Origin of the sequence: Paenibacillus polysaccharolyticus (assembly GCF_900102085.1) — a bacterium.
In the GTDB taxonomy this organism is placed as follows: Bacteria; Bacillota; Bacilli; order Paenibacillales; family Paenibacillaceae; genus Paenibacillus; species Paenibacillus polysaccharolyticus.
This window is the reverse complement of record NZ_FMVM01000003.1, coordinates 1-57671: the sequence shown is the minus strand read 5'-3', so window position 1 is coordinate 57671 and position 57671 is coordinate 1. Positions and strand designations below refer to the sequence as shown.

The 57671-nt window shown below is 44.2% G+C and carries 59 protein-coding genes and 1 riboswitch (1 of these 60 running past the window's edge); of the genes, 47 read left to right on the top strand and 12 right to left on the bottom strand.

All coding sequences use genetic code 11. From position 1 onward, the window contains the following. Nucleotides 1–814 carry the 5' portion of a polysaccharide deacetylase family protein gene (locus BLQ13_RS04925; RefSeq protein WP_090916651.1) on the bottom strand. Its footprint begins 5 nt before the window's first position, so the window shows 814 of its 819 coding nt (coding positions 1–814); its start codon is at nt 812–814; its stop codon lies off the left edge, out of view. Between the two features lie 153 nt (nt 815–967). On the opposite strand from BLQ13_RS04925, the gene lpdD reads away from it, so the two are divergent. The 5 genes from lpdD to BLQ13_RS04900 all read left to right on the top strand — a co-directional run bounded on the left by lpdD (nt 968) and on the right by BLQ13_RS04900 (nt 3962). Beyond that, nucleotides 968–1303 carry a prenylated flavin chaperone LpdD gene (gene lpdD / locus BLQ13_RS04920; protein WP_090916649.1) on the top strand — a complete coding sequence of 112 codons (336 nt, stop codon included), beginning with the start codon at nt 968–970 and terminating at the stop codon, nt 1301–1303. A 191-nt stretch (nt 1304–1494) separates the two neighbouring features. Beyond that, complete coding sequence (locus BLQ13_RS04915; protein WP_090916647.1) at nt 1495–2166, top strand: PspA/IM30 family protein; 672 nt, start codon at nt 1495–1497, stop codon at nt 2164–2166. A gap of 95 nt (nt 2167–2261) precedes the next feature. Beyond that, complete coding sequence (locus BLQ13_RS04910) at nt 2262–2663, top strand: DUF350 domain-containing protein (RefSeq protein WP_090916645.1); 402 nt, start codon at nt 2262–2264, stop codon at nt 2661–2663. A gap of 31 nt (nt 2664–2694) precedes the next feature. Continuing rightward, a complete protein-coding gene (locus BLQ13_RS04905) occupies nt 2695–3201 on the top strand; it encodes a DUF4178 domain-containing protein (RefSeq protein ID WP_090916643.1) in 507 nt (168 codons plus the stop codon). A gap of 11 nt (nt 3202–3212) precedes the next feature. Then, on the top strand, nt 3213–3962 hold the full coding sequence (locus tag BLQ13_RS04900; RefSeq protein WP_090916641.1) for a DUF4247 domain-containing protein: 750 nt from the start codon (nt 3213–3215) through the stop codon (nt 3960–3962). Nucleotides 3963–4097: 135 nt separating this feature from the next. On the opposite strand, the gene BLQ13_RS04895 is transcribed toward BLQ13_RS04900, so the two are convergent. Then, entirely contained in the window at nt 4098–4442 is a 345-nt protein-coding gene (locus BLQ13_RS04895; RefSeq protein WP_244159226.1) for an HNH endonuclease, read from the bottom strand. Between the two features lie 238 nt (nt 4443–4680). Here BLQ13_RS04895 and BLQ13_RS04890 point away from each other — a divergent pair, with 238 nt between their 5' ends. Both BLQ13_RS04890 and mobB read left to right on the top strand, forming a co-directional pair. Continuing rightward, nucleotides 4681–5949, top strand: a complete 1269-nt coding sequence (locus tag BLQ13_RS04890; protein ID WP_090917294.1) for a molybdopterin molybdotransferase MoeA — start codon at nt 4681–4683, stop codon at nt 5947–5949. Between the two features lie 5 nt (nt 5950–5954). After that, the gene (mobB, locus tag BLQ13_RS04885; RefSeq protein WP_090916639.1) at nt 5955–6527 is read left to right on the top strand and encodes a molybdopterin-guanine dinucleotide biosynthesis protein B; all 573 of its coding nucleotides are present in this window, start codon (nt 5955–5957) and stop codon (nt 6525–6527) included. Nucleotides 6528–6762: 235 nt separating this feature from the next. Here mobB and xerS read toward each other — a convergent pair whose 3' ends face one another. Then, nucleotides 6763–7854, bottom strand: coding sequence for a tyrosine recombinase XerS (gene xerS / locus BLQ13_RS04880; RefSeq protein WP_276326718.1), 1092 nt, complete (start codon nt 7852–7854; stop codon nt 6763–6765). Nucleotides 7855–8054: 200 nt separating this feature from the next. Between xerS and BLQ13_RS04875 the strand changes: the two genes are divergently transcribed. The 3 genes from BLQ13_RS04875 (at nt 8055) to BLQ13_RS04865 (ending at nt 10364) form a co-directional block, all read left to right on the top strand. Beyond that, entirely contained in the window at nt 8055–8543 is a 489-nt protein-coding gene (locus tag BLQ13_RS04875; RefSeq protein WP_090916635.1) for a GNAT family N-acetyltransferase, read from the top strand. A 57-nt stretch (nt 8544–8600) separates the two neighbouring features. Then, a complete protein-coding gene (locus tag BLQ13_RS04870; protein WP_090916633.1) occupies nt 8601–9374 on the top strand; it encodes an SDR family NAD(P)-dependent oxidoreductase in 774 nt (257 codons plus the stop codon). A gap of 99 nt (nt 9375–9473) precedes the next feature. Next, complete coding sequence (locus BLQ13_RS04865; protein WP_090916631.1) at nt 9474–10364, top strand: aldo/keto reductase; 891 nt, start codon at nt 9474–9476, stop codon at nt 10362–10364. 283 nt (nt 10365–10647) lie between these two features. Here the strand turns inward: BLQ13_RS04865 and BLQ13_RS04860 are convergent, their stop codons facing one another. Next, nucleotides 10648–11877, bottom strand: coding sequence for a DUF418 domain-containing protein (locus BLQ13_RS04860; RefSeq protein ID WP_090916629.1), 1230 nt, complete (start codon nt 11875–11877; stop codon nt 10648–10650). A 273-nt stretch (nt 11878–12150) separates the two neighbouring features. Here BLQ13_RS04860 and BLQ13_RS04855 point away from each other — a divergent pair, with 273 nt between their 5' ends. The 5 genes from BLQ13_RS04855 to BLQ13_RS04835 all read left to right on the top strand — a co-directional run bounded on the left by BLQ13_RS04855 (nt 12151) and on the right by BLQ13_RS04835 (nt 15525). Then, a complete protein-coding gene (locus BLQ13_RS04855; RefSeq protein ID WP_090916627.1) occupies nt 12151–12846 on the top strand; it encodes a response regulator transcription factor in 696 nt (231 codons plus the stop codon). Further along, entirely contained in the window at nt 12833–14140 is a 1308-nt protein-coding gene (locus BLQ13_RS04850) for a HAMP domain-containing sensor histidine kinase (RefSeq protein WP_090916625.1), read from the top strand. The genes BLQ13_RS04855 and BLQ13_RS04850 overlap by 14 nt, the downstream gene beginning before the upstream one ends. A 77-nt stretch (nt 14141–14217) precedes the next feature. Continuing rightward, a complete protein-coding gene (locus tag BLQ13_RS04845; RefSeq protein ID WP_090916622.1) occupies nt 14218–14805 on the top strand; it encodes an RNA polymerase sigma factor in 588 nt (195 codons plus the stop codon). Nucleotides 14806–14822: 17 nt separating this feature from the next. Further along, a complete protein-coding gene (gene psiE / locus BLQ13_RS04840; RefSeq protein WP_090916620.1) occupies nt 14823–15266 on the top strand; it encodes a phosphate-starvation-inducible protein PsiE in 444 nt (147 codons plus the stop codon). After that, nucleotides 15241–15525: a barstar family protein gene (locus BLQ13_RS04835; RefSeq protein ID WP_090916618.1), complete on the top strand. Its 285-nt coding sequence runs from the start codon at nt 15241–15243 to the stop codon at nt 15523–15525. The genes psiE and BLQ13_RS04835 overlap by 26 nt, the downstream gene beginning before the upstream one ends. Before the next feature lie 248 nt (nt 15526–15773). On the opposite strand, the gene BLQ13_RS04830 is transcribed toward BLQ13_RS04835, so the two are convergent. From BLQ13_RS04830 to BLQ13_RS04820, 3 genes are all read right to left on the bottom strand, one after another. Then, the gene (locus tag BLQ13_RS04830; RefSeq protein WP_090916615.1) at nt 15774–16418 is read right to left on the bottom strand and encodes a LysE family translocator; all 645 of its coding nucleotides are present in this window, start codon (nt 16416–16418) and stop codon (nt 15774–15776) included. Nucleotides 16419–16603: 185 nt separating this feature from the next. Further along, nucleotides 16604–17356, bottom strand: a complete 753-nt coding sequence (locus BLQ13_RS04825) for a YqcI/YcgG family protein (protein WP_090916614.1) — start codon at nt 17354–17356, stop codon at nt 16604–16606. Nucleotides 17357–17572: 216 nt separating this feature from the next. After that, nucleotides 17573–17929, bottom strand: a complete 357-nt coding sequence (locus tag BLQ13_RS04820) for a hypothetical protein (protein WP_090916612.1) — start codon at nt 17927–17929, stop codon at nt 17573–17575. Nucleotides 17930–18065: 136 nt separating this feature from the next. Between BLQ13_RS04820 and BLQ13_RS04815 the strand changes: the two genes are divergently transcribed. Then, entirely contained in the window at nt 18066–19508 is a 1443-nt protein-coding gene (locus BLQ13_RS04815) for an amino acid permease (RefSeq protein WP_090916610.1), read from the top strand. A 213-nt stretch (nt 19509–19721) separates the two neighbouring features. Further along, entirely contained in the window at nt 19722–21287 is a 1566-nt protein-coding gene (locus BLQ13_RS04810) for a glycoside hydrolase family 43 protein (RefSeq protein ID WP_208606752.1), read from the top strand. Nucleotides 21288–21411: 124 nt separating this feature from the next. Here the strand turns inward: BLQ13_RS04810 and BLQ13_RS04805 are convergent, their stop codons facing one another. From BLQ13_RS04805 to BLQ13_RS04790, 4 genes are all read right to left on the bottom strand, one after another. Continuing rightward, nucleotides 21412–21924 (bottom strand): DUF3231 family protein, encoded by a 513-nt coding sequence (locus BLQ13_RS04805; RefSeq protein ID WP_090916608.1) that lies wholly within the window; start codon nt 21922–21924, stop codon nt 21412–21414. Between the two features lie 223 nt (nt 21925–22147). Then, on the bottom strand, nt 22148–23656 hold the full coding sequence (locus tag BLQ13_RS04800; RefSeq protein ID WP_090917289.1) for an amidase: 1509 nt from the start codon (nt 23654–23656) through the stop codon (nt 22148–22150). Between the two features lie 192 nt (nt 23657–23848). Continuing rightward, nucleotides 23849–24829 carry a DMT family transporter gene (locus tag BLQ13_RS04795; RefSeq protein WP_090916606.1) on the bottom strand — a complete coding sequence of 327 codons (981 nt, stop codon included), beginning with the start codon at nt 24827–24829 and terminating at the stop codon, nt 23849–23851. 146 nt (nt 24830–24975) lie between these two features. Next, nucleotides 24976–25126: riboswitch (FMN riboswitch) on the bottom strand. Nucleotides 25127–25209: 83 nt separating this feature from the next. Beyond that, the gene (locus BLQ13_RS04790) at nt 25210–25713 is read right to left on the bottom strand and encodes a DinB family protein (RefSeq protein WP_090916604.1); all 504 of its coding nucleotides are present in this window, start codon (nt 25711–25713) and stop codon (nt 25210–25212) included. Nucleotides 25714–25875: 162 nt separating this feature from the next. On the opposite strand from BLQ13_RS04790, the gene BLQ13_RS04785 reads away from it, so the two are divergent. The 9 genes from BLQ13_RS04785 to BLQ13_RS04745 all read left to right on the top strand — a co-directional run bounded on the left by BLQ13_RS04785 (nt 25876) and on the right by BLQ13_RS04745 (nt 38343). Next, the gene (locus BLQ13_RS04785; RefSeq protein ID WP_090916602.1) at nt 25876–26448 is read left to right on the top strand and encodes a CGNR zinc finger domain-containing protein; all 573 of its coding nucleotides are present in this window, start codon (nt 25876–25878) and stop codon (nt 26446–26448) included. Nucleotides 26449–26653: 205 nt separating this feature from the next. Then, nucleotides 26654–28027 carry an amidohydrolase family protein gene (locus BLQ13_RS04780; RefSeq protein WP_090916600.1) on the top strand — a complete coding sequence of 458 codons (1374 nt, stop codon included), beginning with the start codon at nt 26654–26656 and terminating at the stop codon, nt 28025–28027. A gap of 324 nt (nt 28028–28351) precedes the next feature. Further along, nucleotides 28352–29191 carry a BglG family transcription antiterminator LicT gene (licT, locus tag BLQ13_RS04775; RefSeq protein WP_090916598.1) on the top strand — a complete coding sequence of 280 codons (840 nt, stop codon included), beginning with the start codon at nt 28352–28354 and terminating at the stop codon, nt 29189–29191. A 146-nt stretch (nt 29192–29337) separates the two neighbouring features. Further along, nucleotides 29338–31203 (top strand): beta-glucoside-specific PTS transporter subunit IIABC, encoded by a 1866-nt coding sequence (locus BLQ13_RS04770; protein ID WP_090916596.1) that lies wholly within the window; start codon nt 29338–29340, stop codon nt 31201–31203. Nucleotides 31204–31227: 24 nt separating this feature from the next. Next, nucleotides 31228–32682 (top strand): glycoside hydrolase family 1 protein, encoded by a 1455-nt coding sequence (locus BLQ13_RS04765; RefSeq protein ID WP_090916594.1) that lies wholly within the window; start codon nt 31228–31230, stop codon nt 32680–32682. A 529-nt stretch (nt 32683–33211) separates the two neighbouring features. Continuing rightward, nucleotides 33212–34621, top strand: coding sequence for a branched-chain amino acid transporter BcaP (locus BLQ13_RS04760; RefSeq protein ID WP_090916592.1), 1410 nt, complete (start codon nt 33212–33214; stop codon nt 34619–34621). Nucleotides 34622–34896: 275 nt separating this feature from the next. Next, complete coding sequence (locus BLQ13_RS04755) at nt 34897–35985, top strand: hypothetical protein (protein ID WP_090916590.1); 1089 nt, start codon at nt 34897–34899, stop codon at nt 35983–35985. Between the two features lie 116 nt (nt 35986–36101). Then, a complete protein-coding gene (locus BLQ13_RS04750; protein ID WP_090916588.1) occupies nt 36102–37037 on the top strand; it encodes a tyrosine-type recombinase/integrase in 936 nt (311 codons plus the stop codon). Nucleotides 37038–37119: 82 nt separating this feature from the next. Then, entirely contained in the window at nt 37120–38343 is a 1224-nt protein-coding gene (locus BLQ13_RS04745; protein ID WP_090916586.1) for a chromate transporter, read from the top strand. A gap of 205 nt (nt 38344–38548) precedes the next feature. Here the strand turns inward: BLQ13_RS04745 and BLQ13_RS04740 are convergent, their stop codons facing one another. After that, the gene (locus BLQ13_RS04740; protein WP_090916584.1) at nt 38549–39478 is read right to left on the bottom strand and encodes an L-lactate dehydrogenase; all 930 of its coding nucleotides are present in this window, start codon (nt 39476–39478) and stop codon (nt 38549–38551) included. A gap of 347 nt (nt 39479–39825) precedes the next feature. Here BLQ13_RS04740 and BLQ13_RS04735 point away from each other — a divergent pair, with 347 nt between their 5' ends. The 21 genes from BLQ13_RS04735 to BLQ13_RS04640 all read left to right on the top strand — a co-directional run. Then, a complete protein-coding gene (locus BLQ13_RS04735; RefSeq protein WP_090916582.1) occupies nt 39826–41103 on the top strand; it encodes a WD40/YVTN/BNR-like repeat-containing protein in 1278 nt (425 codons plus the stop codon). A gap of 155 nt (nt 41104–41258) precedes the next feature. Then, nucleotides 41259–41468: a hypothetical protein gene (locus BLQ13_RS04730; RefSeq protein ID WP_090916580.1), complete on the top strand. Its 210-nt coding sequence runs from the start codon at nt 41259–41261 to the stop codon at nt 41466–41468. 194 nt (nt 41469–41662) lie between these two features. Beyond that, nucleotides 41663–42025: a hypothetical protein gene (locus BLQ13_RS04725; RefSeq protein ID WP_139168853.1), complete on the top strand. Its 363-nt coding sequence runs from the start codon at nt 41663–41665 to the stop codon at nt 42023–42025. Nucleotides 42026–42353: 328 nt separating this feature from the next. After that, entirely contained in the window at nt 42354–42926 is a 573-nt protein-coding gene (locus BLQ13_RS04720) for a histidine phosphatase family protein (protein WP_090916575.1), read from the top strand. A 17-nt stretch (nt 42927–42943) separates the two neighbouring features. Beyond that, on the top strand, nt 42944–43723 hold the full coding sequence (locus BLQ13_RS04715) for a phosphotransferase (RefSeq protein WP_090916573.1): 780 nt from the start codon (nt 42944–42946) through the stop codon (nt 43721–43723). Between the two features lie 32 nt (nt 43724–43755). Then, on the top strand, nt 43756–44535 hold the full coding sequence (locus BLQ13_RS04710) for an HAD family hydrolase (protein WP_090916570.1): 780 nt from the start codon (nt 43756–43758) through the stop codon (nt 44533–44535). A gap of 31 nt (nt 44536–44566) precedes the next feature. Next, complete coding sequence (locus BLQ13_RS04705) at nt 44567–45043, top strand: GNAT family N-acetyltransferase (RefSeq protein ID WP_090916568.1); 477 nt, start codon at nt 44567–44569, stop codon at nt 45041–45043. A gap of 88 nt (nt 45044–45131) precedes the next feature. Next, nucleotides 45132–46220 (top strand): CHAP domain-containing protein, encoded by a 1089-nt coding sequence (locus BLQ13_RS04700; RefSeq protein WP_090916566.1) that lies wholly within the window; start codon nt 45132–45134, stop codon nt 46218–46220. A gap of 63 nt (nt 46221–46283) precedes the next feature. Beyond that, nucleotides 46284–46850: a GNAT family N-acetyltransferase gene (locus BLQ13_RS04695; RefSeq protein ID WP_090916564.1), complete on the top strand. Its 567-nt coding sequence runs from the start codon at nt 46284–46286 to the stop codon at nt 46848–46850. 33 nt (nt 46851–46883) lie between these two features. Continuing rightward, the gene (locus BLQ13_RS04690) at nt 46884–47369 is read left to right on the top strand and encodes an AAA family ATPase (protein WP_090916562.1); all 486 of its coding nucleotides are present in this window, start codon (nt 46884–46886) and stop codon (nt 47367–47369) included. Between the two features lie 67 nt (nt 47370–47436). Further along, a complete protein-coding gene (locus tag BLQ13_RS28990) occupies nt 47437–47562 on the top strand; it encodes a hypothetical protein (protein ID WP_276326717.1) in 126 nt (41 codons plus the stop codon). After that, a complete protein-coding gene (locus BLQ13_RS04685; protein WP_090916560.1) occupies nt 47559–48170 on the top strand; it encodes a C39 family peptidase in 612 nt (203 codons plus the stop codon). Before BLQ13_RS28990 ends, BLQ13_RS04685 begins: the two co-directional genes overlap by 4 nt. A 186-nt stretch (nt 48171–48356) precedes the next feature. After that, complete coding sequence (locus BLQ13_RS04680) at nt 48357–48755, top strand: DUF2500 domain-containing protein (protein WP_090916558.1); 399 nt, start codon at nt 48357–48359, stop codon at nt 48753–48755. A 192-nt stretch (nt 48756–48947) separates the two neighbouring features. After that, nucleotides 48948–49697 (top strand): SDR family NAD(P)-dependent oxidoreductase, encoded by a 750-nt coding sequence (locus BLQ13_RS04675; protein ID WP_090916556.1) that lies wholly within the window; start codon nt 48948–48950, stop codon nt 49695–49697. A gap of 146 nt (nt 49698–49843) precedes the next feature. Beyond that, a complete protein-coding gene (locus BLQ13_RS04670) occupies nt 49844–51604 on the top strand; it encodes a hypothetical protein (protein WP_090916554.1) in 1761 nt (586 codons plus the stop codon). A 178-nt stretch (nt 51605–51782) separates the two neighbouring features. Then, entirely contained in the window at nt 51783–52205 is a 423-nt protein-coding gene (locus BLQ13_RS04665) for a cell wall hydrolase (protein WP_090916552.1), read from the top strand. Nucleotides 52206–52379: 174 nt separating this feature from the next. Then, nucleotides 52380–52781 (top strand): spore coat protein GerQ, encoded by a 402-nt coding sequence (gene gerQ, locus BLQ13_RS04660; RefSeq protein WP_240037154.1) that lies wholly within the window; start codon nt 52380–52382, stop codon nt 52779–52781. A 206-nt stretch (nt 52782–52987) separates the two neighbouring features. Then, the gene (locus tag BLQ13_RS04655) at nt 52988–54556 is read left to right on the top strand and encodes a sigma-70 family RNA polymerase sigma factor (protein WP_090916548.1); all 1569 of its coding nucleotides are present in this window, start codon (nt 52988–52990) and stop codon (nt 54554–54556) included. 490 nt (nt 54557–55046) lie between these two features. After that, the gene (locus BLQ13_RS04650) at nt 55047–56339 is read left to right on the top strand and encodes a hemolysin family protein (protein ID WP_090916546.1); all 1293 of its coding nucleotides are present in this window, start codon (nt 55047–55049) and stop codon (nt 56337–56339) included. A 456-nt stretch (nt 56340–56795) separates the two neighbouring features. After that, complete coding sequence (locus BLQ13_RS04645) at nt 56796–57344, top strand: CPBP family intramembrane glutamic endopeptidase (protein WP_167375643.1); 549 nt, start codon at nt 56796–56798, stop codon at nt 57342–57344. Between the two features lie 57 nt (nt 57345–57401). Next, a partial coding sequence (locus tag BLQ13_RS04640; RefSeq protein ID WP_090916541.1) for a transposase occupies nt 57402–57671 on the top strand: 270 nt, incomplete at its 3' end.

The following is a 57671-nucleotide window of genomic DNA, read 5'->3' as shown; positions in this document are numbered from 1 at the left end:
GTTTCTCTTTTGGCAGTTTAAGCATCTCGTCCAATGTAACTAATTCATATCCTCGGTTTCGCAATTCCTCAATAACCTCAGGCAAAGCCTCTACTGTACCTTTCAGGTTCGAACCTGTACCGCCGCCAGCATGTTGTAATACGATGGAACCAGGTTTCACCGCGGTGAGAATATTATGTTTTACCTTTTCCTTGTCTAGTCCCTTCCAATCGAGAGAATCCACATTCCAATTCACGATGCTGTAATGCTGTTTTGCAGCCCATCTCAACTGTTCTTCGTTAATGTCCCCATACGGAGGACGAATCATTTTGGGCGTATACCCCGTCAGGCGGTGAATGATATCGCCGGTATGTAATATTTGTTTGCGAAAGGCAGTCATTGATAATTTGCTGAATTCAGGATGATTGTAGCTGTGATTGCCAACGATATGTCCTTCTTTCACCATCCGTTTCACCAAGTCCGGGTGTTTCTCCGCACGGCTGCCAACAACAAAAAAAGTAGCACGAACCTTATATTTTTTTAATACATCAAGTACCTGCGGTGTAAATCTTGGATCAGGTACATCATCAAAAGTCAGCGCAACTTGTTTGGTGGAAGGGCCATTGGTTTTGAACGTATCCGCGTATTTCTGACGAAGTTGACCTAGAGTCAACTGTTCTTCTTTAACATCTGACCCAGACGCCGGTGTATCACTGAGGGTTGAAGAAGGTTCCTCAGATGAAGCAGCAGACACAGGCGCAGGGGCTAAAGGAGCTGTATAAACCCCAGAGCATATAATAGTAACGAGTGCGAGCATGACGAGGCGTATTCGCATGTTAACGGCCTCCTTTTTCCAAAATTGCGTTCTCTATGGTATGCCCGTTGCCTGTTTCTTTTATGCGTGTGTGAGAAGTTTCATTGCATCATCAGGTCATGAAAGCCATAATTCCACCATATATAACATATAGAGAAGGATAGGTGAGAGACGATGAGTACATATGATTTGAAATCCATTCGTTTAGAGGTTTTTGAGGCAGGACAGGACAAGGTATTTCTGGTTACGGGTGGTAAAGCTCATATCGGGGCTGTAGCTACATTCTATGTTGACCATGATCGGGTTAGTGGAACAACGGTACATATCCCGGGACACAAGGAACAAGAGTTATGTGAGCGGCTAGCCCGCAAGGCGGCCCTGCAACTGAAAGTTACGGTAACCGTTATTATGGGCATACATTTTGACAGCATTACACGAGTGCAGATCGACGAGATCGTAATGACTGCAGAGAGACTTGTGGATGAACATTTGAATAAGAAGTCAGAGTAATGTTTTGGTAATCGGTCACCTTATAGGATAAACGACACGTGCCTGGATAAGCATAACCTTCAGAGGTAATCCTCCTTATATTAGAGGTTGTCATCAAGTTTTAATTTTTTTTTGTAAAATTGAAACGAGTTGCAGATTGTAACGTATGTATCTTTATATACAATGCACAATCCACTGGGAGGAATAACCTAATGTCTATTTTTAAAAGATTACGTGACCTGACAATGTCTAACATCAATGCAATTATCGACAAAGCTGAAGATCCAATCAAGATGACGGATCAATATATCCGTGACATGCAAGAGGATCTGGAAGATGCTGAGAAAGCAGTAGCCGCACAAATCGCAATCGAGAAGAAGTTCAAGCAATTGTTCGAGGAACAGGAAGCACTTGTGAAGAAACGTGAAGAGCAGGCTCACACGGCAGCTCGTGCACAGAACATGGACCTTGCTCGTCGCGCTTTGGAAGAGAAGAAAGCAGCGGAAGAGAAAATGGTGGAATACAAAGCCAGCTACGATCAAAACAAAGCGTCCGCAGACAATCTTCGTGGCAAACTCGATGAGATGCGCAAACAATTGACACAGATGAAAAACAAGCGCGAAACGCTGGTTGCTCGTTATAACGCAGCCAAAGCACAAACCGAAATCAACAAAGCGCTGAACGGATTTAGCTCAGATACGGCAAGTGCGGGCTTGAAACGTATGGAAGAGAAAATGATGCAGATGGAAGCTCAGGCTGAAGCAAGCAACGAAATGTCTTCCAAAGGCAAATCACTTGACGAGGAATTTGAGAAACTTGGTAAGGATGCGGCTGTTGAGGACGAACTTGCTGCACTTATGAAACAGTACGAAAATAAAAACTAACACCTTGGCGTTCAGCAGGGTTAACCAGCGGAGGGGAACAGCGTTTCTCCTTCGCTTTTAAATGCGGATCATGTTGATAAGTGGAGGCTGTGTAAATGGATTTGAACATTTTGGCGATGCTGGTCTGGACGGTTTCAGGTTCGGTTTTGCTGTTTGTACTGATGTATGTAGATTCACTTTTTACGAAATACAAGGATTTTGCTGAAGTCAAGGCTGGCAATATGGCGGTCACCACCCGGATGGTAATGAAGTTATTTGCGCAAGGTTACGTGCTTGCAACATCCATCTCGACAGCAGGACATCTTGGAGAAGCTTTGCTCGTTTCTGTTGTATCATTTGTAATTTTATTAATTCTGGAAAGTGTTGTTCACTTTATGATTCGCAAATGGGCCACATTGGATCTGGATACGGGAATACAGCAAGGTAAGACAGGGTATGGCTTGTTCTCAGGCGCTTTGCATATTGTAGGCGCATTGATTATTGCAGCGTGCTTGTAAGCCGATAAGATAAGGAACAGGAGTAATTGGCATGAGTGTATGGAAACGTATTAAAGGAATACTAACAAAGCCCGAGCCACCTAAAGTGGAAAAAACGATGCTTCAGCTTGCTCCTGGGGATATCTGTGAAGTGTCTCTGGTCACTTATGAAGTCGTTGGCAGGGTGCAGAATCGGGCTCGTAACGCAGTTGTATTAACGCTCCAGGATGGTAGTTCATTCCGATATTTACATGTGGAGGAGCGTGAGATCACGCGTTACGCCCTGTATGCACCTATTGATGGGAGACTTGATGCCCCTGACGAGGTGCCGACCATTCTTGAACTGGATGATCACGTGTATCATTTGGAGGAAGAATATGGAGGTATGGTTCAGACTGTGGGTAGAACGCCTTATGGTCAGGCTGGTGAGCAGCTTGTGTGGCAGTATCAATCGGATGATAACAAACTTCTTCGTGTGGAATGGCAAGATAGAAGGTTTAACCTCTACGAGGGTGAGTCCATTCTTCCTGCGGATATCAAAGTGATTCGTTCGAACTAGGAGAGGTTCCAATGAAAAAACGCTTGGCACATGGATTAAAATTAATGCTGGTCCTCAGCCTTGTGATGTCTCTGCTGTCTGCGTGTGGTGCAGCTCCTTCCGTACAGGATACATATCCTCTTGAATCGGTAAGTGGCAGCGGTCAATCCACGTCTTATGTGTATCGGGCTGCAGATCGCACAGTTCCTGAAGTAGCAAAAGAGCTGTCCGATCAACGAACACCCGACCAGATCTCGGCAGAAAATACAGAGCGTATGTTCCTGGTGTATCAAGACCAGTATTATCATCTGCAACAAGATCCCAAGAAACCAGAGGATACGCTCGTCGAAGTCGATTCCAAGGAATATGTTCGTCAGAACTATAGCTCTTCCTTCTTACAAGGGTATCTAACGGCAACGTTAATCGGAAATCTGTTTGATACTTTTGGTGGACGCGGTTCAGGCAATTATCGGGGATACACGGAACGGGATACGTACAAACCGAGTGCAGGATCGTATCGGGCCCCAACGAGCAATGATAAAAAGCTGGCTCCACCTATTACCGTTGAGCGAAAAGGCTCCATTACGCGGCGTGGCAGTGATAAGGACACAAGTGTTGGTTCTGGCGGCGGTTTATTTGACCGCAAAAAGGATCAAAGTCGAGGAAGTATCGATCGCAACAAGAGCAGTGGTGGCTTGGGTGGTTTGTTTGATTCACCAAAAAAATCCTACAAAAAACCAAAGACTCGAATCGGTGGTGGCAGGATTATGAGGCGAAGATAACACCTCGCAAGCCTGATATATATGCTTCATGGAATGATTATGATTCACAGGATGATGATTATATACAGGACAAAATAACAGTAGCATGGTGAGACACTGGCGAATGACAGTGAGCACCTTGTTACTGTTATTTTTTTATGATTTGCGGACTTGATGGGACTTGCGAACACGAGGAATCGAAGAAGCTGGCTGTTTGCGTATCCAGCGCAGGTAAGGAATGATCCGTTCATCTGCACGCAGCGATTGTAGATCGGTCAATCCCAGCGTAACCAGATCCCGATTCGTATATAACGAGTGGATTTGTTTATGACAGGGAATGCACAGGTTAGCTGTGGGCATGAAGCTACCGCCCAACTCCTTTGGCGTTAAATGATGAACTGTTGTCTCGACGGGTTCTCTCCCGCATAACTCACAATGATGATTCGTGGTGATCACCTCCCGATTTCGAATGCTATTATGTGCAAAGAAAGGGTATTTCATGTTACCAGTTTGGCCCCTGATCATATTAGCGGGTAGTGATAGCAATGATGTTTCTCCTGTTAAATCTCAAGAGTGAACACATTTAGAATGTGTCTGTTCAGATACATATGCAGTTTTTCTATTCGGATTCAGTGAGTAATCGACTTGTCATCGGCGTATATTCGGGCTACACTTTCTTAAATGAGAAAAAGACCTCAGGAGGTAAGTTACTTTGAAACATAATTCCCATTCATATGATATGACCACCGCTAAATTTCATCGTACGGCTGTACAAGTACCGGAAGCACAGAGCAGAATTGCTGCTCAGGTATCGGCAGGCCGGATTGAACATGTGCCTCTTGCTGACTCACATGGCCGCACACTTGCAACGTCGATTGAAGCGCCGCATGCGTATCCTTTTTTCCGCAGATCAGGTATGGATGGTTTTGCGATTCAAAGTGCAGATACGGCTGAGGCCACAAGTGATCATCAAGTGTGGTTTCGCGTTATTGATGAAATCCCGTGCGGATATACACCAGAACATCATATTACACCTGGAACGGCTGCAAGAATCATGACGGGTGCTCAAGTTCCGGATGGTGCAGATGCTGTCGTCATGATGGAGATGACGGAAAGCAAGCAAGAAGAAGGGGAGCACTGGATTGCACTGAAACGTCAGATTCAGGCTGGGGCTAATATTACGCCCATTGGGCTTGAAGTGCAGGAGGGCCAGCAACTGATCGAAGCCGGTACCGTAATCGGGGCGGGTGAACAATCTGTGCTGGCGACGTTTGGCGTGGCAGAAGTGCCGGTCTTTGAACGGCCGAGGGTGGCTATTTTTGCTACAGGAACGGAGTTACTTGAGGTTCATGAGCCGTTGCAACCTGGTCGGATTCGCAACAGCAACAGCTACATGTTACGTTCTCTGGTTGTGGAAGCTGGAGGAGAGCCGGTCATGTACGGAGCCATCGCAGACGATGTGAATACCGCAAGGGCAAAACTGGAGGAAGCGATCCGGGACAATGATATCGTTGTGACGACAGGTGGCGTGTCTGTTGGAGACTACGATATAATGGGCGAACTTGTGCTCGAAGAACAGATGCAACTTCTCTTTAACAAAGTCACGATGCGCCCAGGCAGTGTAACTACGGCTGCTGTATATAAGGACAAGCTGTTATTTGCTTTATCAGGTAATCCAGGCGCTTGTTTTGTTGGATTTAATCTGTTTGTTCGTCCCACACTTCGTGCGATGCAAGCAGATGTCCATCCTTATTTGGAAGAATGGAATGTGATTTTGGAAGACGGCTATACAAAGGTGAACAACTTCACTCGTTTTGTACGAGGACGTACGATCATTCGAGACGGAAAAGTATTTGCGGCTCCAGCTGCATCTCGTGTGGATGAGTCAAGTGTCATGATCACCATTAAAGACAGTGACTGCCTCATTGTGATTCCGCCTGAGAAAAAGGGCATAGCTGCAGGGGAACAGGTCACAATTCTCAAACTTCCAACCGGGCAGGCAAGGTAACTAAAATGGATAAAAGGATTGCTTCAGAGCCAAAGATCATCCAAGTCGTTGGATATAAAAATACAGGCAAGACAACAATGACAGCTGCATTAATCTCCGGACTTGCTTCCAAAGGCTTGAAGGTTGCTGCATTCAAACATGACGGGCATGACCATTTTGAGATGGATCAGGAAGGGACGGACTCGTATCAGTTTGGCAGGGCGGGGGCTGCAGCTGTTGTGGTGATGTCTCAGAAAAGAACGGCGGTCATCAAGCAACACAATACCCGGCTTGACGATATGTTAAGCCAGTTCTCAGACTATGACTGGATTGTGATTGAAGGTTTCAAAGACGCCCCGTATCCCAAATTGGTGATGGTGCGCGAAGCCAATGACCTGACTCTGATACGCAAGCTTCAGCAGGTGGTTGGCATTGTTTTTTGGACGCCTGAATTAATGAGGGAAGCAGAGGCGGAAAAGTTAAGTGCTCAGATGGATAAGAAACAGGAGATAAGCAAAGGAGCTATGGCCGGTTTCCTGTTCCATGAACGGGAAGTTATTGTAGAGGCTCTGCTCCAGCTAAAATCACTTAATACCTGAGATCGTTAGAATGATCAAGGTCTGTGGAGGGTTATTTTAACGTAACTTTTATTATGTAAACTAAACAAATGATTTTAATATATAACTGCTAAAATGCTCCATTTAACCTATCTTCGAATGACCTGATATTTCATTTTAGTACGTGTTTCACACCGCGTGTGGCACGCGGTGTACTGTTTCATCACAAGAGAGGACAGCCACATGTGCAATTGTCTATAAGACTTTTGTGATAACTCTAAGCATTATCATCCATGCGGCGTTCGATGGCTTCGGACATCGTTTTGTCGGTGAGATGCGCATAAATTTCGGTTGTTTCGGTAGAAGCATGACCTAGTTGCTCTTTGGTTTTGTAAATATCATTTTGCAAATAATAGTCGGTGGCAAAAGAATGGCGTAATTTGTGCACGGTAAGATACGGTTTGCCAAAACATTTAGCGTATTTCATAATCATCGCCTGAATCGCACGTTTAGTCATTCGACTTCCTTCAGATTCCCCGTTACGGAGTGCAATGAAAAGTGCTTTTTCTCGTTTAGGTGTGCGGTAACGGGATTGCCGCAGATTCATGTAAGCTGCCAGCTCATCTTTGGCCTGTTCTCTGAAATATACGGGCGTTTTGTATGTTTCATCATTGTTACCTTTGCGGTAAACATAGAGCAGTTTGTTACCTAGATCGAGGTCATCCACATTCAAGTTAACCACTTCAGATACCCGTAGACCGGAGTTGAGGATGAGGCTGGCGATACAGGCATCTCGTTCTTTGTTCAACTCATGTGAGTACAGGGCCTGTTTGTTCTTCTGCATATCTGTAGCGTAGCCCTCGAGAATGTAACCGATAAATTCGAGTAATTCATTCTCTTCCAATATCTTGCCCTTGAGTTTCGCGGCAGTATCTTTAGGTTTATGGGTACGTTTGATCTCAATCTTGGCCATGATATTACGTTTAAGCAGGGGATAGAAGTCCTCATCTTCAGCAATTTGGCTTAAATAATGAAATAACGACCGCAGGGAAGAAAGCTTGCGTGAAACCGTGATTCTTGAATTGGTTCCCTCACGCTTCGTAGTCAGGAACAGTCGGTACGCAGTAACCGAATCCATACGTAGCACTTCCAGTTCGGTCAATGTTACCGCTTGGTTGGACTCAGCTTGGGACAGCCCTTCTGCACGTAGCCAGCTGAAAAAGGTATCATAATCTCTCAAATACTCCAGCAGCGTGGACGGAGACAGATCAGGCAGTTTATAGTCAATGAATTGCTGAACAAACCAGGGCATGGATGGTAGTTTTTCATCTAGTTTGCGTCGGTCAATCTCTTTTTGCACGTTGGTCAAGTTCGGCACCTCCATGTGAACGATTATTTATCTACAAAGTATATTAAGTGTACCATAATTTACATGCATCATCTTGTTTGATTATGCTGGTAGGCATGGTCAAGCGTTGTGCTACACAGGCTACGATTTGTCACGTTGTTGCCCTTCATCTTATAAAGGTTTACAGTATGTATACATACAGACTAGAGGAGGCGAACCAAATGAATATGCAGATTGAGCTGGTTCCCCGCGAACGCAGTCAGGTGATTCGGCATCTCATGCAATTTTATCTCTATGATTTTACGAAATATCTGAATATTGATGTAGACCAGGATGGTATTTTTCCGGAATATCCGGGATTGGATGCGTTTTGGACGGAGAAAGGACGCAAGTTTCCTTTTTTGATCACGAGTGATGGTTCACCAGCGGGGTTTGCACTTGTGGAGAAGTTAGATCCCGGGAGTAAGGATAATGACTACTATTTGACTGAATTTTTTGTGATGCAAAAATATAGACGTAGCGGCGTTGGAACAAATGCGGCGTACGAACTTTTTAGACGTTTCCCTGGGCGGTGGAAAGTGACACAGGTTCGGAACAATGTGATCGCACAGGCATTCTGGCGTAAAATCATTGGGGATTATACCGGAGGGCGTTTTCGAGAAAAATTCCATCCTGAACTGGGCAATCCCAGTCAGTATTTTGTTACCTGATGTCGTAAAAACATGTCTGTAAACTGGAACCCCATAGTACAACAAAGGAGGTCTAACATGATCGTACCAGCATTTCATCTGGAAGGACAAACAGCACTAGTCACAGGGGCAGGCAGAGGTATCGGAAAAGCGCTTGCCATCGGTTTAGCGGAATCGGGGAGTAATGTCGTGCTTGTATCTCGAACGATGAAGGAGATCGAAGAGACAGCAACAATGATTAATGAACAGACAGGCCGCAAAGCTTTGGCGCTCTGCGCAGATGTCACTTCTAAAGAGCAGTTGGAAAAGACTTTTCAGCAAGCCATTTCGGAGATGGGACGAATTCATATTCTCGTAAACAATGCGGGTATGAACATTCGGACGCCAGCGCTGGAAGTAACGGAGGAACAATGGGAAACGATTATGCAAACAAACCTCAAATCCGCTTTTTTCGCTTCACAATTGGCAGGTCAGCATATGAAGCAGTATGGGGATGGTAAAATAATTAACATCTCATCGGTAGGTGGACATACTGCCTTGCGAACAGGTGTCGTATATGGTTCTACCAAAGCGGCTTTAATCCATATGACTAAGGTGCTAGCGCTGGAGTGGGGGAAATACGGTATTCGCGTGAACTCGGTTGGACCCTGGTATTTCCGCACTCCACTGACCGAGAAGTTACTTGATGATCCGCAGTATTTGCAAGAAATTATTAACCGCACACCGCTTGGACGTGTAGGTGAATTACAAGAGGTTGTTGGGCCTGTTGTTTTTCTTGCTTCGGAGGCAGCCGGATATATCACAGGTCAGACTTTATTGGTGGATGGTGGCATGTCTATCTACGGTTTTTAAAAGTTTAAAAAATGTGCCGCCCCGTGATAAAGCGGGTAATAACATATGATACGACATGAAAAGGCCGTAAGAGACAACCTGATTTGGAGGAGGATCATGATGGAACTTCGTAATTACGGAAATACCGGAATGAAAGTCAGTACACTCGGTTTTGGCGGCTCTGAGATACGGGATGCGTCCAAAGCGGACGTAGAATTGTTGCTGAATCGTGCTTTGGATGCGGGTTTGAATATGATTGATACGGCGGAATGTTATGGAGACAGTGAAGAGAAAATCGGTGATGTGCTGGGACATCGCCGGCAGGAGTATTTTCTGTTCACCAAATGTGGACATGCAGCTGGTGTGAATGGACCCGACTGGGATGCCAAGGTGCTCGCACAGACCATTGACCGTAGCCTCAAACGCTTAAGAACAGATTATGTGGATGTCGTGCATCTGCACAGCTGTTCGGAAGAAGTACTTCGGCAAGGTGAGGTAATCGAGGTATTGCAACGAGCAAAAGAAGCTGGTAAAACTCGTTTTATCGGATATAGCGGAGATACGACAGATGCACTATACGCCATTCAGACAGGTGCATTTGATAGCTTGGAGACATCATTGAATATTGCCGATCAGGAAGCGATTGAACTGACTTTGCCTGAGGCGCGAAAAAGAAATATGGGGATCATCGCCAAAAGGCCGATTGCCAATGTAGCCTGGATGTATGATAAGGTGACAGAAGAGGATTATGCTTATCACTATTGGAAGCGGTTAAAAGAACTGAAATATGACTTTTTGGCTGAGGATGCAGAGCGAGTCGTAGAAATTGCATTGCGTTTTACGCTGAGCACTGAAGGTGTGGATACCGCCATTGTGGGAACCGTCAAACCTGATCGTTGGCTACAAAACGCCGAACTGGTGGCAAAGGGGCCGCTTGAGCAGGGGCTATATGATGCTATTCGTGAACGCTGGAAGGAAGTAGCGGGATCCGACTGGACAGGCCGTATCTAATACGAGTTAATTTTAATAAATTCATTAATCATATAAAATTGGTTGTGAACGATTTGAATTTTTAAAAAACTGCCCAACAAAGGCAGTTTTTTGTGTTTAAAGGAGAGTTGATGGAGGAACAACGGAGAGAGAAAATCTGTCCATTCCCTTAAATATTTTACATTTTCATCATATGAAAAATTCACAATAGAAGAAGCCTTTTCGAAAAAAAATAGAAAAAAGTCCCCGAAGGGACTTGGGATGTTGGGTAGAACTTATCCGAAATTGTTAAATTCATTAGCGGTTATTGACGCAAATTGCTGTTCAATGGCTGGGCGAGCTTAGCCGGAATTGTTTTGGAAGCACGGTTAACCTTACCATACGTAAGTTTGCGCCAGATCGACTCCATTGGTCCGATCTTGAAGCGGTTTAACCACAGCGAGGCAAAAATGACGAGTACAACATACACAGCAATGCTAAGCATAAGTGTACCAATAGGTTTTATAGAACTAGCCAATCCGAATGCATAAGGAAGCAGAATTACGGTTCCCATGATGGAATGAAGGAGGTAACAGGTCAGCGACATACGTCCAACTTTCGTAAATACCATCAACGCTTTTCGAAGTGCAGGAACATACAAAAACAGCATCGCGAGGCTACTCATATAAAACATGCTTCCGGTTAGGTTCCCCTGTTGACCCAAAATCATGAATAGTTCCATCCAAAATGTATTTTCAGCTGAAATAAGTGTATTCACCATGGAGCTGAACTGAGTGAGTATAAATGCAGCCAAGCTGATGAACCAGATTCGCTTCCAGATTGATTGCTTTGCTTCCATATTCGTGAAGAAGTCCATCTTCACAAAATACATACCGATCAGGAACATCAGGAACATGGAATAAACTGTAGAAAATGAACTAGCCGCCATTACGCCCATGTCTGCCCATCTTGCTATCAAGGAGTCCCAATAGGTTAGGCTGGTATGACTGTTTAATGTGAAATCAAAATAAGTTGGCATGTTTGAGGATGCAGTGTTCATCGCATTATAGACCATCATAAATACAGGAGTCAGAAATTGCATCAATATAAGTGCAATAATCCATCGCAATATCGTTTTAGGTGTACGAGCATAGAACGCGAATAGTAAAAATCCGGCTACGGCGTAAAAGGTCAATATGTCGCCAACCCATATAAAGGTGATATGCAATAAGCCAATACAGAATAAAATTAATAATCTGCGGGCAAACAACTTTCGTGGATGTTCCACTCGTTGCACGGCTCGATCCATAAAGATCATAAATCCAACACCAAACAGAAAAGAAAATAACGTGATGAATTTTCCTTCGGCGAATGTGGAAACGAGGTTGTGGACTAGATCGCCTGAATCCATATCAAATCCCTTCACCGAGTCTACAATCAAAAAGTAATTGACAATAATAATGCCGAGCATAGCAAATCCGCGAACGATATCTAGAAAATGGACACGTTCCTTCAGACTCAGGGGTTGTGCAAGGTTCTCTTTTTTCTCATTCATAACATTTCTCCTATTCATTTTTATATTTAACTTGAGCGAGTCTAATCTTGGTGTGTATAAATGCTTTCCTTACCTTGGATAACTATACTTATCGATTCTTAACAGTTTCTGAAAGTTCGTTTCCTTTTTTTGATTTGTGACAAATGTATGACAAATGATTGCATTCATAAATGGTTAAGATTTATGATTTATCGTATTACCTAAGTGTTACCGAAGGACGATATATATTGAGGGCACCGTAAATAACATCAGGAATCATGAGGTGAGAAGGGCATGACCCATCGGATATTAGTTGTCGAGGATGATCAGGATATTGGCGATTTGTTAGAAGAATCCCTTACGAGAGCGGGCAATGAGGTATTAAGAGCCAGAGACGGACAGCGTGCGCTGCAGCTTGTAGATGACGGGCTAGACTTGGTCATTTTGGATATCATGATGCCGGGGATGTCGGGGATTGAAACATGTGAGCAGATTAGAACGTATTCCAACGTTCCCATTTTGTTTCTAACGGCCAAATCGAGCACATTGGACAAAACAGAAGGTCTCCTGGCAGGTGGCGATGATTATATGACAAAGCCATTTTCAGAAGAAGAGCTTCATGCCCGTGTTATCGCTCAATTGCGAAGATATAAGATTTATAAGGAGAAAAAGGAAAGTGGAGATACGTTTCTGGTTGGAGGCAAGTTAAAAGTCAATGAACATTTTAATGAGGTCTCTAAAGAAGGACAGCAGCTCAAGCTATCTGATCTGGAGTATCGCATCCTGAAACTCTTGATGAGCAAACGAAGCAAGATATTTTCCGCTCAAAATATTTACGAGAGTGTATGGGAACAGCCGTATTTTTATTGTTCAAACAACACCGTAATGGTGCATATTCGCAAACTGCGTGCAAAGATCGAGGATGACCCGGCACACCCGGTTTATATCCTTACCGAATGGGGGAGAGGATACCGTTTTGGCACACCGTAAATTTACGCTGACCAAAAAATTGGCCTTAATCATCTTGATGGCAGCTACGGTAAGTGGTCTGTTTTTTTTGACGATGCAGAAGGTTAGTAATGGGCTGATTGACAGATACCTTAATTCCGATGCGTACTATGAGAGTGAATCGTCTAAATCTATTGCAAAGTTTAGTAAATATGTGGAGACGAATGATCTGTCTTCAACCGATCGAAAGGCATTTGGAGAATGGGTGAAAAAAGAGAACTACATCATGCTCACCATCTACAAAGACCAGCTACTGCAATATGATTCGAATTACGCAGCGGAAGATGAGTCTGGATATGGGATAGAGCAGGAAACGCTATATGCTCAGAAACACTCATTTCCTGTCATGTTTAGTGATGGAGAGGGGAGAGTAACGGTAGACGGGTTTTTCTCATCCCGATATTACGATATTGCCTTTACTCTGGAACTACTCAGCGCCACGATGATTTTTCTGTTGATTGTCCTGCTGGGCATTCGTCGAAGCCTCGCTTACCTGAGAAAGATTCATGAGGAGATCCACATTCTTGAAGGTGGAGAACTGGAATATGAGATGACGATTCGGGGCCATGATGAAATAGCGATGATCGCTGAGAGTATTGAGGAACTACGTAAAGCCTTTCTCGATAAATTGGATGCGATTGAAGCTTTGCAGGTGGAGAGCCGAAGCCTTGTTACCGAAATGTCACATGACATGCGAACCCCGCTTACCTCTTTGATCATGTATTTGGAATTTGCCAAGAAAGAACGCGGAGACCAAGGGACGGAACATAGCCATTACATCACGAATGCCTATGGAAAAGCCATTCAACTTAAAAAGTTGTCCGATAATTTATTTGATTATTTCCTTTTGGATAAAGAGCAAGAAGCTGACCTTGAGAGCATAGCTGTGCAGGAGGCTATTTATGATCTGATATCTGATCAGGTGGCCATTTTGCGGCAGGAGGAATTCAAAGTCCGCATTATTGGTGAACTGCCGCAAGTCTATATCACAGTGAATTTGGAGGAACTCGGGAGGGTCTTTGATAATATTTTGTCTAATCTGTTGAAGTATGCAGAACCCAAAGATGAAATCTGCATTACATTCAACTCTAGTCCGGAGATGTTTGACATTCAACTGGCCAATACGATTAAAATTGCCGAGGTTTCTCCGGAAAGTACCGGACTGGGCGAAAGGATTATAAGCCGGATGATGAGCCGCATGCAAGGGCAGTTTCTCAGGAATCAAGATGGAGTACATTATAGTGTTGTGTTGAGGTTTAGGAAATCCAAAATCTAACCGCAGTACTAGAATGAAATATTCAAATTCAGATAAAAAAACACAAGGGGTTTAATTACATCTGTGGAGGAATCAGAATGAGCCCGATAGACAAACCTATGAGAGGTACCGTATTGCCAACTCAATCGACATTTACGTCACTTATGGCCACTTATCAATCGATGGTATGGAGATTGGCTTCGCGCTATTTCCGGGACCCGCAAGATCGAGATGATATCGTGCAGGAGACATTCCTTCGGGTGTATACTCATATCGAACAAATGAACAGCCAAAAGAATGTCGTAAACTGGATTTATACCATTGGGAGAAATGTATGCCTGGATGTGTTACGCAAGAAAAAGAGACAGACTCTTGCCACAACTTCGTTATATGTGGAGGATTCAAATAGATCTCCGGATGCCATATCTGAACTAATGTCCCATGAACCTGGCCCTGAAGAAAGGCTGATTCAGAACGAGACTTCTTCCGAACGCAAACGCCGGATCAATGATGCATTTCATCAGATTCCAGGTAAATGGAGGCATTACGTCTATCAGCGGTACTATTTGGAAATGACCGTCAAAGATATCAGTGTATTGAACGATATACCGGAAAATACGGCCAAAACGTATCTCTTTCGAGGAAGAAAACATATGAAACAACAGTTAGTTGACATCACGAATTGAAATAGGGGACATGACAAATGAAAGATTTAATGACTAAATTCCAAAAAACACCACACATTCTACAAGCGCTTTTGAATATCTGCCTGTTCTTTCTGGCCTTAGCTTTAAGCGCACTTCTAATCAGTGAGACATGGTATATCGTACAAATTGTGTACCAGTCTTTTGTAACTCGTCAGGATAGCTACTATGAGATGTTATCCGAATTGCTCGTTTTCTTCTTGTACTTTGAATTTATCGCTTTAATTGTGAAGTACTTCAAGTCTAATTTTCATTTCCCTCTTCGTTACTTTATTTATATTGGAATCACAGCGGTGATTCGCTTAATTATTATAGATCATGATAACGCAATGTCGACGTTCTGGTGGTCGTTGGCTATTTTGATCATGGTAGGTGCTCTGTTTATATCAAATCGACGGAATTCAGGAGTTCAGAAACATGAAAAAAGTGAAAGTGATCATTGATGGGAAAGCAATAGGAAGCGTGGAGGATCTGCAACGCATACTTCAGGCCGAATTTTCGTTGCAACTAGCTCATTTTGAAAGTATGGACACCCTCTGGGAAGCGTTAGTATGGCATGTGCCAGTCCCGGTTACGCTAGAATGGAACCATTTTAGTGACAGCAGAGCCTCGATTGGACCTTACGCAGATCAATTGATGAACTTACTGTACGAGGTCGATGAACAGCTAGAGGAATTATTTAGATTTACAGTAAAATTATAAAATTTCAACATATGAAAAATTCACAATAGTAATATCAAATATGCTCCATTGTTACATCGCTATAAATCATACAATCACACTCCAATCAACTCCGAGTAACGTATAAACGAACCTCCACATTCTGAGAAGAACGTCAATAGAAAAAGCTGCTCCTTTCTCAATGAAAGGGCAGCTTTTTTTAATCACAATGTAAGTAATACATGTAATGAGTCGGACGATAGATGATAAAGGGATCAAGAGCCTTATTCTTAAAAAATAACTTGCCACAATGCGCTAACAAACTTATATAAAAAGTAGAACGCAAAGCCAATTAGAAGAACTCCGGCCAGGCTCGAAACGAGCTGTACCATCCTGGGACTCATCATTTTACGTGTGATGGATACGATGGTGAGCAAACCGAGATCATGTAGCAGAATGCCACATAATATCCCGATTGCCGCAATGACAAAACTGAGCTTGCCTGCCGATTGATAAGAGTCGGATAAGACAACACCAAATACAGAAACCCAAAACATCAAATTACCTGGGGAGATCGCAACCAATAAACCATTACGATAAGTCCGCCAAAAAGAGGGTTTGGTCGGAAACGTCTTTCCGTCTGTTGTCATGAGGCTCACATCCGAATTACGGATGGATTCATATCCCAAATAAGCTAAAAATCCTGCACCCGCCAACCATAGTGGAATCTGAACGAATGGAACGGATAACAGTGTAGCAAATCCAAAATACATAGCAATAATTAAAGCGATATCCAATGTCATACCACCTAGACCAACCGCCCAGCCATGAAGGAATCCATTTCGCAGTCCCTGCTTGGTCATCTCTACCGTGATTGCGCCTACCGGCATGGCAATAGCAAGTCCGATCAGAATAAATTTCACATAAATCTCCATAATCATTTCCTTTCTGAGAGATGGGTTGATGGAAGAAAAGAAGCTTGTCCACTTAAAAAAGACGTTTGCTCTAGTAGTCTATGTAACTCTTCACATGGAAGAGATATAAAAAGAAGTGCTCTCCTCACACCTCGGCTCGTATAACAGCTTATTCGAAGGAGAGCTTGTTTAGAATACGGTTAATTTTATTCTTTTGCTTGTGGTTGTTGTAACAAAGAGCGTAGAAAAGGGCATTTGGATGGGGCAGTGTCATCATCTCGTAGAAAATATTGTTTATACTCCAGATTTCCTTCTGCCCCGTATTGCTTCAATTCAGGATGTGCGGGAATCGTGTCATAGGCAGCAAGCCTCGCTCGAATTCTTGGCCCGATGGCTGCAGCCCGCTGTGGCTGCTCATTCCATAAATCAAGGACCCAGCGAGGCGTCATAGCTAACATGAGATAAGGAAAATGGCGACTTTGTCTTGAAATGTGAGCTGGTGTACCGCAATAAACGAAATACCGTTCATCGTTATAACAGTACTCCCATAATGGATTCTCGGGGTCTTCCGGGATATCTGCTGGCCATGATTCGGTATCGAGAGTTCGCATCTCACTTAACAGGTTCCAGAATGATTTTTCGTAAGTGAGCACGTCTTTTACTTCCTTTTCTTTTTCAAAAAAAATGACCAGTGATGAAAAATCTCCGAAGGAACGTGAAGAAGCCCCATATTCCGTTACAATTGCTGATAGCTGCTCCGCAAGAGAAAGATATTTGGAGCGAAAGACAAATCCATATCGAAGATGACCCAGTGCATATGCCTGGGTTGCAGGAATACAGGGGAACCTGGCCTCCCGGTCACTCATCTTGGCAGAGAACAAACGATAAGCATCCCTTTGCCACAGATCCAACGGGAGCTCACCATTTTCCATATCAGTAGAAGAAAACAATAGCGACATCAGTAAGCCTCCTTTTACTTATAGGATATCGCCTGCAAGCAAAATGGTGACTGTCCATTTATGAAAGTAAACATTGGGTAGACTGTTCAGTGAAATGCGTATCATGAAGTAGTTTGTGCCAAGCAGTAATTTCAGAAGAAAGCAACTAGCTGAAACGCAAACAAGGAGCTCAGTATTGAGCTCCTTGTTATTTGCAATTTCCTGCCAAATCTTAACCTATTGGCGATGTTGGTTGGAGAAATTGCCAAATGACTGACCTTGTCCTTGGATTGTCGTGTTAGGTGTATTGTATGGTTGATCAATGTAGGATACATGCTGGGAAGAAGTATTTGCAAGCTGCTGAGCTAGGTTGGAAATCTGTTGCAATTGTTGAATTGCTGTCTGATGTCCTTGCAATGCCGTTTGAATAATATGCGCAGCTTGTTGCTCGCGCTGGGCCAATTGTTCCAATTGTTGAGCATTGCTTTGTTCTTGTCTCAGCAATTGTTGATATTGCATGGAAGCTTGTTGTGTTTGTTGCGTCAGTTGTTGAGCGAGTTGCGTAATCTGTTGTGATTGCGAAAATTGGTTCATGATGGTGCCTCCTATTTGTTTGAATTTACCTGTGTATTATGCTGAGAGGTTCGAAGAAATATTCAGGGAGATGTTTTGCTCCAATTGGGGAAGGCTACCTGTTGCGACGATTATCAAGAGGGAAAGGATTGACGAAATGAGTCAGGCTTCAGGAAAATCATCGGATGAAAAGAAATTGAAATGGTGGCAACTCAGTTTGTTGGGCGTTGCGGGCACCATAGGAACGGGTTATTTTCTCGGTTCAAGTCTAGCTATTACCATCGGGGGACCAGCTGTAGTAATTGCTTATGCACTTGCTGCGTTAGGTACATATGTTGTTTTTGATGCTTTGGCACGTATGACTTCGGACCATCCGGAGCAAGGGTCGTTTCGTTCTTATGCGAAGAAGGCGTTTGGCGCATGGGCAGGTTTTGCGAGTGGATGGGTCTATTGGTTTTCGGAGCTTCTCATTATGGGGAGCCAGCTGACCGCACTTTCTATCTTTTCGCGTTTCTGGTTTCCCAGCGTTCCACTCTGGATCTTTGCCGCGGGGTATGGAATCGTCGGTTTATGTATTGTGTTTTTTGGAAACAAGGGATTCGACCGGGTTGAAAATGTACTCGCAGTCATTAAAATTGCGGCTATAATCATGTTTCTGGTTCTGGCGGTCGCTCTACTTGCCGGCTGGATTGGAGGCACCAAATATGCACATAAGGTACCGATGGACATGGCTTCCATTTTCCCGAAAGGGGCAGTAGGATTGTGGTCTGCGTTCTTGTTTGCGTTCTATGCGTATGGAGGTATTGAAGTGCTCGGCATTATGTCATATCGATTGGAAAAACCGGAGGATGCACCCAAAGCGGGCAAAGTCATGCTTATTTCACTGTCTGCAGTTTATGTCGTTTCCATTGGCCTTGCACTAACCATGGTTCCGCTGTCTGCTTTTAACCCGAAAGAAAGTCCGTTTGTACTTGCACTGAGCAGTGATCACCTTGCTTTTGTACCACATTTGTTCAACGGTGTTCTGATTGTGGCCGGTTTCTCTACGATGACCGCATCGCTCTATGCAGTGACCTCCATGATGATTACGCTGGCACAGGAGGGGGATGCCCCAAAGTTATTCTCACAGAAATGGAAGAAGAAATATCCTCTATTTGCCTTGTGTCTGATTGGTTGTGGTTTGGTTGGTACGATTATCATGTCGCTACTGCTTCCTGGAAAAGTCTACGAATATGTAACTACTGCCGCAGGGTTAATGCTGATGTATAACTGGCTGTTTATCTTGCTCTCCTCAGGTCGGTTGCTGAAATCTCGCACCATAGATGTGATAAAACGCTGGACTGGATTGGTGCTGATCAGCACGGCCATAACTGGAACTCTTTTTCATGGCCTAAGCCGGCCTGGTTTCTTTATTAGTTTACTGCTGATTTCTCTAATTGCTTTAAGTGATATCATCGTGCAACGCAAGCGCAAAAAAACATCATCCGCTGCAAGTACGGAGCAAGACGAGCAAAAGGAGCAAGCTGATGAGAGCAGCCCCTCGGAGAGAGCAGCCTTTCATATTACAGGTATTCGTAAACAAAGGAACAAAATCAAGTGAAGAACATAAACTTCTAAAGCTAAACAGGTGGTTACTTCTGAATCTACGTTGCCTAAGGTTTCATCATAAAACATGATCTCTGAAAAATCAGGATCATGTTTTATCTATCTTATATATTAATTTTCAAGTAATATGATGATTACAAGATTCGTAGTGTAATGTATCAGATCATCAAAAAGTTAGGTCAACTGCATCCCAGAAAAGAGGGAAACAATGATGAACAAAGATTACGTTTTGCTTTCCAATGAAGGAAAATGGGGCGATCAAGGGGACGGTACTTATGTCAATCCAGTCTTGCCTGGAGATTACTGCGATCCAGATGTGATAAGCGTTGGGGAAGACTACTATGCGATCTCTTCCACATTACATTGCTCACCAGGTATGGCTGTTCTGCACTCTAAAGATTTGGTCAATTGGAATGTAATTAGTCATGTCGTAGAAGATTTGACAGTTATCGGGCCTGAATATCGGCATGATCGAATGAATCGTTATGCAAGAGGTGTCTGGGCGGGAGCGATCCGTTTTCATGACCATCAATTTTGGGTGTATTTTTTCACACCGGATGAGGGTTTGTTCGTAAGCACAGCTACAGATCCTGCTGGCCCATGGGAGTCTCTTTATCATAGTTGGGAGATTGCTGGCTGGGACGATTGTTGTCCTTTTTGGGATGATGACGGTCAAGGATATCTGGTGGCTACGAATTTTGCTGACAATTATAATATTTATCTGTTCAAACTGAGCGACGATGGAAAACAAATTTTGCATGACAGTGGTGTCGTGATCCATCAATATAAAGGTAGCGAAGCGAGTAAGCTTTACAAAATAAACGGACTTTATTACATTTTCCATAGTGAAGTTCGACCGAGAAATGGTGAGGAGGTAAGGGTTGTTATGATGCTCCGTTCAGAGCATTTATACGGTCCTTACGAAGAAAAAGAGTTAATCCATACGCATGGTGTGGAAGTGGACCGCGAACCGAATCAAGGCGGACTTGTGCAAACAGCGTCTGGGGAGTGGTATTTCATTAGTCACCAAGGAGCCGGTGGTTACTTTGAAGGCAGAACTCTTCACCTGCTTCCCGTTACGTGGGTTGACGGTTGGCCAATCATTGGTGAGGATACAGATGGTGACGGTGTCGGAGAGATGGTATGGGGAGGAAAAAAACCAATTCAAGGTTATCCCAAAACGATCTTAACCGTGAATGATGATTTCAATAGCCCGGTACTGCAGTCTCAGTGGGGATGGAACCACCAACCCAAAGCGGATACGTGGTCTTTCACAGAGAGACGAGGATATTTGCGTTTGCATGCTTGCGTGCCTTCGGAGAAGAATGATTTCTTTAAAATCTCGAACATTCTTTCCCAAAGGACGTATCGTGTGCCTCATAACGTAGTGACTGCCAAGTATGATCTAAGTGGGATGGTGGATGACCAGGAAACGGGTCTATGCCATTTTGGACAAACCTATTGTACGATTGGTATTCATCAGCAGGAAGGAACTCGGGTATTGAAGTTCAATCATTCAAATACAATCGAATGGGGACCATCTTTTGATACCACTGAGTTATGGTTGAGATCGACTTGGAACTTGTATGGTGAAAACAGGTATGAATACAGCCTGGATGGAGAGAATTTTATCTCCTTTGGTGAAGTCTATCCATTGGGTTGGGGACCCTACCGGGGAGACCGGGTAGGGGTGTACAATCTGAACCATGAAAGAGAACAAGGGTATGTGGATGTAGAATACTTCAATTACGAATCGGGAGATAAGAAAGTCTAATTCTTTTCTGAATACGAAAGAGGCCGAGAAGAGGAATATGTTATTTCCTCTTCTCGGCTTCTTTAATGTTGTGTGTTTATTTCATTATTAAATGTCTTTATTTAATTCGTTTAATATCACAAAACTATTCGCCATCCGGTCTTTTCACTTGCAGCGGCGGGGGAATAAGCCATCCTTTTTCTTTGCTCAAACGAAGAATGCGCACACCCAGTGCTGTTTTGGTAACATGGTATTTCGCAAACAGTGCACCAATGTCCTCACGGATGGATTGACCAATAGTCTGACTCGCTGCGACTAATCCAAGAGCAGTATCAGCTGCAACTTTGGCACCTATCTCTGGATCAGTAAACCTTGCACCAGGAGGAATGTCCTCTAATGCCACAACGGGTCTCTCTGGAAGAGTCGGAGCGGGCGTGATACCATTCTCGGTGAGTAAGGCGTCACATTCTTTAATTTCCAGTCTGGCTTGATCCAGCAAGTCTTCTAAAATTTTCTTCAAATCCTTGTCTCCTGCGTGATTCATATAAGCCTGATAACAAGAGACAGCTCCTTTGGCTACCATTGAGCACTCCCATACACTATAGATTTCTCCATAATGCATGGGCTCGTTTTTAGGATTTCCACTTAAAATTCCCATGCTGATCCCTCCCGCTAAGTTATTTATTTCACTGCATTAGGGTTTACATGACAAGCAATTTTATCCGGTAGAGAAGTAGTCCAAGATTATAATTTACATCATTATTATTATGTTAACCTAAATCTATTGTCAGAAAGATGGTCACATGAACAACTGTAATTATCATCTGAAAAAAAGCCATACAGTTATGTTCTGCTGGCTTCTTTCCACTTTTATAAATACTTTAAGCTTTTGTCGAGGTTGGGAACATGGGATTCGCCTCCATGCCAACCCACAACTCGGTTGATTCGAGTTGACCAGCCAGATGCAATAACCAATCTTCACGCCCTTTGGTCGCCATAACTTGAACACCCATTGGCAGACCTTCCGCAGTCAAATGCAGAGGAAGACTAATGGCTGGCTGACCTGTCAGATTCGCAAGTTGTGTAAACGGGGTGTACGTAAGGCTCGGCTTGAACATCTCATAGATCAGCTCTTGTTGCGCCGTTTTATCCAGATCACTGACGGACATCAGATGTTGAATCTGCTCCGCATGTGGCGTCAGTTCGCCAATCCGGGGTGCGGGAAAAGCGTTAACAGGTGTGATGTAAAAATCATACCGTTCAAACAGCGTAGACATCTGCGCAGCCGCCACGTCCCATTCGGCCAAGCTATGAACAAATTCAGCAGCAGATACTTTTTTGCCCGCTTCAGCCAGTACCCAGGACTCAATCTCCATATCATCTGCAGTGAGAGAACGACCCATACTTTGTTCCATGGATGAAATCATAGCGGCCATCTCGCCGCTGTTCATCATGTAATAGTTTTCCATCAGGCGTACGCCATTGACTGGACTTAACTTTTCTTCAACATGATGCCCTTGAGATTCCAAGAAATGGACTAATTTCATCACAGCCTCTTTGGCATCTTCACTGACAGGTGTGCCGACAGGTGAATCCATCGTATAAGCGATTCGCCATTTGCGTTGATGCGGATAGTTCATATCAGCCAGGTAACTTCCCGAGAATAATGGTGCATGAAATGCGGCTTCCGGTTGGATAATCTGGAGCGTATCCAGCAGTGCAGCACTGTCTCTGACGGAGCGAGATACTGCAAAATCTATCGAGGCTCCTTGCCATTGTCTTCCCACACCTGGACCAACGGGAGTGCGTCCGCGGGTTGGTTTCAGCCCAAACAGACCGCTGAAGGAAGCGGGAATTCGAATGGAACCACCGCCATCACTTGCGCCGGCAAGCGGCACGATGCCTGATGCTACAGCGGCAGCGGCACCGCCGCTTGAGCCGCCTGGGGAATGATTCACATTCCACGGATTGCGCGTTGGCCCGTGTAGACGTGGCTCGGTTATATTTTTCAACCCGAATTCCGGTGTATTCGTATGTCCGATCACAATAAAGCCTGCTTCGAGCAAACGAGTTACGAAATTGGAGTTGCGAAGAGCACGATGTTCGCTGAACAGACGTGAGCCAGAGGTAAGAAGTTCACCTTCCAAAGATTGAGAAATATCTTTGAGGAGCAACGGCACACCTGCAAATGGCTGTTCTCCAGGCCTAACCATGCTGGCTTCCTGCCGAGCACGTGTTTCATATGTACGAATGACTGCATTGAGATGTGGATTGACTTCTTCCAGACGTGCATAGGCAGCTTCAAGCAGTTCAACCGGGGATACTTCCCGGGAGCGAATCAGTTCGGCGAGCCCTATAGCGTCATAGGAGGTATATGAGAATGAAGACATTAGTAATCGTTCCTCTCTGAAAATAGTTCCTGTTGGATATCTTGTTCCAAGTTCCATAAGCCATCGTACCACCTAGGCAGACAAAAGACAAAATATCAAGCCATCATGATGAAGAAAAACAGTAGAAGAAAAGCACTGCTCACCTCGGAAGGTGAAACAGTGCTTATATTATTTGATCCAGATGAAAATGTATTACTCCGTGCGAAGTTTGGGTGCGGCCTCGGCGATCGGTGTAGAGCGTTCCTGCTGTTTGGAAATCAGGAATAGTGCGATCCAGATCAGGATAAAGCCAAGCAATTGCTCCCAGGTTATCAGCGTACGGAATGCAATCCAGTTTACAAGCACGCCGGCCATCGGGAAACTGAGTTCTGCGAGGGTTGCAACAGAAGCTTTGGTGGAAGACAACCCTTTGTAATACAAGAGTAGACTTAGCAAGCCTGGTAGAAGCGCCTGCCCCAAAATATTCAGAATGACTGCAGCCTGTGCCCCTGTTCCAGCCGGGAGTGTCCAAGGTGCACCTTCATTCCAGGTCATGAAGATTAGGAGCGGAAGCGCAACGACAAAACGAAGGGAGGTGACCGTCTCATAACGAGCTTGACCAAGCATTAACCGGCCCATAACGGTAGAACCACCCCACAAAGCTGCGGCACCAAGAGACAGCAGGCTACCTGCATGAATCCAGTTATTCCAGTTGCCGAGCGGAAGTGAGAAGCCAAACGTAAGCAGATATGTTCCTGCCAGCGCAATGATGAACAGTCCGCCGAAGTGACGCGGCAATGTTTCTTTTAATAACAATTTTGCAAGTACAATTGCGAAAAGTGGCTGCATTTTTTGCAATAACAATACCGTGTTGGGATCATTATGGGTAAGCGCCAAAGTGAATAAAACCGTTGCCAGGGCTGATCCGCCCCAGGAAATGAAGATAACAGCGATCCAGTGACGTGCACGCAGTTTCTTCAGATCATCCCGGAACTTCCATAATACCGGAATCGCAACAAGGCTGACGATGATGTGTTCGATTAGAACAATCTGTGTAGAAGTCATCGTTTTTAGCAAAAGGATGCGGAATAAGGGGTCTACACCCCAGAGGGCTGCGCCTAGCACAACTAGCCAAAATCCGGTGTTGCTTCGTTCCTTGCGATAAATCGTTGATGCTGTTGATGTGTTTTCCATATTCAGGACTCCTTCGTCAGAACACGGAATCTTCAGTTGGCAAAATCGACAAAATCCCCCGTCCTTGGCGTACGCCAAATAAACGGGGGACCATTCAAAGACAAGGCGTCAGGGAAAAAGACTTCCCAAATACGGCTTGCCGTTGTGTTGATCTTCTCTCATCCGGACTATACCGTCGGCCTTGGAATCGCACCAAGTCAGTCGCTACCAGGTCGGAACCTTAAACAGCGAGTCGCGGGCTGGTTCTATAAGAACATCACCGCCGGTTGGGAATTGCACCCTACCCCGAAGATCCTATTCAATTAATTAGTGTATTGAACAAGTTGTAACCTTATGAAGTTCATCTTATTCCTGTAAACGCTATCAGTTCAAGTGTTTTTTTAGAAAACAATACTCCAGCATCCCTGTTGCCTCCGCAACTGCACAATCTGACCTGCATGATAGGCATCGTGTAGAACCCAGCGGGCAAGCGTCTGAGCCCAGTTGTCGTCGGAATCCATATAAGCTTCCTCAAGCTTCGAGTCCTGTAATGTAGCAAGGGTATCGCGCAACTGCTCAGCCAGTTTAGTGGTTTGTTCCATCAGCTTGCTCCAGCCAGCTTCGTTCAAAGGATCACCCGAAATACCAAACGTAGCTACGTTGGAATCTGCAGCGGGTACAGACGGTTCTTTTCCCTGAAGACGTTCCAAAATCCGTTGATTGTAATAAAACATATGATTGGCTAATTGCCATATGCTCAGTCCACCTGAAGGCGGAACCCAGGCAGCCTGTTCAGCGGTCAGCCCCTCCAGAGCCTTGGACAATGGGACAATCCAGTTACATTGATCCCAAGTATCTTCATTCTGAATAACCAATACATCTAATGCTGTGGTGACCGTTTTCATTTTTAAATTTCATTCCTCTCATGTCAGACTCATCTCGTTCTTGCATCTTCATGCTGGTAACTAGCTAATATGGGTTGAAATGGTTACAATTAATATAACACAATTTGAATGATTGTAACCATCTTTATCTAAATTAGATAGTTACATCAATCGGAGGACCCAATGGATAGATTATGGACAGATTTTGTGAACAGTGATTATCATGATTGGCGTGGCGGGGATCGATCAGAAGACAGACTGGGAAAGGTTAGCTGGCAGCAAGATTTCTTGAATCGTTGGCAATTAGAAGCGTCAGTACCGGCGTCGAATGAAGAGGAATCCGCAATGAGAAGTTTTAGAGATGATTTGCAGTCACTGGCTATTCGTTTGTCTAACGGAACACCCTTCACTGAGAAGGATCAAGTTTGGTTAAATGATTTTATGCAGGCTGGTGAAGTCATCAGACGATTAGTCTCGAAGGAACAAGGATGGGAAGTTATACTGGTTCCCATCCATGCGCATTGGCTTCAGGTGATGGCAGAGGTTGCTGCTGATTTTGCAATGACACTCGTAGAGGGTGAAGGGAAGAGAATTCGAAGCTGTGACAATCCGGACTGCCGATGGATATTTTATGATGATACCCGGAGCAGAACACAGAAATATTGCGATGATAAGATGTGCGGTAATCTAATGAAGGTGAGACGTTTTCGAGCGAAACGAAAAATGCAATCTAATGAGGAAAAGAGTAAAACATAATTATCAAGTTTACCAACGAAGTTCTACCTTTTTCAATCCGTGAATCACCATATAGGTCTCAGTTAGCTCTTCCAGAATTTGATAAATATTAAGGTATGATATATAATGTATATATACTAGCGAAAATATAGTCATAAAGTATATGTAAGAACAAGCAATGCGGATCAGATCATTTTACAAACCATTACGATTGGAGAGATGTCTTATGAGGACAGGTTATCTTTTGAAGAACGGTTGTGTATTATCGATGGATGCTCGTATTGGTCAGTATAACCGGGCAGACGTACTTATTCAGGATTCTTTGATTACAGCGGTTCAACCAAATATTGAGGTGTCCAATGCAGATATTGAAGTCATCGACGCTTCAGACATGATTATTATGCCTGGACTGGTGGATACACATCGGCATATGTGGGAATCGCTTGTCAAAACAGCCGGAACAAACTGGTCGCTCCCCGTCTATCTGCAAAATTTGTACTATGGAGCTATGGGAAGCAAGCTTCGTCCACAGGATAGCTATATTGCCAATCTGTTTGGATCGCTGGAAGCGCTTAACGCAGGAGTCACTACGGTACTGGATTGGAGTATGCCATACTCGTCTGAGCACACGGATGAACTGATTCGAGGATTACAGGATGCAGGAATTCGTGCTGTATTTGCCCATGGTGTACCAGGGGAAACGATGTATTGGAATCGTGAGAGCAAGTTGTCGTATCCCGAAAATGTTAGAGGGGTTAAAGAGCGATATTTCTCTTCGAATGATCAACTACTCACCTATGGACTTGCTATTCGAGGACCAGAGTTTAGCCATTGGGATACAACGGTGCAGGATATTCAGCTTGCGGAAGAACTGGACGCCATTTGTTCGATGCATGTCGGTTTCGGCAGCTGGGGATCAGTAGATCGTTCGATTAGCCGCATGTATGAGGCAGGGCTGTTTAGCCCACGGATCAATGTTGTACACGGCAATACGATGGGCATGGATGAATTCAAAATGCTCGCAGACAGCGGAGCCTCTTTGTCAGTTACACCTGAAGTTGAGATGATGATGGGACATGGCTATCCAGCTACAGGGCACTTTATGGAGCACGGAGGTACGCCAACGCTTGGGGTAGATGTCGTGACTTCGACGGGCGGAGACATGTTTTCACAGATGAAATTCGCGTTGCAAGCGGAGCGTTCAAGAACGAATGAGTACCTTTTGCAACAGGGTGAAATGCCGGGTGAACTCGGTTTGCAGGCAAGCCAAGTGTTACGATTTGCGACCTCTGCGGGTGCACGGGCTTTAGGACTGGAGCAAAAAACAGGTACACTTACGCCGGGAAAAGAAGCGGATGTGATCATGATTCGTACGACGGATCTAAACTTGTTCCCTGTGCATGATCCTATTGGTGCTGTTGTGCAATTTGCCAATCCATCCAATGTGGATACGGTTTTTGTTGCGGGAAAACCTGTGAAGCGAGAGGGCAAGCTGTTGCATGTCGATCTGGACGAAATTCGGCGCAAAGCCACGCAGAGTACGGAATATTTGTTGACGCAATATCGGATGTCCGATGCGGACCGGGTTGTTTTTTCATAATAGAGCTGTCTATAAAATAAATAAAGCTAAAGGGCCGTTCATCCAGAATGCGGCTCTTTTCGCGTCTTTCTTCTTTACTCCGTTTTTCGTAAGAGGTTTTCACATTAAATTGGGGTTGGAGTAAGGTGTGTTGACAAATAGAACGCTTTCTACTAAGATAGCGATATAAGTTAATAATGAATTTAATCAGGATTGTTACTGATCAGCAGGCAAGACCGATTGATAATGCAAACATGCAAAATTGTGTTTTTTCATGTATGCATAATTAATGGTCTTTTTTTGTTGCTAAATTCTGTTAACGTTTCATTTTAAAAGGAGATTCCGATGAAGATCACACGAATTATTAACAATAATGTCGTCTGTGCAGTCAATGAACGGCGCCAGGAGATGATGCTTTTAGGCAGTGGCATTGGTTTTCAGAAGAAAAAGGGAGACGATGTGGACACAGTCAAAATTGAGAAAGAATTTTTTCTGAAATCCAAAAATGTAACAGGTAAATTATATGCCCTGCTGGCACAAATCCCCATGGAATATATTCGTGTGTCCGACAGTATTATTCAGTACGCCAAGCAGTCCTTAAACAAGGAACTCAATGAAAATATATATCTAACGTTAACGGACCACATTAATTTTGCCGTGGCACGTTACAAGCAGGGTATGAATTTCAATAATGCTTTGTTGTCTGAAATTAAAGCGTTTTATTCCAATGAATTTCGCGTGGCTATGAAAGCCCGGGATATGATTAATGAGGAATTTAACATTACACTGCCTGAGGATGAGGCTGGGTTCATTGCACTTCATATTGTCAATGCAGAATTGGGATCCGAAATGGAAGAAACCATGAAGATTACACAGTTGATTCATAAAGTCTTGAATATAATTCGATATCAGTTTAATATTCATTTCAATGAAAGCTCGCTTCATTATTCCAGGCTTGTCACTCATTTGAAATTTTTCGCCTACCGCTTGTTCAATCATACGGTTGTGAAAAGTGGTGACAGTGATTTTCTCCATATCATTAAGGAAAAGTATGCGAATGAATATCAATGCAGTCTCCGAATTGCACAGCTGATTCGGGTCGATTATGGAAAAGAATTAACAGAAGACGAATTGGTATATTTAACGGTTCATATCAAAAGGGTCATTGATGAAGAGAAGGAATAATTCATCAGCCACTATAATGAGTATACTAGGATTGTTACTGGTGAGGCAGGCAAGACCTAGAGTTCCATCGTGTATAGAGCTTATCTATATTCGATAGAATTCTAGGTCTTTTTTTATACCTAAAAACGTTAGAGGGGGAGCAGTACATGAAACATGAAAGCACAGCCGCCGAGATTTTGAAACTAGTCGGTGGAGAAAAAAACGTAGATAGTGTAACACACTGTGCTACAAGGTTGCGATTCAATCTGAAAGACGAGAAGGTCGCGAATGATGAAGCTTTAAAAAATGTACAAGGTGTTGTGGGTGTTGCCAGCAGTGGTGGGCAGTATCAGGTCATTATCGGTAACGAGGTAAACAATGTGTATAAAGCTTTGACGAAACTGGGGAACTTTGCAACCAATGACGATGCTCCTACTGCGAAAAAGGGAAAACTGACTACTCTTCTGGACACGATCTCCGGAATCTTTACACCGATCCTGCCAGCCATGATTGGTTGTGCGATGATCAAAGCCGTTCTTCTTATTTTGAAAACATTTGATCTCGTTGATCTGGATGGACAATTCAATACGATTATGACCTTTATCGGTGATGCGGCGTATTACTTCTTGCCGATGCTGCTTGCCTGGAGTGCGGCTGTCAAGCTTAAAGCTAACGTGGGCTTTGCATTAACGATTGCTGGTGTTCTGTTGCATCCTTCCTTAGGGGCGTTGATGTCTGCAGGTGAGCCTGTTTCGTTTTTAGGACTGCCTGTCACGCCAGCGACGTACACTTCGTCGGTTATTCCGATTATTTTAGCGGTATGGATCTTGTCATATGTGGAACGCTTTGCCGAGAAATATTCTCCATCGGTTATTAAATCCATTCTTAAACCGTTAATCGTTATTCTTATTATGGCACCATTAACGCTGATTGTATTAGGTCCGATCGGTGCCATTGCGGGTAACTACCTTGCGTCAGGTGTTTCTTTTGTGAATACACATGCAGGATGGTTAGTATCTGGTATTATCGGCGGGGCATTCCCGTTTTTGATTATGACAGGTATGCATTATAGTTTGGGACCTGTTGTGCTCACAGCTTACGCACAGACGAAGACCGATAGCATTGTTGGTCCGGGTATGCTTGTACACAATATTTCTCAAGGTGCCGCTGCACTTGCAGTTGCTATGAGAACTAAAAATAAAGCATTTAAACAAGTTGCATATTCTACAAGCATCACTGCCTTGCTCGGAATTACCGAGCCTGCCTTGTTTGGTGTAAATTTACGGTTGAAAAAACCACTTATTGCTGTAATTGTTGGTGGCATGGTAGCTGGTGTTTATGTCGGATTGTTCGGTGTAGCTCGATCCGCTCTAGGTATTGCAGGTATAGCTACGCTCCCCGCATTTATCACGGATCATCCATGGAACTTGGTTCATGCGGCAATTGGTTGTGTGATTGCATTTGTAGTTACTTTCATCATGACTCTTATCTTGGGATTTGAAGATGTACCCGAGGATGGAAAGATTCAAGAAACACAAGAAAAAACGTCTACAAACGATCGTGTAGCTGTTGCCGGTGTTTCTGAACATATTCTCGTTGCACCATTGACTGGTAAAGTTCTGGAGTTATCCACGATTAAGGACGAAGCTTTTGCAACGGGAGCTATGGGAAGAGGGGTCGCTATTGAACCTGCGGTTGGAAAACTAGTATCACCAGCAGATGGTGTGGTATCTGCGATTTTCCCTACGTCCCATGCCATCGGTATTAGTTCAAATGATGGTGCAGAGCTTCTCATTCACATCGGAATGAACACGGTGAAGTTGAAAGGTGAACATTTTAAGGTGCACGTCCAAGAAGGCGATACTGTAAAAGCTGGAGATTTACTCATTGAGTTTGATACGGATGCGATCGCGGCGAAAGGCTTTGACCTGACTACCCCCATTATCGTTACGAATTCACATGATTTTGTAGATGTGATCAACACGGACAAGCCATCGATTATGATTGGTGAAAAATTGATCAAAATTATTTAAAGCTAATTTAAGGAGGAATGGTTCATGAATAACAAAAATGGTTTCCCCGAATCTTTCATGTGGGGTGGTGCAACAGCGGCGAATCAATACGAAGGTGCCTGGAACCTTGATGGTAAAAAGGCAAGTACAGCTGATATGATGACAGGCGGAACCCATACGGTTCCCCGTCGCATCACGATAACAACTGAGGAGGGGGTTCATTATCCTTCTCATGAAGCGGTAGATTTTTACCATCATTACAAGGAAGATATTCGTCTGTTTGCAGAGATGGGTTTCCGTTGTTATAGAATGTCCATCGCATGGTCTAGAATTTTCCCGAACGGAGACGATGCAGCGCCGAATGAAGCAGGGCTTCAATTTTATGACAATGTGTTCAATGAATTGAAAAAGTATAATATCGAACCGATCGTTACGATCTCGCATTATGAAGCACCGTTTGCTCTAACTGAGAAATTTAATGCTTGGGCTTCCAGAGAAATGATCGATTGTTATGTAAAGTATTGCGACGCCATCTTTAATCGTTACAAAGACGTGGTGAAGTATTGGATTACTTTTAACGAAATTAATAGCCTGATTGTTCCGGCAGGTGCATACCTGGCAGGAGCTCTGCTGGTTGATAAAAAAGGCGGCGTATTTAACAATACATCCGTAGACAGCACGCAGATGAGATTTCAAGCGCTGCACCATCAATTCGTGGCGAGTGCCAAAGCGGTCAAGCTTGCACATGAGATCAATCCAGACTTCAAACTCGGTTGTATGATCAATTACAGCCATGGGTACGGAAGCACATGTAAACCGGAAGATATGTTGCAAGCGCTAAGGATGGATCAAATCAACAATATGATGAGCAGCGATGTACAAGTTAGAGGAGAATATCCCGACTTTGCGAAGAGATACTTTGAAGAGAAGAATATTGACATTCAAATGGCTGAAGACGATCAAGAAGTTCTTAAACAAGGTTGTGTGGATTTCTATAGCTTTAGCTACTACAAATCTCATGTGGTAGGTACGCGACCAGAAGGGGATGAAACCCAAGGTAACGTTTTTGGTGGGTACAAAAATCCGTATCTAGAAGCAACGGACTGGGGCTGGCAGATTGATCCGGTTGGACTCCGGTACGTGCTGAACCATGTCTATGATCGGTATCGCATTCCAATGATGATTGTAGAGAATGGCCTGGGTGCAGTGGATGTCGTTGAAGAGGATGGCACCATTAACGATATGTACCGGATTGAGTTTTTGCGTGCCCACATTGAACAGATGAGAGAAGCTGTTCGTGACGGCGTTAACCTGATCGGTTATACAGCCTGGGGTTGCATCGATATTGTGAGTGCTTCCACGGGTGAAATGGCCAAGCGCTATGGTTTCATTTATGTAGATAAGGATAACGAGGGCAAAGGCACACTGAAAAGAAGTAAAAAGAACAGTTTCTACTGGTATAAAAAAGTGATTGAATCCAACGGGGAAGATCTTGGTTAGGATAAAAAGTATCGAAGTGAAATAGCCTTTGGATATGATCATTGGTCACAGACCTGGATATGGTCTATATGAAAATGTGTTGAAAGAAGCCGCTAATTGCTAGCGGCTTTTTTATTACGAACAGTAGGGACACAATCCGAATCAGGATAAGATATGACAGCGAAAAAAGACGAAAAAACAGTTCAAATTGCATAAATTCATTTAACAACAATAAAAGTTAAATTTCGATCTATAAAAAGCATTCAAAAAACTGCGCATAATATAAATTATACGCAGTTTTTATTTAAATCCATTTTCATCCTTCAGCATGGGTAACAGAACGTGATATTTTTCGTGCATAAAGGTCAAAATAAGCCATCTCCAAAAATAAATTTAATCATTCAACGCGATAACGTGTAGAATTCGATAGGTTTTTATAGGTGATGGATAAGATAGAACAAATGAGTTTTTCATAGAACAGATGAGAAATGTTATTTCGTCGTAGTTACGCGGCAACACATTCGAGATTCACCATGAAAGGAACATGCGTATGAGTAGAAATGAGAAAATCAGTGTGTTATTCCGTAAAAAGCCGATTGCCAGCCAATCCAATGAAAGCGGTGTATTAAAGAGGGCGCTTGGGGCCTTTGATTTAACGACGCTTGGTGTAGGAGCGATCATTGGTACAGGCATTTTTGTACTGACAGGTGTCGCAGCTGCCAAGTATGCCGGACCTGGTCTGGTATTATCTTTTTTACTGGCAGGTATTATCTGTGCGTTTGCCGCCTTATGTTACTCTGAATTTGCTTCCACCATCCCGGCTTCGGGAAGTGCTTATACGTACAGCTACACTGCGTTTGGTGAAGTGATTGCGTGGATTCTAGGTTGGGATCTCATTCTGGAATATGGCTTTGCGAGTGCGGCGGTAGCCAGCGGTTGGTCAGGGTACTTCCAGACTTTATTATCCGGATTTGGATTGGAGTTACCTCATGCATTAACCAGTGCGTTTAATCCGGAGAAAGGTACGTATTTTGACATTACAGCAGCCGTAATTACGTTAATCATTACGTTCCTGTTAACCCGTGGGGTAAAGGAAGCGGCAAGAGCGAATGGAATCATGGTAGGCATTAAAATTATCGTGGTGCTAATCTTCATCGGTGTGGGTGTGTTTTATGTTCAACCAGCGAACTGGCATCCTTTCTTGCCGTTTGGCTTCTCCGGTGTAACGGCGGGTGCAGCTACAGTATTTTTTGCGTATATCGGATTTGATGCTGTATCAACTGCAGCTGAAGAAGTGAAACGCCCGCAGCGGGATTTGCCGATAGGTATTATTGCATCCCTTGCCGTATGTACCGTCCTATATATTGTAGTATCTCTGATTCTCACGGGCATTGTGCCATTCAACATGTTAAATGTTAGCGATCCGGTTGCGTTTGCTTTTGAATTCGTTCAATTAAACGGGTTGTCATGGATTGTATCCCTTGGAGCCATTACGGGAATTACAACGGTCTTGCTCGTCATGATGTATGGTCAGACCCGTCTGCTCTATTCCATGTCACGTGATGGTCTATTATCTCCCGTTTTCTCCAAGGTAAGTGGTAAAAGTCAGACACCGGCAGTGGGTAGCTGGCTCGCAGGTATCATTGTTGCACTGTTCTCCGGCTTCATCTCTCTTGGCCATCTGGCAGAACTTACGAACATCGGTACGTTGTTTGCTTTTGCTGTAGTGAGTATCGGGATTATCGTATTGCGTAAAAATAACCCTGATCTCAAACGGGGTTTCCGTGTTCCGCTCGTGCCATTGATTCCGATTCTGAGTGCTCTCGGCTGTTTCTATTTGATGACTCGCCTTGCAGCTCTGACATGGATTACGTTTTTTGGCTGGCTGATTGTCGGATTAATTATTTATTTTGCCTATGGTCGTCATCATAGTCATCTGAATCCACTTCGGCGGAAGTGAATTGAAAAATAAGCTTTGAATCTTTCCCTGCTCCCCAATCGCCAAGCGAAGGAGCAGGGATTTTTTTGTGCAACAATATAGGAGTCGTTGGTTAAAAAGAGATGTTTAAAACTAACGATTAAAAGAAGTTTGCTGCGTTAAATTTGTCACTCACCTGGGTAAAGGATAAAGGAAACCTGCTGAGTGTATCAGCAGGTCGGGGTTGCGGATGAATCAAATATGAAATATATTTGGGGGTGTGATCTGCAACCAGAACCGAAGAGAGGGGTTAACGTATGAAAGAACCATTACATAACAATTTTAATGAACACTCGTCGCATTTTGGGTTTGCACTTGCGGATTCAACCGTTCTCGCTGAGGCGAAGCTGATCATATCACAAGAGGATGAAACAGATAATCTGCAGTTGGACATCGATCCACAACGACATCTGGAGGATGGTCGCAAAGTTTCCGTGATCGCCCAGCTATTGCAGACACCTGTGCACCGTGAGGATGCTAATGTTCTGTATGGAGCCGAAATATCCTACGTACAATACGCGGTTCGTCTAACCGAGAACAGCAAGATTTCAATAGCTTCGATTCAAGGTATAAGTTATCCGATTGAACTTGATCTCGCACCTTATAAAGAGGGTGAATATGAGGTTCGCGTGGCTTTACACCGCAAAACACCCCGAATCGCAGAAGGTCCGTTAGAACCGGAACAGCTAGCGATGGTGAAATACGCACAAGTGAATACCGTACATATCACACTTTTCCCGGCAGAAGCCTCTATACTCGATTCACCTTCTGCAACATGGACTCGGAATCATCATGTGTTCGACTCCTATGGCCGAAGAGGATTCATCCTGGCGGATCTGGGTCGTCTCGCGAAGCGAGTAGAAGAACTACTCGGGCCAGGTAATCATAATTTAATTGAACATTTCACGGAAGGCCGACTGGATGTATTGCTTGAAGAGGGACTGATGCTGGTTGTATGGGACATGACTCCGTGGTGTTACTCCCTGTATTCCCCACCAAGCGAGCAAGGTGATTATGCATTACCATGGGACAAGCTTGGGGATGAACCTGAGCGGCAAGCAATATATCCGATTGATCCCAAAGTGCAGCAGCTAAGCATTGTTCCAGCGAATGAACTTGCTTTTTGGGCGGATTGCATTCATAAAGATTGGCCAGTTATTGATATTCCAGGCGAAGGAGAGACACTTCTTCTGGATCTGTATGTTCAGGTGGCGGAATCGGTCAATGAGCTTCATGAAAATCCGATCCCATCGTTTGTGCTCACACGTCGTGAGGGCAAACCGGAAACGATTTTGCTGATGGCTGATGTTGTGATCGTCGAAGAGGTTGATTTTCCACTAAGTTAGGCGTCTGTGTTCTGCAAATAGTAAACCGATTTTGAAATAGAAATACATTGCATTCACGTCAGTCAGTATAGCAGGTCAATCAGTACATTTGAAGTCAGTGGAGGTGACAAGAGCAGGTGATCAATGAAGAGGTTCAGGAGCAATATGGGGATGAGTTGCAGGCCTTTCATATCTGGATGAAGGATGCCGGGTACACCGGATATACGGTCAAATCTTACACGGGGGACGTAACGGAATTCCTTACTTCTATCCAAGGAAAATCGCTGGAGCAAGTGAAGAAGTTGCATGTGCTTGCTTTTCTGTCCCGTGCACGGGAGCGTGGCGTGAGTGATGCTACCCGGAACCGTAAACACGCGGCAGTCAACTGCTTCTACAAGTCACTCATTGAACTCGAAGTGCTGGCGAGCAATCCGGCTTCTGGCATCAAAAAGTCCAAAACCGAGAAAAATCGTGCTCCAGTCTTCCTGGACGAAGGAGGTTTGACACGCTTTTTGGCATCCGTCGAAGGGAAATATCGCACCCGCAACCTGGCATTGTTCCTGCTAATGGGTTATATGGGACTTCGGGTGGGAGAAGTGCATGCCCTTAATTGTAAAGACTACAACCCCGAGCGACGCACACTCGATGTGTTCGGAAAGGGGAGAAAATGGAGAACAATCCCGGTTCCTGAAACGGTTGCAGAAGTGTTATCTCAGGCTCTTGAAGAACGGTTGAATCCGTGGCGGGGCGAGAAGGAAGAGGCCCTGTTTGTATCGCAAAAAGGCAAGCGTCTGTCCATTCGTAGCATTCAACTCATCTCTACAGAAACCTTCGAACGCTTCCAGCAGGAAGCTCCTGTTCATCAGCGCCAAAGCTATTCCAGCCACAAGCTGCGTCACTCGTTCGCCACTATGATGTTGCGGCGCGGAGCTGATCTGCGCACGGTACAGGAACTGCTCGGACATGCCTCCATTCAAACGACAACGGTGTACACCCATGTTACCAGCCGGGAAAAAGAAGAGGCGATGGCTTTGCTGGATGTTAAACTTCCGGTTAACGAAGTGATGAATTAGAACAAAACGAACGATATAAGTTGGAGAGAATCCAAAAAAATCTGGACAACAACACATGACATGCTAGGAGAGATGGGCGAGCATGAAGACGGGAAATCCTGCTTCGGATGATCAAGATCAGGCTGTTACACCAAACCGATGGCGGGCGCTGTGGGAAGTGCTTATCGTTGCTGCTAAGCTGGGACTGACATCCTTTGGAGGTCCGACAGCGCATTTAGGCTATTTTCATAACGCGTATATACGCAAACGAAAATGGATGGACGAGCAGAGTTATGCTGATCTAGTGGCGTTGTGTCAATTTCTCCCTGGACCAGCGAGTAGTCAGGTGGGGATTGGGATCGGTGTCATGCGTGCAGGTCTGCTTGGTGGATTGATGGCTTGGATTGGATTCACTCTTCCGTCCGTGCTCATATTAGTGGCGTTTGCGTTTATTTTAAAAGGTTACGATGTGGGTCATGCGGGTTGGATCAGCGGTTTGAAAATCGTAGCAGTGGTAATTGTTGCTCATGCCATTCTTGGTATGGCCCAGAAGCTTGCCCCGGACAAAGTGAGGATTACCATTGCTGTGTTAGTGGCCACAGCGGCTTTACTATGGACAGTTCCATATAGTCAGGTCATACTAATCCTGTTCTCAGGTTTCATTGGCTGGTGGATGTACCGCAATGTTCCGGTCACTCCAGTTATCAAAATGAATGTGCCCATCCGCCGTAGCTTGGCTGTGCTGTGTTTAATCACTTTTGCAGGTCTGCTTATCCTGTTGCCGATCCTGCGGCAGGCCATAAATATGGAGTGGATCGCTCTTTTCGATTCGATGTACCGAGCAGGTTCAATGGTATTTGGCGGGGGACATGTCGTATTGCCATTGCTTGAGCAAGAACTCGTACCTCACGGTGTAGTGAGCAAAGATGACTTTCTAGCTGGATATGGGGCAACACAAGCGGTCCCTGGCCCCTTATTTACATTTGCCGCGTATCTTGGGGCAGTTTCGATGGGCGGAGCAGGAGCGTTTATTGCTACAATCGCTATATTTTTACCTGCATTTTTGCTCATTATCGGTGCGTTGCCCTTCTGGAATGTGCTTCGCGGTAATTCGCATATGCAAGGAGCGTTAGCTGGAATCAATGCAGGAGTAGTAGGTCTTCTGTTAGCCGCACTCTACCAGCCGCTATGGACAACAGCTGTATTGTCGCCTGCTGATTTTGCGGTGGTATGTATTTTGTTTGTACTGCTGAACTTCTGGAAATGCCCACCATGGATCATTGTTCTGTTAGGTATCGTTGGAGGTATGATTGTCAATCAAATTTGAATTTTAGTTTCCGTCATTATTATTATGTAAACCTAAAATAATAAAAAGGTAAAGACTGAAATAATTAATGATAATCATGAATGAGCTGAGATTAAACGATATTCTTGTAAGGAAGTGGAACGTCCTGTCACGTCATATCAAAAGACCATCCGGAACTCTATGCAGAGTTGTTGAATGGTCTTTTTTTAATGGATAAGTGTATATGTTATTCCAGTCCGGCAATCTGTTCTTTTAATTTGCTTGCAGATGCCTGAAAGGCCAATTTCTCGGTTTCATTCAACGGAAGCGGCAGAATTTCACGCACGCCATGGCGATCTACGACACAAGGAACACCCAGATATACATCAGAAACGCCGTTATAATCTTCAAGCAATGTGGAAACATTCAGAACGGAGCCTTCGTTACCCAGAATGGCAGCCACAATACGATCGAGTGCCAAAGCGATGGCATAGGAAGTGGCTCCTTTGGCATTAATGATCTCGTAAGCTGCATTTTTGGTGCTATTGAAAATCTCTTGTTGGGTTTCTTCGTCCAGTTCAAGGTCTGTTCCCGCAACGTTTGCCAGACTCCATACAGGCACCTCGGAATCCCCATGTTCACCGATGATGTGAGCGTGAATGCTGCGGGGGTCGATGCCTTTATTTTTACCGATCAGATAACGGAATCGTGCGCTGTCCAGCAATGTACCTGAGCCAATGACCCGGGAAGCCGGCCAGCCGCTTTGTTTCCAGGAAGTATAGGATAAGATATCAACAGGGTTTGTAGCAATCAACAAAATACCGTGCGAGTTGACTTCGGTAATTCGATCAATGATGTCTTTGAAAATGCTTGCATTTTTCTTCAGCAGATCAATTCTAGTCTCGCCCGGCTTTTGTGAAGCACCCGCAGTAATGATGATGATATCGGCATCTTTGCAGTCGGAATAGTCACCTGCCCACACTTTAACGCCCCCGGTAAATGGTAAACCGTGGTTCATATCCAGCATTTCGCCGGTTGCCTTGTCATGATTCACATCCACAAATACCAACTCGGACGAACGCTGTCTGAGCATAAGCGTGTATCCCGTTGTTGTTCCTACCGCACCCATGCCGATAATAACGACACGACTGGGCTTCAATGCTGAACTTGTTGTCATAATCTTATCCTCTCCTTTTTGGGTATACTACCATCCATATTAAGGGATATGTGGAGATAAAGCGAGTTTTGTCTATAACTTTTTTCACAACATGCACTAATTACCAGGGAAAATCCGATAAAAAGGTGGATAAATAGACTTCAAATGATTCAAAAAAGGTCTACATATTGGTATTCAAGGACAATGATCGGCAAAAATATTCAACATTCGGCAGGTTCCCCGGCGGTGTGAGCCTTTAGGTCGAAGTTTGTGGTAGAATAGGAGCAGTGGATTCTGATGAATCGTAAATATAACTTCGTCACAGAGACATGCGCGTCTGTCTGATGAATGAGAGAGGTGGAACCCACTTGCGCTTGCAATGGAAAAAAATCGCGCAGACAGCAATGCTGTCTATAGGTATCATGATGTTACTGGTTGCTTGTACCAAAACGGAACAGCCGCCAGTTGCAGAACCTCAGGAACAGGATGACAGCGGTAACGTTGGTCAGACTCTTACTGTTGTACCCCCGGCAAACAATAACACCGAAGCAGCGGAGATGGCCAAATATCAGATTCAGACACGTTTGACTGATTTTCAACTCATTAATGATAACGGGGGCTTGGCCTGGGGAGTTACGCGTAATGCGCTCCGGCTCTATTACACTCAGGATCAGGGAAAAACGTGGACCAACATTTCGCCCTCAGAGAATGTGCAATTCCCGGCTAATCCGAAATATGGAGAAAGTATTTATTTTGTAGATCGTATGCATGGCTGGATTGTTCGAGAGGGGATGGGAGGCACAGATACGATTGTGCTACGTACCAATAATGGAGGCGTGAGCTGGAGTTTGTCTTCCTTGTCGAAGACGGATAAGGTAACAGCGATATCCTTTGTCTCTCCCGAGAAAGGCTGGGTTCTGACGACGCTCGATACGGGAATTGGTAAACAGGACAAAAACCTGTATCGTACTCAGGATGGAGGTACAACTTGGGAGCGAATGACTTCCAGTGATGACAAGGATAAATCCCAAACGGGTGAAATTTCAAGACGTGGCTACACCACGGGCATGACGTTTTCGGACTCCAAGCATGGATTCCTGAGTGCCATAGAGTTCGGTACACCGAAGCTGTACGTGACATCAGATGGTGGCGAACAGTGGCGAACGGGTTCTTCCTTTTTTGACCGGGATAAATTCAAAGCCTGCGGTAATTTCACGATCAGTGCACCTCAATTTTTTGGACGTGAAGCGAAGTCGGCCTGGATGTCCATGTCATGTGCCAGCGGAGAGAGCATAACGTTCAGCGGTTTCTTCACAGCTGATGGTGGCGTAAGTTGGAAGCCGTATTCATTTAATCTGGATAAGCAAACAGGAATTAACCGCAATCTGGCACCTGTATTTCTGAGTCCATCGGAAGGTTGGGCGATGCAGAAGGGCATTATGTATTATTCGAAGGATACAGGCAAAACATGGACAGCCTACCCTACGAGCAGTGTGTTAGAAAAGATTTTCAAAGACTACCCTGAGATTGTGAAAATGCAGATGGTATCGCCGAAGCTTGGCTGGATCTTGGTGGAGAATACTGATGCCAAACGTTCGCTACTACTGCAAACTGTTGATGGCGGAGAACATTGGAAAGTACTTTAATCTAATATTGCTGCTTGGGAAAGTGTAAGGGGGAGATCTCGAATGAGGTTTTCCCTTTATTTTTATTTTATTTTTTTGATACATTGTGAAATTAATCACAAATAAATCATGAAGATGATGTTATATTTAACTCAAGAAGAAAAGGAGTGATGAAGATGAGAACCAACGGTCAAACTCAATTCACGCAGGCGGATGAATTAACAAGATACATGCTTCACTTATGCTACACATGTGACGACGCTAATCGTTGTACTACGGAAGAAGCCGTGAAAGCTTGCATGGCTGCACATGCAGAGACAGATCAGCCGGAACAAGCGGAAGGCGTGGATGTAACACGCGGATTCATGGACATGATGTACGCATAGTGAAAGAAAGTGGAGATGAAAATAGCACTGTATCAACAATTGACCCCCGAAAGGGGGTTTCTTTTTATATGCGGTTAAATGTTCCTACAATCCTCTATTCAATCTTGTGTGATATTAATTTTGAGTATATTGGAATTTTATTGAAATAATCAATTATGTTTCATATAATACTACATATCATACGGTGGTCACAGATGGATAATTCTTTAAGCATAAGGAGTAATATGATGAGGAAAATTAATTTCACTTCGATTTTGATTGCAGTAGTAATTGGGACTACAGTAATTACAGGAACATCTATGATTCAAGCTTCTGAGAGTAACACTATAGACTCGCACGAAGTCTCTACAGATTCTCTTCCAGCCAACTTACAATATGATTCTCAACATCCAGATGAGATTTACATAAAGGATTGCGGTGTATTCGTAAAAGCGGACTCAAATCCAGTTGATTTACATGGAAAAGATGTAATTTATGATGCGCAAGAAGTTACAGATAAAACTGAAGTGATTATAGACTATGATGCAACCTATGTGAAAATAAGGGACTGGGAATAAAACAATGTCATATTGACGAACGCAAGGAGATAATTTTTCTTGCGCTTTTTTTATGTAGTGGGGCAACTTCTCATTATGTGGATTGGCATCATTTGTTTGGTTATCGGATATAAAGATCGTGTGAACAAATGGATACTGTACCCTATATCACTTCTATGCATATTTGGAACATTCGTTTTCACATTATATAAAACAACAAATCTCAGTCCATAAAAGAGATCAATAGATCTCAAGGACAGCCATTGACGAATACTAGATGTATGTGTTAGCTTCGTTTTACATGGAAGATGCAGGGATTCATGAGTGTATCTAGAAAAGAGGAATACATATGGCTATGATCGGCGTTATCCGCCACGGTGCAACGGACTGGAATGATGAATACCGGACACAAGGGCATACCGATATCCCGCTCAATGCAGAGGGGAGAAGACAGGCACATTTGCTTGCTGACCGAATTCGATCGGAACAATGGCATTACATCTATTCAAGTGATTTGTCGAGAGCATTGGAAACGGCATCTATCCTTGGCGAAGCGAGTTCGATTGAAGTACGTGTGGATGAGCGGTTACGCGAGATGGACTGTGGCCAGATTGAAGGTACGACGGAGCAGGAACGTGTAGATCGGTGGGGTTATGGATGGTCCAAGCTGGATTTGGGGATTGAATCCCATGAATCGATTGTAAAAAGGGGAAGGCAGTGCCTTGCCGACTTAGCTAACCGGCATTCAGGTGAGAACATATTAGTTGTAAGCCATGGAGCATTTCTTAGCCTTACTATGAAAAGAATTCTTACTCATATGGATATCAGAGGAAATCTATTAAACACATCGGTAACTCACTTGCATAGCGGAACTCCTCGGTGGGATTGCTCGCTCTATAACTGTACTAAACATCTCACTTAGGTGGAGGAGGGAATCCCATGCAACTCGCAGATATTCCATCGAAGATATTGGGGCAGATTGGAACCGTACAGCGAATTACGTTTCCACGGCAAGGTCACACCTCTACCGTTGCCGTTCTGGAGACAGCAGATCAGAGATATGTTATCAAGAAAACAGAGCACGAACTCTACAATGCATGGTTGTCTGATGAATATGCCGCAATGCAGCTTCTTCAAGGAACAGGAATCCCTATTCCGAAAACGCATTCATTTTATGCAGAGCATCAATCAAGATGGCTGTTGATGGATTATATAGAAGGAATATCGTTGAGACAATTTCTTGCCAGCCATCCAGCTAAAGAGGATAAGGAAAAGGCAATTACCAGCTTCGGACTTTCCTTGAGAAAGCTACATGAATGCGCTTGTCCAATGGAATGGCAACATGTAGAGTCTACTTGGCTCGATGCGATGTTATCCAAGGCGGAGTACAATCTAGCTCATTACTCAATAGACGGGAACGAACATTTGCTCACACATCTGAAAAAGAATCGTCCAAGCACAGTGCAACCTACCTTAATTCACGGTGATTTTACCATCGATAACGTGCTCGTCTGTGATCGTGAGGTCGTAGGAATAATCTATTGGGCGGGCGCAACCTATGGTGATCCCCGGTATGACGTGGCTTTGGCCATTCGTCCAAAAACGAATGCCTTCGAGGATGAGCGGGATAAAGATATTTTTTACGATGCGTATGGCAAGCGGAGATTGACGGAGGAAGAGTATCGGTATTTCGAAGATGGGATATATAACTTTTTCTAAAAAGTGCACAAAAGTGAGACAGGGGCTGTGCCATGAAATTCCCGGTAATTATTGTAGATTTGGATGGAACCCTATTGAAGGCAAACAAAGAAGTCTCCGAGCGAAACGTAAAGGCGATTCAAGATTGTGCCCATCGTGGAATGAAATTCATATTTGCAACGGCGCGTCCGCCGAGGGCAGTGAAAGCTTTTTTGCCCGAAGAATTGCTGGAGCTCGGATCATTTGTGTATTACAACGGCGCGTATACAAATTGCATACATACTGGAAAACAAAATCACATTGGAATCACACCTGCATTAACGGCTGAGGTTCTAGACTATTGTTTGGCATGTAATCCGAATCTGGAAATTAGTTTAGAAGTGAGAGATGTATGGATGAGTTTGAAGCCTTATGATGCAGAGACAATCATGAAAGTAAAAGGGCAACCTATGGTCAGGTCTTTGATGGAGCTTAAACAGCAAGAAGCATCCAAGATCCTTTTCACAGGCAATCTGGACCGGGTGGCTTTTCAAGAACGCTTTGAAGGAAAATTAAACATATTGATCACGGATCAAGGTGAATTAACACAAGTCTCGGCGTTGAATGCATCCAAGGAACATGCCGTCTCTGTGATCTGTGACGCCATGGGTGTTGCAATGCAAGATGTGATGGTGTTTGGGGATGATGTAAACGATATCGGTCTGTTTGATCAATGTGGTTGGCCTGTGGCGATGGGGAATGCCATCGAGGATTTGAAATGCAGAGCCAAAGAGATAACAGAAACGAATGAAAATGACGGGGTGGCTGTTATTTTGGAGAGACTTTGTCAGTAATGTCGTGAACGGATTGTGGAGGTACAGATTTATGAAATATAGCGTAAGAACAGCTGTCGCCAGGGACATCGCAGGACTCTGTTCTGTTCGAAACAACGAGACCTTATTCATGTCCTACATGAAACAGCAAGAAAATAAAGAAGTCATTGTGGTCCTTGCTGAAACCGAGGATGAGGATAGCGTCATCATGGGGTTTGGAGTTCTTAAATTACAAGGAAAGCTGGTTCCTAAATTAAGTGATCTGTACGTTAAGGAAATATATCGCGGTCAGGGTGCTGGGTCAGCATTGATTCGGTATAGAGAAGAACGTGCGAAAGAATTGGGTTGTAGCGAAATATTTGTGAGCGTTGATCCTGTCGAAAATCCCAGAATGATCAAGCTGATCTCGAAGCACGGTTATCATGCCATCTCTGAACCTTATTCCAAACAGGCTGTTTACTACAATGAAGATGGTTCAAGTTACGAGAAAACGTACATACGGATGGATTTGAAAAAGCAGCTACTGTAGAGTTGGTTTGCTTGGCTCTGCGAAGTTGTTACTTTGCTTTTTGCGAGTAGCCGGATGACGCACAAGAATATTGAAGGGTTGCGATGAGATGAAGACAGGTGGTACTATAGGAACCCGAAATAATAGAATAGACGAAGTGTCACGTGTTATTCGTACAATGTCTCACGAAGGGTTCCCGGGTCAAGAAGAGGTGTGGATTCAACTTGTTGGTGTGTCCAGTTTCGCTTCCTTGCTTGCGACACGAAGAGGAGTAAACCAGGAACTGGCCGCGATCACAGGTTTGCTTCACGGATGTTACCTTTACAGAACCGGGATCAATGTTTTCCCGGGTCCTAATAGCGCAGATACTGCAAGGCAGCTACTCCGGGCTTTACAGCTATTCAGTGAGGAAGAGTTGTATATCATACTGAATTCGATTTTTGTTCAAGAGGCATGCCAGCAGGTTCAGGGTTCGTACGAAGAGATTTTAAAAGATGCGATCCATTTACATATGAACTTCTCTCCTGTAAGACAGAGTTTAATGAAGACGAGGATGGAGAAGGTCAGATTACATCATATATTGCATGAGCTTGGAATGACGGTTGAGGTGGATGAAATGGATTCCACAGGCTCAACGGTAGAAAAACAGGATTACTGTGAACAAAGACGCTCAGCCCTTGCTGATGCTGCAGAAAAGTTAGCCAAGCAAAAGATTATCGGAGTTCCAGAGAATGAATACTTTCGGCAGATTTGCCAGTATTGGCCGGACCCCGATATTCACACGATACTTAAGTATAATTGGTGCGCGGCTTTTGTGTATCATTGCTGTATGCAGGTTGACATTAAGCTGCCTATTCGTTATCCCAACCGGACGTATCGTTTAGCTGGAGTTGGAGCATGGCTGGACTGGTCGAGATTACCTGAAACTGGATTTTTCTATCTTGATCAGGAAGATGGTTTCAAGCCAGAGCGTGGTGACTTGGTCGTATATGAAAAACTGCTGTCCGATGACTCGCATGATCATATTGGTATCGTTTTGTCTTGTGAGGGAGATTATTTACTCGTCGCAGAAGGAAACGTGGATAATCACAACTACTCGGGCATCGTGAACAGATCCAGAGGTGACTGTATTCTTGGATACATTCGGATCAGTAATGACTACCAATTTCATTTCGAAGGGGAATATCGACCGATTTAAGATTTGAAGCTGGCTGGTAGCAGATTAAGGAGGATTTAGAATAAACATCTGGGAGGATTAATTATGTTTAAACATGCCTTAGACCGTACAGATACAGCGTACCTTTCGCTTTTTACATCCAATGACGCTACAGCGTTATTCCGATTAATTGATCGTAACCGGGAACATCTCGGAGCCTGGCTCAGGATTCCTGACATGACTTTGGCTGAAGAGGATTCAGCCGGTTTTATTGAACGAACTCGTCTGCGTTACGCACGAGAGGAAGGATACTGGTTAGGGATCTGGTTCCAAGGTGAACTGGCGGGTTCGATTGGATATTGTGATATTGACCTTGAAAACAGAAAGGCTGAGATTGGTTATTGGCTTGGTCAGGAATATGAGGGGAATGGACTCATCACGAAAGCAGTCAACGTACTGATTGAGCACGCTTTTGAGCAGCTTGGATTAAATAAAGTGGAGATTGGTGCGGCAACGGACAATCGGAGAAGTCGTGCTATACCCGAGAAACTGGGTTTTCAACGTGAAGGTGAGCTACGGGATTATGAGTTTTTGAATGGGAGATTTCTACATCGAGTGATGTACGGCCTAAGGACTGAGGAATGGCATTCTATCGATTCACAGCGAGATTAGAGCTTATAAGACGACAACAGGAGGAATATTCTAATGAGTAAACTACCTTTATTTGTAATCACAGGCGCGAGCGGTACGGGCAAAACAACGGTGTCATCACATTTGCGCAAGCTTTTGCCTGAATTTGACGTCTTTGATATGGATATCATCAACAATGTCGATTGGCAGATTGCCAAAGAGAATTGGCTGCGCGTTGCTTATAGCATCTCGTTAAGCGGAAGAGGTACCGTTCTATGCGGCACGATGGTACCCGAAAATATTGCATCTTCCAACTATATTGAACGATTTGATCGTATTCTTTACATTAACCTACATTGTGATGATGCTACGCGTGAAATGCGGTTGCGGGCACGGGGCTGGGACGAAAATGCGATTGAAGATCATCGTAATTTTGCGAACTGGTTGTTGCAGAACGCGGATAAAGCCTTTGACCCGGCGATGCCAACGGTGGATACAACCGATTTGTCTTCTGAGGAAGCTGCAAAACAGATTGAAGAGTGGGTAAGGAAGAATTGGTAGACTAGTCTTATATCTGGATGGAAAAAACGTTCAGAACGTAAACTTTATCAACGATTGGAGGGTTTACATGCTCCCTTTTCAAGTCATAAACGAAGGCACATCCAGACAGGCTCAGTGGTTATATAATCATTATGAGAACATTGTGACGTACAGTTTATTGTCCAGTGATTGGCAGGAGGAAGGTTCGAAATGATATTCAACACCATCATATGGCTGGCAATCATCTGGTTAATTTATCGCTATTATAGTATTCCGAAGAAAGATCATATGTACAGCGTAAAAGTACCCTCTACATATTTCATTTCGTCCCCCAACAGGACGGAGGTACAGAAGAACGTCGAATGTGCTGCATTTTCCAGTGCATATGTGTTAAGACATTTTGGTATCGAATCCGAAGGAGATGAGCTTTATCGGAGGTATCCGCGCAAATTACTGGAGGGCACCTTTTATCCAAAAGCGATAATTGTGTTTTTCAAAAAACTCGGCTACTCTGCAACGTATTTGCGTGGTAATGTCACTACGTTAAGAAAGCAGATCAGTCGCGGCGTGCCTGTCATTCTGTTCATCAGGGTTCATTCGGACCGGCGATTTTTGCACTTTGTGCCTGTTGTCGGGTATGATGAAACTCATTTTTATCTGGCAGAGTCACTGGATTTCAAGCGGAATTGTGATGAAGCGCAGTACAATCGGAAGATTAGTATAGATGAACTGGAGTTGTTATGGAACACATGGCTGCCTTTCAGCCGCAACTCCTATATCGTGATTGACCCCAAACCTGATTCTTTAGATAAATCTGAGTAATAAATTGTGCTATAGAACGGTTGAAGCATGGCTGGGTTATTTTCAAGATCTAATCGATCGTGCTCCACCTGAGATATACGATGTAAATATTTCATCAGGTTAACAAGTTCTGTGTTCGTCCGCATATACATTACAGAAGACGGGTCAAGACTCCGGCTGTCCCAAGTATGAACGGAGGGGAGAGACATGGGCATTGAATCATCCTGGATGTTTGATTTGTTTGGAACCGTCTTTCCGGTGGCATTTGTCCTGATTCTGGGTATCGTGCTGTTATCAATGGGCAAAGAAGTATGGAGGTGGGGGCGCAACAATGCAGAGCCTCTGCTGACTGTACACTCTCGCATCACTAGCAGACGGGTTAAGATGAGCCAGTCGCCTTCCGAATCCGGCACCACAAATGCCGCACGAACATTGTATTACGTCACTTTTGAAGTAGAGAGCGGTGACCGCTTGGAATTCAAAGTGAATGGTGAAGAGTATGGTATGTGTGCCGAAGGGGATGAAGGACGGCTCTCCTTCAAGGGAACCCGGTATATTGGATTTGAACGCACGAATCGTCTGTACACTGAACGTTTACGAGGTTAAAAGAAGTTGAAAATGGAGTAGCTTGCGCCCGAATGGCGTAAGCTTTTTTTGACGGATTAGGGGACAAGCGTTTCTTAAAGGGGCGAACGTGTTTGTATATTAGTATAGAGTTAGTGGAAATCGATAAGAAATGAACAAGGTAATTAGTACATCAAATTAAACAGAGAGTCTTACCAGAGGAGGAATATGGTCATGTCATTTACAGATCAAGTTGTTGTTGTCACGGGAGCGGCTCAGGGAATTGGACGAAGTGTGGCAGAAGCTTATGCGGTTGCCGGGGCTAGAGTCGTGCTTGCCGATGTTCAGGAAGCCGAGGGAGCAGCGGCAGCGGCTTCGATCCGCAATGAGGGCGGCGAAGCGATCTTTGTGCAGTGTGATGTGCGGAAAGAGCAAGATATTCAGCAGCTATTCGATACCACAGTGAAAGAGTTCAAACAGATTGATGTATTGGTGAATAATGCTGGAGTGTCCAGGTGGGAATCGCCCTATGAGCTAACGGTGGATGAATGGGACGATGTGCTCAATACGAATGTAAGAAGCTGTTTTCTGGCAAGTCGGGAGGCGGCCCGGCATATGAAAAAAAATGAACATGGCGGGGCCATCGTAAATATGGCTTCGACCCGTGCACTAATGTCTGAGCCGAATAGCGAGGCATATGCCGCATCAAAAGGTGCAATTACAGCGCTGACACATGCGATGGCAGTCTCACTTGGTAAGGACCAAATTCGGGTCAATTGTATCAGTCCCGGCTGGATTGAGACTGGAGATGTGTCCAAACTCAAAGCGGAAGACCACGAGCAGCATCCATCCGGTCGGGTTGGTGTGCCATCGGATATTTCAAGGGCCTGTCTGTATTTGTCCGACCCTGCTAATACCTTTGTCACAGGGACTAATCTCGTAGTTGATGGAGGCATGACCCGAAAAATGATATATGAGGACTAGAACCGGGACGTCGCCCCGAAGCCGGTCTTTCGATATCCCTCGAAGCTGGAATAAGCCCAAGTTAAGCACTTGGGCTTATTTGTTTTTGATAAGTCGGTTGCTATAATGAATGTGATTTTACAACAGAACAGGAATGGAGGGAGTGTATGTTCGGGAAAACGTCCCGGAAAGTATTTTGGCTGTTATTACTGATCGGAGGAATGATAATGATCGGGATCAAGTCACCTGCTACAGCTGAAGATGTGGATATACGGGCTGCCTGGGTATGGCAGGCACAGTCTGTTAAGAGTGCAGGAGATGAGCTGCTGGAAAATGCGGCTAAACATAAGATTAATCGGCTGTATGTAAACGTAGACACGACCATATCCAAAGAGGTGTATCGAGCATTTATTGCCAAAGCGGATCGTGAAGGTATTGCCATTGAGGCACTGGGTGGCGACCCTTTCTGGGGTGTTCAAGGCCGCGAGGGTCCGATGCTTCGATTAACTTCATGGGTGCAGGATTACAATCAGGCGGTGGAAGCAAGTGAACGTTTTGATGCAATCCATCTGGATGTTAAACCATACGTGTTGCCTGCATGGAAGGAAGACGCCAAACCATTGGTGCAATCCTGGATCAGTAATATGAAAATGGTTTTAAATCAGGCCAAACAGGATGGCGGAATAGCCGTGCATGTTGATCTGCCTTTCTGGCTCGATTCATACACGGTCAAGGGTGATCGTACAGCTGATGATGCAGATAACGAAGCATTGTCACACTGGTTTATTCAAAATGTAGATCATGTGACCCTGCTTGCTTACCGGGATAATGCACAAGGAAATAACGGAATTATTCGTATAATTGAACAGGAGATGCAGTGGGCAGACGCGAGCGGGACAAGTGTTACCGTGGGAGTAAACACCAAGCCGATGCCAGGTGAAGAGTTTACCAGTTTTGCGGGCAAAGGCTCAGCGCAGCTGGAGAATGCGCTCCAAGAGGTCGCAACTGCATTTCGGGAACATAAGTCCTATGCCGGTTCAGCTGTCCATGATTTGACGTATTGGGGGGAACTGGAGCCAGGAGAACAGACACCGCCAGAGAAACCAGTGAACCCTCCTGCCAGTGCACCTGAAATTCGCGGCACCTATATCTGGGAGGCTTCACAAGTGACGGATGATGGCGGCGATCATATTCTGGCTTTTGCCAAGCAGCAAAAGATTAACTGGTTATACGTACGGCTTGATCTGGATCAGCGCCACTCCAGTTATCGCAGTTTTGTAAAAAGAGCGAAAGCTCAGGGGATCGAAGTTCATGCGATGGGTGGACATCCGATCTGGGGCAAAAAGGAGAATCGTCCTCGGATCAAACGACTGATCGATTATGTGAAAAACTACAATGCCGAAGTGGAACCGGATGAGCGGTTCGAGGGCATCCATCTGGATATCGAGCCTTATACGTTGCCCGAATGGGAGGCTAACCGGAATACGTTACTGACCGAGTGGGCATCGAATATTGCCTATTTCCAAGAAGAAACGAAGAAAGACAGCAACCTTGAAACCAGTGCGGATCTTGCGGTGTGGCTGGATACCTACCCGCTACCAGGAAAGGATATCTCTGTTACCGAGTTCATGATTGATACGCTTGATCATGTATCCTTGATGGCATTCCGTAACACTGCAGAAGGCTCTAACGGGATCGCTGCAGTCGTAAGTCAGGAAATGGAGATTGCAGATCGTCTGGGTAAACGACTGCTCATTTCCGTCGAAATGAAAGAAAATTTTGAAGGTACACATATTTCATTTCACGAAAAAGGAGCCGAGGAGATGGAGAGTCAGCTCATCAAACTGCCAGACCTGCTCTCTAAATACAAGGCTTACAAAGGCAATCTGGTCCATGCTTATGATTACTGGATTGAAGCCAAACCTTAACGGGATTCAAGAGCATAGCAAAATTAATTTGTGTTAGTTGGAAAAGGCTTTGGGACTTCACCTCGCGTGAGGTTCCGGGCTTTTTTTGTGGAAAAAATCTGGAATAGTGTCACCGAATAGGCTCCTGCACAATACGATGTACGGTGATGAACAGCTGCTACAAGGGAGGGAACAGGCGATGGCAGTAATTAAGACCAACTCGGAAGACGTCAAGCTCTTGGCTAGACTAATGCGTGCAGAAGCCGAGGGTGATGGGGATCAAGGCATGTTGCTGGTAGGCAATGTTGGCGTGAATCGTGTGCTGGCGGACTGCCTGGATTTTGGCAACATTCGTGATATGAACCGCATGGTCTTTCAGAATCCGGGAGGCTTTGAGTCGACGCAGAAGGGATACTTCTATCAGCGGGCGAGACAATCCGAGATTCGGTTGGCACAACGGGTCATTAACGGAGAGCGTTTCTGGCCGGCGAGCAACTCGTTATGGTTTTTCAGACCAGTTGGAGATTGTCCGGCGACGTGGTATAACCAGCCCAACACGGGACGTTTCAAGGCGCATTGTTTCTTTAGTCCAACCGGGGAAGACTGTCCGGACGTCTATTAATCCATTACCAATTTTCATATTCAGGGAGGAATTATTGTGATTAACACACCTTATCAACCAACTCAAACTATGGGGCAACAAGCCAACTCCGTATTGGGCGCACAAGCCAATTCAGTATTAGGGACACAAGCGAATTCTCAAGTTCAGGGAACGGCTTACAAAGTCGGTAATGGCATGCCGTCGATGGCACCAACACCTGGTATGGTATCTCCTAGCTCCACCAGCGTACCGCCACTCGTATCCAGCGGAAGCCCAATGACACCGTCAGGAACGGTCGTTTCCACTACAGCTCCACAGTTTGAGCAATCATACATTGAAAATATTTTGCGTTTGAACCTGGGTAAATTCGGCACATTCTACATGACATACGAAGGAAACAAAGAGTGGAATGCTCGTATTTTCCAAGGGATTATCGAAGCAGCTGGACGTGACCACATCATTATCAGTGATCCTAAAACAGGCAGAAGAATCATGTTGCTGATGGTTAACTTCGACTATGCAACGTTTGATGAGCCATTGCTGTATCAATATCCGGGCGTTGTTGGCAACTATCCACAAGCGCCAAGCAGACGTTAATTCTCCGTTAATACCAACACATAAGTCTATCCATGCTGTCCTGAATGCAGTTCACATCTGCAAACAGGACGGCTTTTGCATTTGTAGTCGAAAATAAAGTAACCTAATCAAGAGTTCAAGGCACTTACATATGAGAATACAAAAGTGAAGCAATAGATATACAAGTTCAGACAGTAATGAACGACAGATGAAGGGAGTCCGCGGTATTGAAATCATGGATTGAAGGAGCAATACAGGGAGAAACGGAAGCTTATGAACAACTGGTGACGCATTTTCGAGGAATGGCACTTGCCGTGGCCTATCAGCAGTTACAGGATGCATATGGCGCGGAGGATGTTGTTCAGGAGGCGTTTACCGAAGCGTTTGCCAATCTGTTCAAATTGGAGAAGCCGGAAGCTTTTCCGGGATGGTTCAAAATCATTGTTGAAAGGCAATGTTATCGCTGGCTCAGACGCAAGCGGCATTCGGTGGTTCCTATGCAAGAAGTAGAGACTGTATTCCTTGAAGAAGATCAGACCCGTAATCCAGAAGCTCAAGCGATCCAGAAGGAGTTGCAGGAAACGCTACGTCGTTCAATTGCCCAGTTGCCATCATCGATGCAAGTTGTGGTTGAGCTGTTTTATTTTCAAGGCTACACGCTCAAAGAAATATCGGACTTTCTTGATGTGAATGTATCTGCATTAAAGAAAAGGCTGTTTGATGCCCGAACAAAACTCAAGCGTTCACTGCCTATACGAAATCTGGCATCCGTGTTCAATGAACTTCATGAAGGAGGAAAAGGCATGTTGCATATTATGAATGGGGATCATGCGGCCAATCGCTTACGGGAAAGCGGTATACAAGGAGACATTCTCGTTTGGAAGGAATTGTACACGTATGGTCCTGTAACTACAGCTATGGCGGATAGTAGCGCACGTCAGCATCGTGCTGTTGTACTGGAAGAGGAACTGGGCATACCGCAGAAGGTGTATTTGCAGATTGAGTCATTAGATGAGAAGCTTCGTTCGTTACAGCAGTATAAAGAGATTGTGTTATGGTTCGAGTATGACCTTTATGATCAAACGATGTTATCCTATTTGTTACATTATTTTAGCGGACAAGATCTACAGAACATACGTCTGAATCTCCTTTGCATCGATTCGTACCCCGAGGTAGAGCATTTCAGAGGACTGGGACAGCTTACTCCCAAGCAAATCGGAAGTTTGTCAGGCAACTGGCATGTCATTGAAAAACAGGAACTTCAGGCTGGAAAACAGTTCTGGGAAGCGTACAGTTCATCTGACATTTGGTTGCATCAAGAATACTTAAAATCCGGAATGAATGAACTCCCATTTGCAAAAGCAGCATTCGAGGCGCATCTGTCCAGGTTGCCTTCCGTAACCAATGGCTTGGGTAGTATTGAACAGACCACATTGGAAACCATCAGAGCAGGTATTCATCGTCCGTACGACCTGTTTCGTAAGGTAGGAGATAAGTTGCATGTGCTCGGCATGGGTGATCTGGAATACTGGGCACATCTGAAGCGGATGTCGGAAGGGCCGGCTGCACTTATCCGCATGACAGGAGCGGCAAGTTTTCCGAAGTATAACCAGTATGATCAAGCATTTCGTGATGCTGTATTGTCTCTGACGGAACTCGGGGTTCGGGTAATGAATGGTGAAGTCGACTGGACTACCTTCAGAGAGGATGAATATTGGGTCGGTGGCCTACATGTTGAGAGCCATCATTTGACTTGGCGCTGGAACCCGGCTGAAAAGATGCTATGCGAGAAGTAAGAATCGTTCGAGTCTCAATTAAAAACAAGGAAGCATGATAAAGCTGTCCCGAGTGTAGAATAATTCTACTTGGGGCGGCTTTCTTCTTTCTAACACGCTTGCTTTCCCGGCAACGGAATATGTTTATCCAGGGGTACAGGCTTTTCTTAACGTAGCCAAGGAGATGTTTCGCGAAAAATAAAGATGACTTCCTGAATTCATAAAATGTGAATAAAACAGCGAAATCACTACTTTTGTAAACGAATTTTGTCGATTTGGCCTTTTAGGTGTCATAGGACACGGATTGACTGTGTAGTGTAGAATTATATAATAAAAGAAGTATATCCATGTTATTATGGCGCAAACAGCAGGAGGTGGAAGCATTGGGAAGTTGAAATTGCATATGAACGGCAGAATGGCTAATATCCTACATTTTCGAAGGAGGTGGACCTATTTGCCGAACGATAACGGCGAATAGGAAGAACATTTGAGTGACCCCTTACCGAGTATTATGAGCTTGTTTTTAATTGGTTTACTGGTATTAATGAATGGTTTCTTTGTCTCGGCAGAATTTGCAATGGTCAAGGTGCGAAGTAGCCGAATTGAGGCTTTAGTAGAAGCGGGTAATCGAAATGCGAAATATGCGTCAAACATTATTCGTAATATGGACGCGTATTTGTCAGCTTGTCAGCTAGGCATTACGTTAGCTTCACTAGGACTTGGATGGCTGGGAGAGCCCGTCATTGCACGACTGCTGGAACCTGTATTTACGGCATTTGGACTGGGTCCGGTATATGTGCATGGCATCTCGATTGTCATTGCGTTCGTCATTATTACGATTTTGCATATTGTCCTGGGTGAACTGGCTCCCAAAACGATGGCAATCCGCAAGTCAGAAGCCATTACACTGTGGTCTGCGGCACTGCTGACGTTCTTTTACAAATTGATGTATCCGTTTATCTGGGTACTGAACGGCATGGCTAATGCCTTGCTCAGACTGTTTCGGATGGCACCTGCTTCAGAACTGGATGAAGCGCATAGTGAAGATGAAATACGTATTCTCATGAAAGAAAGCAATAAGAGCGGTTTAATTGATAACACTGAATTAGCACTTGTTGATAATATATTTGATTTTACGGATACAACCGCCCGTGAAATCATGATTCCGCGGACGGAAATGATCTGTCTCAACGCCAATCAGTCCATGCTGGAAAATATGGAGATTGCGAGCGAAAGCATGCGTACCCGGTATCCGGTATATAACGGAGACAAGGACCATATTATCGGCTTTATTCACATTAAGGATCTGATGCGTTCACAGTTAACAGACACCATATCCGTGATTCGTCCGATTCTGGCTGTGCCTGATACGACGTTAATTAGTGATCTGCTCAAGCGTATGCAGCGTAGTAAAACACAAATTGCTGTTCTGATCGATGAATACGGGGGAACCTCCGGCATGGTCACGCTTGAAGATATCATGGAAGAGATTGTTGGTGAGATTCAGGATGAATTCGATCAGGAGCGTCCGACCATTGAACAAGTGAATGAGATGGAATACTCGATTGACGGATTAATGCTGATTGAAGAAGTTAGTGAACGATTCGGTATCGAGATGGATCGAACGGATTACGATACGATTGGCGGCTGGTTATATTCCAGAGTGGATGCGATTCCTCCTGAAATTGGCCAATCCGTTGAATATGATGGATATCTGTTTATTATTGAGGAGACGGAACACAAACGAATCTCGCGTGTACATGTGATGAAGCTTGAAATGCTCGTTGAAGATGCAGGGGCATAGCTTCTCAAATGTATTATATTTATCCTTTAAGATACACAAGGTTTCGAAGTCTATAATTTGGGTTCTACACAAGAAGGCCGCTTGTTTAGCGGCTTTTTTGTGTATGGTTTTAGACAGTTGAGTGCGTGTCCTAGAGCCGTAGCCTAGTCAGTTATAACATCTTCTCGTGAGTTAACGCGTACTTTAGAATCGTTTAAGATATCTAAAATTAGGTCTGTCAAAGGGGTGTTATTGACATCCCATGTTCATTATAATATCCTTTACATGCTATAGCATGTATATAGCAAAATTTAACTTCCCTGAGAAATAGTGCTCTCTGGAGAAGAAGAGCATCAATTCATGTTCTTTAACAAGATTATTTTTTAAATTTTGTGGAATTATATAGAATATCGAATTTATATTCTATATGAATAAACAATAGCGGGCACGATGAATTTTATACAAGGAATGATAAACGTGAGTAATAGGATTGGATGGAACAAAAAGGACTTTATAGGGGTATCTATCATACCTATAGAGATGTTACTTGGCACAGTATTAGGACAATTCTCCTTAGAGAAAAAACAACTATTAGGCATAACTCTAAGTTTGAGTATCTTTCTTACAGGCTTTCTAGTTATGATATGGCTGTATAAAGATTTCTTAAGTTCCCAATGGAAACACTACAAACAAAATAAACTATGGCTAAAATTGTTTTTGAACGCTTTACTTGTGCTCGGCGCTTTTGGAATTTTAAGTTTAACTCGTTCTCTTATGGATAAACCTTTGTCTGTTAATGATACATATAGTTTATCTAACGCGATGGTTAGTCTGATGTTAATTGGTTCAATTCAGCCTTTTATTGCTCCATTCGCTGAGGAGTTGACCTTTCGTTATTTATTATTCGGAAAATTCAATTCAACCCTGTTAAAATTGTTGATGTTTTTTGTGTCTTCGATTTTATTCGGGCTAATTCATATCAATAATTTTAATGGCGACTGGATACAAACCTTTAAAGCCCCCTAATCCAATTGGACACTCGAAGCCACCTCAGATACACTAAATGAAATGAGGAGAGTGTTCATGAAAAGACGATTTAGATGCCCAGTTGAGGCGAAAAAGGAATATGTCGTAGAGGTGCTTTCTGGCCTCCGGACAGAGGTCGTAGCACGAAAGTACGGCATGTCTCCTAAAACGCTGACGACTTGGGTTCGTCAATATGAAGATGAGGTGGGGGAACTGGTGGCTAAAAAACAAAAAGAAACGCAACAAATACAGCAAGATGCAGCCAACTATCAAGAACTGCAGGAGAAATACGATGAAGCTTTGAAACTTCTTGGCGCAAAAGAATTA

What these genes read in the sequence shown, in the direction of transcription:
- lpdD (WP_090916649.1), top strand. Translation starts at nt 968, where the DNA reads ATGAGTACATATGATTTGAAATCCATTCGTTTAGAGGTTTTTGAGGCA.
- BLQ13_RS04915 (WP_090916647.1), top strand. Translation starts at nt 1,495, where the DNA reads ATGTCTATTTTTAAAAGATTACGTGACCTGACAATGTCTAACATCAAT.
- BLQ13_RS04910 (WP_090916645.1), top strand. Translation starts at nt 2,262, where the DNA reads ATGGATTTGAACATTTTGGCGATGCTGGTCTGGACGGTTTCAGGTTCG.
- BLQ13_RS04905 (WP_090916643.1), top strand. Translation starts at nt 2,695, where the DNA reads ATGAGTGTATGGAAACGTATTAAAGGAATACTAACAAAGCCCGAGCCA.
- BLQ13_RS04900 (WP_090916641.1), top strand. Translation starts at nt 3,213, where the DNA reads ATGAAAAAACGCTTGGCACATGGATTAAAATTAATGCTGGTCCTCAGC.
- BLQ13_RS04895 (WP_244159226.1), bottom strand. Translation starts at nt 4,442, where the DNA reads ATGAAATACCCTTTCTTTGCACATAATAGCATTCGAAATCGGGAGGTG.
- BLQ13_RS04890 (WP_090917294.1), top strand. Translation starts at nt 4,681, where the DNA reads ATGACCACCGCTAAATTTCATCGTACGGCTGTACAAGTACCGGAAGCA.
- mobB (WP_090916639.1), top strand. Translation starts at nt 5,955, where the DNA reads ATGGATAAAAGGATTGCTTCAGAGCCAAAGATCATCCAAGTCGTTGGA.
- BLQ13_RS04875 (WP_090916635.1), top strand. Translation starts at nt 8,055, where the DNA reads ATGAATATGCAGATTGAGCTGGTTCCCCGCGAACGCAGTCAGGTGATT.
- BLQ13_RS04870 (WP_090916633.1), top strand. Translation starts at nt 8,601, where the DNA reads ATGATCGTACCAGCATTTCATCTGGAAGGACAAACAGCACTAGTCACA.
- BLQ13_RS04865 (WP_090916631.1), top strand. Translation starts at nt 9,474, where the DNA reads ATGGAACTTCGTAATTACGGAAATACCGGAATGAAAGTCAGTACACTC.
- BLQ13_RS04860 (WP_090916629.1), bottom strand. Translation starts at nt 11,877, where the DNA reads ATGAATGAGAAAAAAGAGAACCTTGCACAACCCCTGAGTCTGAAGGAA.
- BLQ13_RS04855 (WP_090916627.1), top strand. Translation starts at nt 12,151, where the DNA reads ATGACCCATCGGATATTAGTTGTCGAGGATGATCAGGATATTGGCGAT.
- BLQ13_RS04845 (WP_090916622.1), top strand. Translation starts at nt 14,218, where the DNA reads ATGAGCCCGATAGACAAACCTATGAGAGGTACCGTATTGCCAACTCAA.
- psiE (WP_090916620.1), top strand. Translation starts at nt 14,823, where the DNA reads ATGAAAGATTTAATGACTAAATTCCAAAAAACACCACACATTCTACAA.
- BLQ13_RS04835 (WP_090916618.1), top strand. Translation starts at nt 15,241, where the DNA reads ATGAAAAAAGTGAAAGTGATCATTGATGGGAAAGCAATAGGAAGCGTG.
- BLQ13_RS04830 (WP_090916615.1), bottom strand. Translation starts at nt 16,418, where the DNA reads ATGGAGATTTATGTGAAATTTATTCTGATCGGACTTGCTATTGCCATG.
- BLQ13_RS04825 (WP_090916614.1), bottom strand. Translation starts at nt 17,356, where the DNA reads ATGTCGCTATTGTTTTCTTCTACTGATATGGAAAATGGTGAGCTCCCG.
- BLQ13_RS04820 (WP_090916612.1), bottom strand. Translation starts at nt 17,929, where the DNA reads ATGAACCAATTTTCGCAATCACAACAGATTACGCAACTCGCTCAACAA.
- BLQ13_RS04815 (WP_090916610.1), top strand. Translation starts at nt 18,066, where the DNA reads ATGAGTCAGGCTTCAGGAAAATCATCGGATGAAAAGAAATTGAAATGG.
- BLQ13_RS04810 (WP_208606752.1), top strand. Translation starts at nt 19,722, where the DNA reads ATGATGAACAAAGATTACGTTTTGCTTTCCAATGAAGGAAAATGGGGC.
- BLQ13_RS04805 (WP_090916608.1), bottom strand. Translation starts at nt 21,924, where the DNA reads ATGGGAATTTTAAGTGGAAATCCTAAAAACGAGCCCATGCATTATGGA.
- BLQ13_RS04800 (WP_090917289.1), bottom strand. Translation starts at nt 23,656, where the DNA reads ATGTCTTCATTCTCATATACCTCCTATGACGCTATAGGGCTCGCCGAA.
- BLQ13_RS04795 (WP_090916606.1), bottom strand. Translation starts at nt 24,829, where the DNA reads ATGGAAAACACATCAACAGCATCAACGATTTATCGCAAGGAACGAAGC.
- BLQ13_RS04790 (WP_090916604.1), bottom strand. Translation starts at nt 25,713, where the DNA reads ATGAAAACGGTCACCACAGCATTAGATGTATTGGTTATTCAGAATGAA.
- BLQ13_RS04785 (WP_090916602.1), top strand. Translation starts at nt 25,876, where the DNA reads ATGGATAGATTATGGACAGATTTTGTGAACAGTGATTATCATGATTGG.
- BLQ13_RS04780 (WP_090916600.1), top strand. Translation starts at nt 26,654, where the DNA reads ATGAGGACAGGTTATCTTTTGAAGAACGGTTGTGTATTATCGATGGAT.
- licT (WP_090916598.1), top strand. Translation starts at nt 28,352, where the DNA reads ATGAAGATCACACGAATTATTAACAATAATGTCGTCTGTGCAGTCAAT.
- BLQ13_RS04770 (WP_090916596.1), top strand. Translation starts at nt 29,338, where the DNA reads ATGAAACATGAAAGCACAGCCGCCGAGATTTTGAAACTAGTCGGTGGA.
- BLQ13_RS04765 (WP_090916594.1), top strand. Translation starts at nt 31,228, where the DNA reads ATGAATAACAAAAATGGTTTCCCCGAATCTTTCATGTGGGGTGGTGCA.
- BLQ13_RS04760 (WP_090916592.1), top strand. Translation starts at nt 33,212, where the DNA reads ATGAGTAGAAATGAGAAAATCAGTGTGTTATTCCGTAAAAAGCCGATT.
- BLQ13_RS04755 (WP_090916590.1), top strand. Translation starts at nt 34,897, where the DNA reads ATGAAAGAACCATTACATAACAATTTTAATGAACACTCGTCGCATTTT.
- BLQ13_RS04745 (WP_090916586.1), top strand. Translation starts at nt 37,120, where the DNA reads ATGAAGACGGGAAATCCTGCTTCGGATGATCAAGATCAGGCTGTTACA.
- BLQ13_RS04740 (WP_090916584.1), bottom strand. Translation starts at nt 39,478, where the DNA reads ATGACAACAAGTTCAGCATTGAAGCCCAGTCGTGTCGTTATTATCGGC.
- BLQ13_RS04730 (WP_090916580.1), top strand. Translation starts at nt 41,259, where the DNA reads ATGAGAACCAACGGTCAAACTCAATTCACGCAGGCGGATGAATTAACA.
- BLQ13_RS04725 (WP_139168853.1), top strand. Translation starts at nt 41,663, where the DNA reads ATGGATAATTCTTTAAGCATAAGGAGTAATATGATGAGGAAAATTAAT.
- BLQ13_RS04720 (WP_090916575.1), top strand. Translation starts at nt 42,354, where the DNA reads ATGGCTATGATCGGCGTTATCCGCCACGGTGCAACGGACTGGAATGAT.
- BLQ13_RS04715 (WP_090916573.1), top strand. Translation starts at nt 42,944, where the DNA reads ATGCAACTCGCAGATATTCCATCGAAGATATTGGGGCAGATTGGAACC.
- BLQ13_RS04710 (WP_090916570.1), top strand. Translation starts at nt 43,756, where the DNA reads ATGAAATTCCCGGTAATTATTGTAGATTTGGATGGAACCCTATTGAAG.
- BLQ13_RS04705 (WP_090916568.1), top strand. Translation starts at nt 44,567, where the DNA reads ATGAAATATAGCGTAAGAACAGCTGTCGCCAGGGACATCGCAGGACTC.
- BLQ13_RS04700 (WP_090916566.1), top strand. Translation starts at nt 45,132, where the DNA reads ATGAAGACAGGTGGTACTATAGGAACCCGAAATAATAGAATAGACGAA.
- BLQ13_RS04695 (WP_090916564.1), top strand. Translation starts at nt 46,284, where the DNA reads ATGTTTAAACATGCCTTAGACCGTACAGATACAGCGTACCTTTCGCTT.
- BLQ13_RS04690 (WP_090916562.1), top strand. Translation starts at nt 46,884, where the DNA reads ATGAGTAAACTACCTTTATTTGTAATCACAGGCGCGAGCGGTACGGGC.
- BLQ13_RS28990 (WP_276326717.1), top strand. Translation starts at nt 47,437, where the DNA reads ATGCTCCCTTTTCAAGTCATAAACGAAGGCACATCCAGACAGGCTCAG.
- BLQ13_RS04685 (WP_090916560.1), top strand. Translation starts at nt 47,559, where the DNA reads ATGATATTCAACACCATCATATGGCTGGCAATCATCTGGTTAATTTAT.
- BLQ13_RS04680 (WP_090916558.1), top strand. Translation starts at nt 48,357, where the DNA reads ATGGGCATTGAATCATCCTGGATGTTTGATTTGTTTGGAACCGTCTTT.
- BLQ13_RS04675 (WP_090916556.1), top strand. Translation starts at nt 48,948, where the DNA reads ATGTCATTTACAGATCAAGTTGTTGTTGTCACGGGAGCGGCTCAGGGA.
- BLQ13_RS04670 (WP_090916554.1), top strand. Translation starts at nt 49,844, where the DNA reads ATGTTCGGGAAAACGTCCCGGAAAGTATTTTGGCTGTTATTACTGATC.
- BLQ13_RS04665 (WP_090916552.1), top strand. Translation starts at nt 51,783, where the DNA reads ATGGCAGTAATTAAGACCAACTCGGAAGACGTCAAGCTCTTGGCTAGA.
- gerQ (WP_240037154.1), top strand. Translation starts at nt 52,380, where the DNA reads ATGCCGTCGATGGCACCAACACCTGGTATGGTATCTCCTAGCTCCACC.
- BLQ13_RS04650 (WP_090916546.1), top strand. Translation starts at nt 55,047, where the DNA reads ATGAGCTTGTTTTTAATTGGTTTACTGGTATTAATGAATGGTTTCTTT.